Annotated in this window: 53 protein-coding genes (1 of these 53 only partly in view); 28 read left to right on the forward strand and 25 right to left on the reverse strand. The window is 69.9% G+C overall.

The window, feature by feature from the left end; genetic code table 11:
- The 3 genes from QMG73_RS02195 to QMG73_RS02205 all read left to right on the forward strand — a co-directional run.
- A protein-coding gene (locus tag QMG73_RS02195) for a bacterial proteasome activator family protein (protein ID WP_281892034.1) crosses the window boundary here: on the forward strand, positions 1-306 show its 3' portion. 282 nt of this gene lie to the left of the window's left edge; the window shows 306 of its 588 coding nt (coding positions 283-588); the start codon falls outside the window, past its left edge; it ends in the stop codon at positions 304-306.
- A gap of 28 nt (positions 307-334) precedes the next feature.
- Positions 335-1108 (forward strand): alpha/beta hydrolase family protein, encoded by a 774-nt coding sequence (locus QMG73_RS02200; RefSeq protein ID WP_281892035.1) that lies wholly within the window; start codon positions 335-337, stop codon positions 1106-1108.
- 91 nt (positions 1109-1199) lie between these two features.
- Positions 1200-2390 carry an ABC transporter substrate-binding protein gene (locus QMG73_RS02205; RefSeq protein WP_281892036.1) on the forward strand — a complete coding sequence of 397 codons (1191 nt, stop codon included), beginning with the start codon at positions 1200-1202 and terminating at the stop codon, positions 2388-2390.
- On the opposite strand, the gene ddaH is transcribed toward QMG73_RS02205, so the two are convergent.
- Complete coding sequence (gene ddaH, locus QMG73_RS02210; protein WP_281892037.1) at positions 2387-3193, reverse strand: dimethylargininase; 807 nt, start codon at positions 3191-3193, stop codon at positions 2387-2389. The genes QMG73_RS02205 and ddaH overlap by 4 nt on opposite strands.
- 82 nt (positions 3194-3275) lie before the next feature.
- Here ddaH and QMG73_RS02215 point away from each other — a divergent pair, with 82 nt between their 5' ends.
- The 3 genes from QMG73_RS02215 (at position 3276) to QMG73_RS02225 (ending at position 6035) form a co-directional block, all read left to right on the forward strand.
- Positions 3276-3758 carry an Lrp/AsnC family transcriptional regulator gene (locus QMG73_RS02215; protein ID WP_281892038.1) on the forward strand — a complete coding sequence of 161 codons (483 nt, stop codon included), beginning with the start codon at positions 3276-3278 and terminating at the stop codon, positions 3756-3758.
- A gap of 160 nt (positions 3759-3918) precedes the next feature.
- Positions 3919-5898 carry a beta-propeller domain-containing protein gene (locus QMG73_RS02220; protein ID WP_281892039.1) on the forward strand — a complete coding sequence of 660 codons (1980 nt, stop codon included), beginning with the start codon at positions 3919-3921 and terminating at the stop codon, positions 5896-5898.
- Complete coding sequence (locus QMG73_RS02225; protein ID WP_281892040.1) at positions 5898-6035, forward strand: hypothetical protein; 138 nt, start codon at positions 5898-5900, stop codon at positions 6033-6035. The genes QMG73_RS02220 and QMG73_RS02225 overlap by 1 nt, the downstream gene beginning before the upstream one ends.
- Here QMG73_RS02225 and QMG73_RS02230 read toward each other — a convergent pair.
- On the reverse strand, positions 6032-7105 hold the full coding sequence (locus QMG73_RS02230) for a T3SS (YopN, CesT) and YbjN peptide-binding chaperone 1 (RefSeq protein ID WP_281892041.1): 1074 nt from the start codon (positions 7103-7105) through the stop codon (positions 6032-6034). The two genes, QMG73_RS02225 and QMG73_RS02230, sit on opposite strands and share 4 nt — an antisense overlap.
- A 59-nt stretch (positions 7106-7164) precedes the next feature.
- On the opposite strand from QMG73_RS02230, the gene QMG73_RS02235 reads away from it, so the two are divergent.
- Both QMG73_RS02235 and QMG73_RS02240 read left to right on the forward strand, forming a co-directional pair.
- Positions 7165-9435 carry an FdhF/YdeP family oxidoreductase gene (locus tag QMG73_RS02235; RefSeq protein WP_281892042.1) on the forward strand — a complete coding sequence of 757 codons (2271 nt, stop codon included), beginning with the start codon at positions 7165-7167 and terminating at the stop codon, positions 9433-9435.
- 178 nt (positions 9436-9613) lie between these two features.
- Positions 9614-11185, forward strand: a complete 1572-nt coding sequence (locus QMG73_RS02240) for an MSCRAMM family protein (protein WP_281892043.1) — start codon at positions 9614-9616, stop codon at positions 11183-11185.
- Between the two features lies 1 nt (position 11186).
- Here the strand turns inward: QMG73_RS02240 and QMG73_RS02245 are convergent, their stop codons facing one another.
- The 3 genes from QMG73_RS02245 to QMG73_RS02255 form a co-directional block, all read right to left on the reverse strand.
- Complete coding sequence (locus QMG73_RS02245) at positions 11187-11438, reverse strand: DUF6457 domain-containing protein (protein WP_281892044.1); 252 nt, start codon at positions 11436-11438, stop codon at positions 11187-11189.
- Positions 11435-12028, reverse strand: coding sequence for a molybdenum cofactor guanylyltransferase (gene mobA, locus QMG73_RS02250; RefSeq protein ID WP_281892045.1), 594 nt, complete (start codon positions 12026-12028; stop codon positions 11435-11437). The genes QMG73_RS02245 and mobA overlap by 4 nt, the downstream gene beginning before the upstream one ends.
- Before the next feature lie 90 nt (positions 12029-12118).
- Positions 12119-13804 carry a DUF4394 domain-containing protein gene (locus QMG73_RS02255; RefSeq protein WP_281892046.1) on the reverse strand — a complete coding sequence of 562 codons (1686 nt, stop codon included), beginning with the start codon at positions 13802-13804 and terminating at the stop codon, positions 12119-12121.
- A 123-nt stretch (positions 13805-13927) separates the two neighbouring features.
- Between QMG73_RS02255 and fdhD the strand changes: the two genes are divergently transcribed.
- Positions 13928-14752, forward strand: a complete 825-nt coding sequence (gene fdhD, locus QMG73_RS02260; RefSeq protein ID WP_281892048.1) for a formate dehydrogenase accessory sulfurtransferase FdhD — start codon at positions 13928-13930, stop codon at positions 14750-14752.
- On the opposite strand, the gene QMG73_RS02265 is transcribed toward fdhD, so the two are convergent.
- Both QMG73_RS02265 and QMG73_RS02270 read right to left on the reverse strand, forming a co-directional pair.
- Positions 14742-15767, reverse strand: coding sequence for a DUF4192 domain-containing protein (locus tag QMG73_RS02265; RefSeq protein WP_281892049.1), 1026 nt, complete (start codon positions 15765-15767; stop codon positions 14742-14744). The two genes, fdhD and QMG73_RS02265, sit on opposite strands and share 11 nt — an antisense overlap.
- Positions 15768-15857: 90 nt before the next feature.
- Positions 15858-16358 (reverse strand): GNAT family N-acetyltransferase, encoded by a 501-nt coding sequence (locus QMG73_RS02270; protein ID WP_407676728.1) that lies wholly within the window; start codon positions 16356-16358, stop codon positions 15858-15860.
- Between the two features lie 64 nt (positions 16359-16422).
- On the opposite strand from QMG73_RS02270, the gene QMG73_RS02275 reads away from it, so the two are divergent.
- From QMG73_RS02275 to QMG73_RS02300, 6 genes are all read left to right on the forward strand, one after another.
- Positions 16423-17301 carry a fructosamine kinase family protein gene (locus QMG73_RS02275; RefSeq protein WP_281892051.1) on the forward strand — a complete coding sequence of 293 codons (879 nt, stop codon included), beginning with the start codon at positions 16423-16425 and terminating at the stop codon, positions 17299-17301.
- Between the two features lie 24 nt (positions 17302-17325).
- On the forward strand, positions 17326-18342 hold the full coding sequence (gene moaA / locus QMG73_RS02280) for a GTP 3',8-cyclase MoaA (protein WP_281892053.1): 1017 nt from the start codon (positions 17326-17328) through the stop codon (positions 18340-18342).
- A gap of 2 nt (positions 18343-18344) precedes the next feature.
- On the forward strand, positions 18345-18587 hold the full coding sequence (locus QMG73_RS02285; RefSeq protein WP_281892054.1) for a MoaD/ThiS family protein: 243 nt from the start codon (positions 18345-18347) through the stop codon (positions 18585-18587).
- A gap of 3 nt (positions 18588-18590) precedes the next feature.
- A complete protein-coding gene (locus tag QMG73_RS02290) occupies positions 18591-19826 on the forward strand; it encodes a metallophosphoesterase (RefSeq protein WP_281892055.1) in 1236 nt (411 codons plus the stop codon).
- Between the two features lie 65 nt (positions 19827-19891).
- Positions 19892-23071, forward strand: coding sequence for a UvrD-helicase domain-containing protein (locus QMG73_RS02295; RefSeq protein ID WP_281892217.1), 3180 nt, complete (start codon positions 19892-19894; stop codon positions 23069-23071).
- 57 nt (positions 23072-23128) lie between these two features.
- Positions 23129-23764, forward strand: coding sequence for a response regulator transcription factor (locus tag QMG73_RS02300; RefSeq protein ID WP_281892056.1), 636 nt, complete (start codon positions 23129-23131; stop codon positions 23762-23764).
- Here the strand turns inward: QMG73_RS02300 and QMG73_RS02305 are convergent.
- Genes QMG73_RS02305 through QMG73_RS02340 form a run of 8 tightly spaced genes read right to left on the reverse strand, consistent with a single transcriptional unit; the run spans position 23754 to position 30990 of the window.
- The gene (locus tag QMG73_RS02305; protein WP_281892057.1) at positions 23754-24698 is read right to left on the reverse strand and encodes a type II secretion system F family protein; all 945 of its coding nucleotides are present in this window, start codon (positions 24696-24698) and stop codon (positions 23754-23756) included. The genes QMG73_RS02300 and QMG73_RS02305 overlap by 11 nt on opposite strands.
- A 1-nt stretch (position 24699) precedes the next feature.
- Positions 24700-25671, reverse strand: coding sequence for a type II secretion system F family protein (locus QMG73_RS02310; protein ID WP_281892058.1), 972 nt, complete (start codon positions 25669-25671; stop codon positions 24700-24702).
- On the reverse strand, positions 25668-27158 hold the full coding sequence (locus QMG73_RS02315) for a CpaF family protein (protein ID WP_281892060.1): 1491 nt from the start codon (positions 27156-27158) through the stop codon (positions 25668-25670). Before QMG73_RS02315 ends, QMG73_RS02310 begins: the two co-directional genes overlap by 4 nt.
- Positions 27159-27164: 6 nt before the next feature.
- Positions 27165-28340: an AAA family ATPase gene (locus QMG73_RS02320; RefSeq protein ID WP_281892061.1), complete on the reverse strand. Its 1176-nt coding sequence runs from the start codon at positions 28338-28340 to the stop codon at positions 27165-27167.
- Positions 28341-28347: 7 nt separating this feature from the next.
- A complete protein-coding gene (gene cpaB, locus QMG73_RS02325; RefSeq protein WP_281892063.1) occupies positions 28348-29139 on the reverse strand; it encodes a Flp pilus assembly protein CpaB in 792 nt (263 codons plus the stop codon).
- Between the two features lie 24 nt (positions 29140-29163).
- Positions 29164-30357 (reverse strand): pilus assembly protein TadG-related protein, encoded by a 1194-nt coding sequence (locus tag QMG73_RS02330; protein ID WP_281892064.1) that lies wholly within the window; start codon positions 30355-30357, stop codon positions 29164-29166.
- Positions 30354-30761 carry a TadE/TadG family type IV pilus assembly protein gene (locus QMG73_RS02335; RefSeq protein WP_281892065.1) on the reverse strand — a complete coding sequence of 136 codons (408 nt, stop codon included), beginning with the start codon at positions 30759-30761 and terminating at the stop codon, positions 30354-30356. Before QMG73_RS02335 ends, QMG73_RS02330 begins: the two co-directional genes overlap by 4 nt.
- A gap of 43 nt (positions 30762-30804) precedes the next feature.
- Entirely contained in the window at positions 30805-30990 is a 186-nt protein-coding gene (locus QMG73_RS02340) for a Flp family type IVb pilin (protein WP_281892066.1), read from the reverse strand.
- A 493-nt stretch (positions 30991-31483) separates the two neighbouring features.
- On the opposite strand from QMG73_RS02340, the gene QMG73_RS02345 reads away from it, so the two are divergent.
- The 4 genes from QMG73_RS02345 to QMG73_RS02360 all read left to right on the forward strand — a co-directional run bounded on the left by QMG73_RS02345 (position 31484) and on the right by QMG73_RS02360 (position 35634).
- Entirely contained in the window at positions 31484-32218 is a 735-nt protein-coding gene (locus QMG73_RS02345) for an LppU/SCO3897 family protein (protein ID WP_281892067.1), read from the forward strand.
- A 75-nt stretch (positions 32219-32293) separates the two neighbouring features.
- Positions 32294-33496, forward strand: coding sequence for an ATP-binding protein (locus QMG73_RS02350; RefSeq protein ID WP_281892069.1), 1203 nt, complete (start codon positions 32294-32296; stop codon positions 33494-33496).
- A 49-nt stretch (positions 33497-33545) separates the two neighbouring features.
- Positions 33546-34052: a DoxX family protein gene (locus tag QMG73_RS02355; protein ID WP_281892070.1), complete on the forward strand. Its 507-nt coding sequence runs from the start codon at positions 33546-33548 to the stop codon at positions 34050-34052.
- Between the two features lie 169 nt (positions 34053-34221).
- Positions 34222-35634 carry a glycosyltransferase 87 family protein gene (locus tag QMG73_RS02360; protein WP_281892071.1) on the forward strand — a complete coding sequence of 471 codons (1413 nt, stop codon included), beginning with the start codon at positions 34222-34224 and terminating at the stop codon, positions 35632-35634.
- On the opposite strand, the gene QMG73_RS02365 is transcribed toward QMG73_RS02360, so the two are convergent.
- From QMG73_RS02365 to moaC, 4 genes are read right to left on the reverse strand one after another with little or no spacing between them, the layout of a single operon-like run.
- Positions 35621-36040: a molybdenum cofactor biosynthesis protein MoaE gene (locus tag QMG73_RS02365; RefSeq protein WP_281892072.1), complete on the reverse strand. Its 420-nt coding sequence runs from the start codon at positions 36038-36040 to the stop codon at positions 35621-35623. The two genes, QMG73_RS02360 and QMG73_RS02365, sit on opposite strands and share 14 nt — an antisense overlap.
- A complete protein-coding gene (locus QMG73_RS02370) occupies positions 36037-37251 on the reverse strand; it encodes a molybdopterin molybdotransferase MoeA (protein ID WP_281892073.1) in 1215 nt (404 codons plus the stop codon). Before QMG73_RS02370 ends, QMG73_RS02365 begins: the two co-directional genes overlap by 4 nt.
- Before the next feature lie 24 nt (positions 37252-37275).
- Positions 37276-37746: a MogA/MoaB family molybdenum cofactor biosynthesis protein gene (locus QMG73_RS02375; protein ID WP_281892075.1), complete on the reverse strand. Its 471-nt coding sequence runs from the start codon at positions 37744-37746 to the stop codon at positions 37276-37278.
- Positions 37743-38234 carry a cyclic pyranopterin monophosphate synthase MoaC gene (moaC, locus tag QMG73_RS02380; protein ID WP_281892076.1) on the reverse strand — a complete coding sequence of 164 codons (492 nt, stop codon included), beginning with the start codon at positions 38232-38234 and terminating at the stop codon, positions 37743-37745. Before moaC ends, QMG73_RS02375 begins: the two co-directional genes overlap by 4 nt.
- A gap of 639 nt (positions 38235-38873) precedes the next feature.
- On the opposite strand from moaC, the gene QMG73_RS02385 reads away from it, so the two are divergent.
- A complete protein-coding gene (locus QMG73_RS02385; protein ID WP_281892078.1) occupies positions 38874-39572 on the forward strand; it encodes a hypothetical protein in 699 nt (232 codons plus the stop codon).
- 317 nt (positions 39573-39889) lie between these two features.
- Here the strand turns inward: QMG73_RS02385 and QMG73_RS02390 are convergent, their stop codons facing one another.
- Positions 39890-42946, reverse strand: a complete 3057-nt coding sequence (locus QMG73_RS02390; RefSeq protein WP_281892080.1) for an AfsR/SARP family transcriptional regulator — start codon at positions 42944-42946, stop codon at positions 39890-39892.
- A 633-nt stretch (positions 42947-43579) separates the two neighbouring features.
- Between QMG73_RS02390 and QMG73_RS02395 the strand changes: the two genes are divergently transcribed.
- From QMG73_RS02395 to QMG73_RS02420, 6 genes are all read left to right on the forward strand, one after another.
- Positions 43580-46111, forward strand: coding sequence for a putative bifunctional diguanylate cyclase/phosphodiesterase (locus QMG73_RS02395; protein WP_281892081.1), 2532 nt, complete (start codon positions 43580-43582; stop codon positions 46109-46111).
- Positions 46108-47340 carry a glycosyltransferase 87 family protein gene (locus QMG73_RS02400; RefSeq protein WP_281892083.1) on the forward strand — a complete coding sequence of 411 codons (1233 nt, stop codon included), beginning with the start codon at positions 46108-46110 and terminating at the stop codon, positions 47338-47340. Before QMG73_RS02395 ends, QMG73_RS02400 begins: the two co-directional genes overlap by 4 nt.
- A complete protein-coding gene (gene crcB / locus QMG73_RS02405) occupies positions 47337-47699 on the forward strand; it encodes a fluoride efflux transporter CrcB (protein ID WP_281892084.1) in 363 nt (120 codons plus the stop codon). The genes QMG73_RS02400 and crcB overlap by 4 nt, the downstream gene beginning before the upstream one ends.
- 121 nt (positions 47700-47820) lie before the next feature.
- Positions 47821-48183: a fluoride efflux transporter FluC gene (locus QMG73_RS02410; protein WP_281892085.1), complete on the forward strand. Its 363-nt coding sequence runs from the start codon at positions 47821-47823 to the stop codon at positions 48181-48183.
- Between the two features lie 2 nt (positions 48184-48185).
- On the forward strand, positions 48186-48821 hold the full coding sequence (locus QMG73_RS02415) for a phosphoribosyltransferase (protein WP_281892086.1): 636 nt from the start codon (positions 48186-48188) through the stop codon (positions 48819-48821).
- A 23-nt stretch (positions 48822-48844) separates the two neighbouring features.
- On the forward strand, positions 48845-49213 hold the full coding sequence (locus tag QMG73_RS02420) for a TFIIB-type zinc ribbon-containing protein (RefSeq protein WP_281892088.1): 369 nt from the start codon (positions 48845-48847) through the stop codon (positions 49211-49213).
- Between the two features lie 175 nt (positions 49214-49388).
- On the opposite strand, the gene dnaB is transcribed toward QMG73_RS02420, so the two are convergent.
- Positions 49389-52331, reverse strand: coding sequence for a replicative DNA helicase (gene dnaB, locus QMG73_RS02425; protein WP_281892089.1), 2943 nt, complete (start codon positions 52329-52331; stop codon positions 49389-49391).
- 362 nt (positions 52332-52693) lie between these two features.
- On the opposite strand from dnaB, the gene QMG73_RS02430 reads away from it, so the two are divergent.
- Both QMG73_RS02430 and QMG73_RS02435 read left to right on the forward strand, forming a co-directional pair.
- The gene (locus tag QMG73_RS02430; RefSeq protein WP_281892091.1) at positions 52694-54217 is read left to right on the forward strand and encodes a hypothetical protein; all 1524 of its coding nucleotides are present in this window, start codon (positions 52694-52696) and stop codon (positions 54215-54217) included.
- A gap of 149 nt (positions 54218-54366) precedes the next feature.
- Complete coding sequence (locus QMG73_RS02435; RefSeq protein ID WP_281892092.1) at positions 54367-55839, forward strand: vWA domain-containing protein; 1473 nt, start codon at positions 54367-54369, stop codon at positions 55837-55839.
- Between the two features lie 46 nt (positions 55840-55885).
- Here the strand turns inward: QMG73_RS02435 and rplI are convergent, their stop codons facing one another.
- The 4 genes from rplI to rpsF all read right to left on the reverse strand — a co-directional run bounded on the left by rplI (position 55886) and on the right by rpsF (position 57525).
- The gene (gene rplI / locus QMG73_RS02440; RefSeq protein ID WP_281892094.1) at positions 55886-56335 is read right to left on the reverse strand and encodes a 50S ribosomal protein L9; all 450 of its coding nucleotides are present in this window, start codon (positions 56333-56335) and stop codon (positions 55886-55888) included.
- A 14-nt stretch (positions 56336-56349) separates the two neighbouring features.
- On the reverse strand, positions 56350-56589 hold the full coding sequence (rpsR, locus tag QMG73_RS02445) for a 30S ribosomal protein S18 (protein ID WP_089250287.1): 240 nt from the start codon (positions 56587-56589) through the stop codon (positions 56350-56352).
- 24 nt (positions 56590-56613) lie between these two features.
- Complete coding sequence (locus QMG73_RS02450; protein WP_281892100.1) at positions 56614-57156, reverse strand: single-stranded DNA-binding protein; 543 nt, start codon at positions 57154-57156, stop codon at positions 56614-56616.
- A 78-nt stretch (positions 57157-57234) separates the two neighbouring features.
- Positions 57235-57525, reverse strand: a complete 291-nt coding sequence (gene rpsF / locus QMG73_RS02455; protein ID WP_265253751.1) for a 30S ribosomal protein S6 — start codon at positions 57523-57525, stop codon at positions 57235-57237.
- Positions 57526-57671 lie beyond the last annotated feature (146 nt).

Raw genomic sequence — 57671 nt, forward strand, 5'->3', positions numbered from 1 at the left:
GCGCCCGAGCTCCGCGACGAGTTGGAGCGCCTGTCGCTGCCGTTCGAAGACGGTGCGACGCCCAGCGAGGGCGAGCTGCGGGTGGCGCAGGCGCAGCTCGTCGGCTGGCTGGAGGGCCTCTTCCACGGCATCCAGGCCGCGCTGGTGGCCCAGCAGATGGCCGCCCGCATGCAGCTGGAGCAGATGCGTGGCGGCCGGCCCGCGCTGCCCGTGGGCCCCGGCGGCGCGGTCATGCCTGGCATGCCCGGCACGCGGCAGGGTCAGGGGCAGGGCGCCGACGGCGGGCCTACGGGCCAGTATCTGTAGCGCGCACGGCGCGGGATAGCGTCGGTGCATGTCCGCCGACCCTCGCGCCGTGCTCACGCGTGCCGTGCCGCCCCCTGACAGGACGGTGAGATACGGCCAGCACCCCGATCAGATCGCTGACGTGCGCCTGCCACCCAATGGGTCCGGGCGCACGTTTCCGCTGGTCGTGGTCGTGCATGGCGGATTCTGGCGGGCGCAGTGGGACCGCGCGCACATCGGGCCGCTCGCTGCCGCGCTCGCTCGTCTCGGGTACCCCGTGGCGCAGCTGGAGTACCGGCGAACGGGCCAGCCGGGCGGCGGCTGGCCCGGCACGTTCGCTGACATCGTGGCGGCCGTTGGGGCCCTGCCGGGGCTGATGGCGCTGGACGGGCCGCCGATCCTGCTGGGGCACTCGGCCGGCGGGCACCTCGCCCTGTGGTACTCGGCCGTCGCACCCGCCCCGGTGCGCGGCGTGGTGGCGCTGGCCCCGGTCGCCGACCTCGCGGAGGCGTACCGGCTGGATCTGGACGGTGGCGCGGTGGCCGCGCTGCTCGGCGGCGGCCCGACCGACGTGCCCGATCGGTACACGGAGGCCGACCCCTCCGGACGGCTACCTGGCCATGCACCCACAGTGATCGTCCATGGCGCCCTCGACCGAAACGTACCGATCGAAATGAGCCGGCGGTACGCGGCGATGGCGCGGCAGGTTGGTGCCCCGGTGACGCTCCACGAGCTGCCGGAATCGGAGCATTTTGCTCTTATCGACCCCGAATCGGCCGCCTGGCCAGCGGTGACGGCCGGATTACATTCCCTGCACTCATGATCACCATTTATTGACGCAGGGTCGCCAACCGGGTAGACAGCCTCGGGGAGGGAGCCGCGATCCGGCCCCGGAAGATACAGAGAGGAACACCGTGTCGCAGATAGATCGCCGGCAGGCGCTCAAGCTACTCGCCGCCGTCGGAGCGGCCGGGCTGGCCGCCGCCTGCGCCACGGAGGAGACCCCTGACGAGCCGCAGACCAGTGACGAGCCCGTCAAGATCGGCCTTATCGCACCGCAGACCGGCTCACTGAAGGCCATCGGCGACGAGATCACCAACGGCTTCCAGCTGTACCTGGAGCTGAACCAGAACCTCCTGGGTGGCCACCCCGTCGAGCTGGTGATCGCCGACGAGGGCGCCGACGCGAAGTCTGCCAAGGCCGCCGTCGAGTCGCTGGCCAAGCAGGGCACGCTCGCCCTCACCGGCGTCGCCAACGTGGGCGCGCTGGCCGGCATCCGCGACACGGTGGAAAGCGCCAAGATCCCTCTGATCGCCACCAACGGCATCCCGCGCAGCCTCCAGAGCGTGCTCTACATCTGGTGCACGTCATACGTGACCAACGAGCCGAGCGACGCGCTCGCCGCATACCTCAAGCGCGAGACGGTCGCGTCGGAGCGCGTCACCGTGGTGGCGCCCGACGACGACAGCGGGCAGGACGCGTTCGACGCCTTCCGGCAGGAGTTCGGCAGCGGCGACGCGCGGCTCACCTCTGCCGTGCTCACCGACCCGGCCGCGAGCGCGAGCCGGTCGTTCTTCGATACCGCGCTCAACCAGGTCCGCGGCATCAACCCCGACGTGGTCTACGCGTTCTACTCGGGTCAGGCGGCCACCGAGTTCGTCAAGCAGTACCGGGCCAAGGGCATCCAGGCACGCATCTACGCGCCGGGCTTCTTCACCGACGGCACCATGCTGGCCGATACCGGTGACGAGGCGCGCGGCATCTTCACCGCGATGAACTACTCGGCCGACATCAACAACGCCGCCAACCGGCTCTTCGCCACCTCGTACCGCCGGGCGCACGACGCGACCCCGTCGTCGGCGGCGATGGCCTCGTACGACGCCGCGCAGGTGCTCGACAAGGCGATCCGGCTCAGCCGCGACCGGCTCACCCCGCCGCAGGTCAACCTGATGCTCGGCCGCGTCGGCCAGATCGACAGCCCGCGCGGTGGCTGGCAGTTCAACCAGCCACGCACCCCGCAGCAGAAGTGGTACCTGCGCGAGGTGCGCCGCGACGGTCAGGTCCTGTCAAACGTACTGATCAACGAGCTGGGCACGCTGGGTTAGCGGAGTTCGGCGACGCAGCATTTGATGCTGCCGCCGCCCTTTTTCAGCTCCGACAGCTCGACGAGCACCGGCGTGTACCCGGCCGCTTCGACCTTGTGCGCCATGCCGGTCGCCTCGCTGTTCAGCACGACGTGCCGGCCGTCGCTGACCAGGTTCAGCCCGAAGGCGTACGCGTCGGCGTCGTCGGCCCGGACCGCGTCGGGGAAGAGCTGCCGCAGTACCCGCTGCGACGCTTCCGAGAAGGCGGCCGGGTAGTAGGCGACGGTGCTGTCGTCGAGCGCGGCCAGCGCGGTGTCGAGGTGGTAGAAGCGCGGGTCGACCAGGTGCAGCGACACCACGGGTCGCCCCAGCACATCCTGCGCCTCCACATGCGCCACCGGCTCGGTGCGGAAGCCGTACCCGGCGAGGATCAGCCCGCCGTACGCCTCTGGCAGGTACGCGAAGTCGCCCTCGCCCTCGTTGGTCTCGGCGGCCGGCACGCAGGTCCAGCCGCGCGCTGCGAGGTACGCCCGGTGCGCGGCCGCCTCGGCTGTCCGCTGCGCGTACTTGAATCGCGCGCCGTACGCCACGCCGTCGACCGTGAAGGCGCCGTTGGCGGCGTACACCATGTCGGGCAGTCCCGGCTCGGCCGGCAGTACGTGCACGGTGTGCCCAAGGCCGGTGAGGGTTTCCCGCAGCCGCTCCCACTGCTTGAGCGCGAGCTCGGTGTCGACCGGGGTCGACGTGTCCATCCACGGGTTGATGGCGTAGTCGACCGCGTAGAACTCGGGCGGACACATGAGGTATGTCCGCTTTTGCGGCATGCGCTGAAGGGTCACGGTCAAAAGATTAGGTACCTTACAGTGGCCTTGACAGCCGCAAGTCTTGCGTCGGAGAGGCGAAACATTGCAGATCGACGACGTAGACCAGCGAATCATTGCATCGCTCGTCGCCGACGCTCGGGCGTCGTACGCCGACATCGGCCAGCGGGTGTCGCTGTCGGCGCCAGCGGTGAAGCGGCGCGTCGACCGGCTGCGTGCCGCCGGAGTCATCCGGGGATTCACGGCCGTCATCGACCCAGCCGCCGTCGGCTGGACCACCGAGGCGTTCGTGGAGCTGTTCTGCGCCGGTCGCACAACGCCGGCCCAGATCGCCGTCGCGGTCCGCCGGCTGCCCGAGGTGATCGGTGCGTACACGGTCTCCGGCCAGGCCGACGCGCTGGTGCACCTGCGTGCCGCCGACATCGGCCACCTCGAAGACGCGCTCGAGCGGCTGCGAGCCCAGCCGTTCGTCACCTCGACCCGCAGCACGATCGTGCTGTCCCGGCTGGTCGACTCCCCCACCGTGGTGGCCGCACCCGACCCGCTGAGCCCCGACCGGCTGAGCTGATGCCCTCGCTCCGCTCGGGTCGTTCGCGCGCCTGAAAGCCGCCCTGTAGACCGCAGTCGCTCTGGTCGCTTCGCTCCCGCCGCTTTGTGCGGTCTGCGGGCGGCGGCGCACTCACTGGAAATCAGGGAACTGGAGCCGCCCGCCCCGCGTCCAAGCCCGCATGACACCCCGACTCGCGCTCTCCGCGGCCGCACCGCTGGCACTGCTGGCCGCGCTCACCGGGTGTACCTCGTCGGACCCGGACCCCCAACCGCCGCGCCGCGACCAGGCGGTGCCCGCCGGCGCGTTCAAGCTCGTCGCGTTCGACTCGTGCGCCGCGGCGCTCAAGGACATGAAGTCCGCGGCGAAGGAGTACGTGGGTCCGTGGGGCTTCGGCGGCGTGGGTGACGAACGCGGCATTCCCCTCACCGGCGCCGGTGACGCGCAACGCTCGGGAGCCGAGAGCGCGGGCGGCGCGACATCGGCGAACAAGGCGGCGATCCCCGACCACTCGGGGACCAACACGCACGAGGCGGGCGTCGACGAGCCCGACATCGTCAAGTCCGACGGCCAGCGGATCGTCACGGTCAGCCGGGGCGTACTGCACGTGGTCGACGCGGCGAGCCGCAAGGTCACGGGCGAGCTAGACCTCGCGGCCAACGCCGACGACCCCAAGCGCTGGGCGACCATGAACCTGCTGCTGCACGGTGACCGCGCGCTCGTCCTGGTGCACGAGGGCTGGAGCTATGCCGCCTCCGACACCGTCCGGTCCGACGTCGCGAAGCCGGTCGGTCCCGGTGAGATGAGGGGGCCTGAGCTGCTCCTCGTCGAGCTGAGTGGCAAGCCGCGTGTGGTCAGCCGGTACACGATCGAGGGTGGCCTGGTCGACGCGCGCCAGACCGGGTCGACCGCCCGGGTGGTCGTCCGGTCGGCTCCGCTCCTGTCCTTCCCCTACAAGGAGGGCGCCAGCGAGGCACAGCGCACCGCCACGAACCGCGGCATCATCGACCGCGCCGACGAGGCGGCCTGGCTGCCGGACTACACGGTCACCACGGGCGGGAAGACCACCAAGGGACGCGTGGAGTGCGGGCGGATGTCGCGTCCGGAGACGTACTCCGGCACGTCCATGGTGACGGTGCTGAGCTTCGACCTTGGCTCCTCGGACGGGCTGGGCAACGGCGACCCGGTCGGCGTGGTCGCCGACGGCGACACCGTCTACAGCAACGGCAGCAACCTGTACGTCGCGAACGACCAGCGGTGGCGGGTCATGCGGTGGCTCGAGTCGCGCAACGAGGCACCGAAGCCCGAAGACGAGATCACCGAGATTTACCAGTTCGACGCCTCGAAGCCGGGCAAGCCGCGGTACGTCACCTCGGCGTCCGTGCGCGGTTGGCTGATCAACCAGTACGCGATGTCCGAATGGGACGGTCACCTGCGGGTGGCCACCACCAGCGGCCGCACGTGGGGCGAGAACCCGAAGTCCAGCTCGACGGTGTACGTGCTCAAGGCGACCGGCGGCGAGCTGAAGGAGACCGGCCGGGTGGGTGGCCTCGGCAAGGGCGAGCGCATCTACGCGGTCCGGTTCGCCGGCACCACGGGGTATGTGGTGACGTTCCGGCAGACCGATCCGCTGTACACAGTGGACCTGACCGACCCGGCCAAGCCACGCGTCGCCGGCGAGCTGAAGATCACCGGGTACTCGGCGTACCTGCACCCGACCGAGCCCGGACGGGTGATCGGGATCGGCCAGGAGGCGTCGACCGAGGGCCGCGTGCAGGGCACACAGATCTCCCTCTTCGACGTGTCCAACCCGGACAAGCCGGCCCGGCTGTCGCAGCACCACGTGGCCGACAGCAGCTCGGAGGCCGAGTACGACCCGCACGCCTTCCTCTACTGGGCGAAGGACCGCCTGCTGGTGGTGCCGTTGATGAGCTACGACAAGTCAAAGGGGACCAGCCAGATGAGCGCGCTCGTGCTGCGCGTCGGCGAGTCGGGCTTCACGGAGATGAGCCGGCTCACCCACCGGGCCGCGCCGGACACCGGGATGATCCGCCGCTCGCTGGTCGTCGGCGACACCCTCTGGACGCTCTCCGACGCCGGCCTCATGGCGACGGGGACGTCGACGATGGACACCCGCGCCTGGCTGAAGTGGGACGCCTGATGGGCGCGGCACCTTTCGCACCCGCCGACGACGGCGGTCTGCACCTCGGTTGGGCGATCGCGCACCTCCCGCCTTACGAGCCGGAGGAGCGCGCCCGCCCTGACGAGGAGCCCGACGAGGCGGAGGATGCTTCCTAGAGGTACATGCCGGTGCGGTGGTCGTCACCGTCGCGGTGCGTCGGCTTGTCGCCCTCTCCGAAGAACCGCTTGCCGCCGAACTCACCGTGCAACCGGTCGTCGAGCTCGTCCGCCAGTCCGGTCATCACCTGTACTGCCAGCATCAGATGGGTGGACTGGAAGTTGCGCCCGAAGACGGGGATGGACGCCCACACCGTGTCGTTGGTGCAGTAGAGCCGGCCGATCGGCATGCGGTTGGTCAGCTCCGACAGCTTCACGTAGAGCTGCTCGGTCGGCTCGACCTCGGTGAGCACCGGCGAGAGCACGTCGACCAGGGGCGGGTTGTCACGCACCCGCACGAACACCATCGCCGAGCCGGCCCGGATGCCGATGTCGCCGTCGGAGTCGACCTGGAGCTGCTCAGGAGTGCTCTTCATCATCGCGGCCACGACCATGCGCACCTGCTCGTCGAGCTCGAGCACGTCGCCGACGTCAGGGCCGCCAGCCGAGCCGGGCGCGAGGATCTCGATGCCGTTGGCGCCGAGGTCGGGATCGAGCCGCGCGGTGCCGAGCGGCGTCACCGGGATGGGCTCACCGTCCGGGTCGTGTACCGCGTAGACCAGGAACGCCGGATGCGGTGCCCCGTACACGTCGCGCAGCGTTCGGGTGATCGTGCCGGCGAGCCGTTTCGCGTCGCCGACCGTGGCTCGCAGGCCGAAGTGCTCACCCGAGCCCTCCATGACACCGGGCGGGGACCAGCCGAGCGCCACCATGTCGGCCACCGCCGCCCGGTCCATCCGGTAGCCCGCGGGCAACCCGGCGTTGCCCACCGCCAGCGCGTCGACCCGGCCGTCCTCGTCGATTTCGACGCTCACGGAGTACACGGCGTCGCCGGTGCCCGACGCGGTGGGGTCGAGCGTCAGCTCGAGCTGCGCACCGGCGGCGATCGACGCCACCACGCCGGCAAGCGCGCCGGCGAACTCGCGCCACGCGTCAGTGACCTTCGCCCGCAGGTCGGACGTGCTCGGTTCGTCGAGCAGTACCGCGTCCTGGGGCTGGTCGTGGCCCCCCGCTGGGTGGTCGCCGATCATGATCGCCTCCGTCCGTCAGCATCACCCTACCCAGCGGTCGCCGGAGTTATTGTGTCGGAATGGCGAAGCAAGCGCCGCGTGACGACATCGATGAGCGCGGCGTCCGGATCACCCGGCCCGAGCGCTCGGCGGCGGGCCTGCCCGGGGTCACTCACGCGCTCCGCGCGGGGATCGACGAGATGGGCGTACGCCGGACCGCGCTGACCCTCCTGCGGATCAATCAACCGGACGGTTTCGACTGCCCCGGGTGCGCATGGCCGGAGCCGCCACCGGGCAAGCGGTCACACACGGAGTTCTGTGAGAACGGTGCCAAGGCGGTCGCGGAAGAGGCGACGCTGAGGCGGGTGACCCGCGAGTTCTTCGCCGAGCACACGATCGACGAGCTCGCCGAGCGCACCGACCACTGGTTGGGACAGCAGGGCCGGCTGACCGAGCCGATGGTGCGCCGCCCCGGTGCCGACCACTACACGCCGATCTCGTGGGACGAGGCGTTCGCGCTCACCGCCGAGCACCTGCGGGCCGCCGCGCCCAACGAGGCCGCTTTCTACACCTCCGGCCGCACCTCGAACGAGGCAGCCTTCCTGTACCAGCTCTTCGCGCGGGCGTACGGCACGAACAACCTGCCCGACTGCTCCAACATGTGTCACGAGTCGTCCGGTGTGGCGCTCTCGGGCACGATCGGGGTCGGCAAGGGCTCGGTCACGCTCGACGACATCCACAAAGCCGCGCTGATCGTGGTCGTGGGGCAGAACCCCGGCACCAACCATCCGCGCATGCTCTCCGCGCTCGAAGAGGCCAAGCGTCGCGGCGCGAAGATCCTCGCCGTCAACCCGCTGCCCGAGGCGGGACTGATCCGCTTCCGCAACCCGCAGAAGCCGCGCGGGCTCGTGGGGCAGGGCACGCCGCTCGCCGACCGGTACCTCCAGATCAGGGTGGGCGGCGACCAGGCACTCTTCCGCGCGATCGCCGCGCTGCTCGTGGCCTGGGGCTCGGTCGACGAGTCGTTTGTGGACGGACACACCGGCGGCTACGAGGAGTACCGGGCGGCGCTCGACTCGCTGGACTGGCCCGCGGTGGCCGCGGCGACCGGCCTGCCGCGCGGGGAGATCGAGGCCGCAGCCCGCATGTTCGCCGCCTCCAGCGCGACCATCGTGTGCTGGGCGATGGGCCTGACACAGCAGCGCGACTCGGTGGCCACCATCCGCGAGATCGTCAACGTGCAGTTGCTGCGCGGCATGATCGGCCGCCCCGGCGCCGGCCTGTGCCCGGTCCGCGGACACTCCAATGTGCAGGGTGACCGCACGATGGGTATCTGGCACGAGCCGCCGGCCTGGCTGCCCGCGCTGTCGGAGCGGCTCGGTGTGCCGATGCCCGCCGAGCGGGGATACGACACCGTCGAGGCTCTGCGCGCGATGCGTGACGGGCGGGTGCGCGTCTTCGTGGGGCTGGGCGGCAACTTCGCGGCGGCTACACCCGACACCGCGGTCGCCCACGCGGCGCTGCGGGCCTGCGCGCTCACCGTCCACGTGTCCACCAAGCTCAACCGGTCGCACGTCGTACCGGGCGAAACCGCGCTGATCCTGCCGTGCCTGGGCCGCACCGAACGCGACCGGCAGCTCTCCGGCGACCAGTTCGTCACGGTCGAAGACTCGATGTCCGCCGTGCACTCCTCGCGGGGGCGCCTGGCGCCCGCCTCGTCCAGCCTGCTCTCCGAGGTGTCGATCGTCGCGCGGCTGGCGCAGGCGGTACTTCCCGAGTCGACGATCCCGTGGGCGGCGTACGAGGCCGACTACCGCGCGGTCCGCGAGCTGATCGGCGCCGTGGTGCCCGGTTTCGCCGACTTCGAGGTGCGGGTGAGCCGCCCCGGCGGGTTCACGCTGCCGCACCCGCCACGCGACAGGCGCGAGTTTCCCACGCCGTCCGGCAAGGCGCTCTTCACATCCGGCCCGCTGGCGCCGATCCAGGTGCCCGAGGGGCGGCTGCTCCTGCAGACCGTGCGCAGCCACGACCAGTACAACACCACGATCTATGGATTGGACGACCGGTACCGAGGGGTGCACGCCGGCCGCCGGGTGGTCTTCGTCAACCCGGACGACCTGGCCCAACTCGGCATCGCCGACGGCGCCCTCGTCGATCTTGTCTCGGAGTGGGACGACAAGGTGGAGCGCCGGGCGCCGGACTTCCGGGTGGTGTCGTACCCGTCCGCACGCGGTTGCGCCGCTACCTACTTCCCCGAGGCGAATGTCCTGGTCCCGCTCGACTCGACGGCCGAGGGGTCCAACACGCCGACCTCCAAACAGATCATCGTCCGCCTGGAGCCGAGCGGTTAGCCGACACCTTTGACCCGAACGGCCAGCTACGCGCCGGTTGTCAATCCGTAGCTGTTCGATGGGCATAGCGTGAGCCGGTTGGTTGCATCGGCTGCGTATGGGACGGCCGGCTCTGCGGAATGAACCGACCGGCGCGGCTCCTGCACCCACTCTCGACGGGGAGTTGGGGGGATCGGTCATGAACCGGTCGATACGGGCCGCGATGATCGCGGCGGTCAGTGTGGCAATGGTGCTCACACCGACGATGGCCTCGGCCACTCATCCCGAGGTGAGCCTGGCCGGCAGCAACTTTGAGATCGACACGGACGCCAACATCAAGGTCGACGACCCGGCGCCGTCGATCGACTGGGCGAGCGTCAACGAGACCCGCAAGGAAGACACCGCGAGCGGGCAGTCCGACGAGTCGTTCGGGCAGGGCTCCAAGGAAGACACCGCGGTGCCATCGGTCGTCGACGGCGGCATCCCGCCGAACAAGAGCGACCTGAAGTGGTTCGGCGTGTACCAGGAGGGCAACACCAGCACGGGGTTCCTGAACCTGTTCTGGTCGCGCGTCCAGGACCCGTCCGGCACGACGAACATGGACTTCGAGTTCAACCAGAGCAGCACGCTGTCGACGAACGGGATAACCCCCGTCCGGACAGCCGGTGACCTGCTCATCATCTACGACCTGTCACAGGGCGGCACCAAGCCGCAGCTGTCGATCCGCACCTGGACCGGCAGCGCGTGGGGAACGCCGACCAACCTGACGAGCTCGAACCTGGCCACCGGCTCGATCAACACCTTGAGCATCCCGGCTGGCGAGGCCGACGGGCTGGGCGCACACAGCGCACGCACGTTCGGTGAGGCGCAGGTCAAGCTGTCGGCGCTGTTCCCCAACCCGAACGTGTGCGCCGGATTCGGCGCGGCCTACCTCAAGAGCCGCTCGTCCGACTCGTTCACCGCCGCGCTGAAGGACTTCGTGCCACCGGTCGCGGTCAACATCAGCAACTGCGGCGGCGTCAAGATCATCAAGAAGGACGACACCGGAGCGGCGCTCGCGGGCGCGGAGTTCACGCTGTACAAGGACAACGCACCGGTCGGCGGCAGCCGCGGCGCCGAAGACACCATCACCACCCAGAAGTGCACCACCGCCGCCAACGGCGAGTGCACCATCGGCAACGTTCTCGCCGGGGAGTACTGGGTGGTCGAGACCGTGACACCGCCGAACCACGACACGGCGGCCGACCAGCACGCCACCGTCACGGCGGACGCCACGGTCACGCTCACCTTCATCGACCCGCGGCAGCGCGGCGCCATCCTGGTCACCAAGGTGCGCAAGCACGCCGCCGCCGGTCCGGGCGACCACCCGCACGCGGGCGTCGACTTCACCGTCAACGGCGTGACCAAGACGACCGGCGCCAACGGCAAGGCGTGCTTCGACAACCTGGCCATGGGCAGCTACACGGTGCACGAGGTCACCCCGGCGAACTACGTGGGTGAGGCGGACAAGAACGTCACGGTCGACAACAAGGCGAACTGCACCGACAACCCATACGCCGGCGAGACCGTGACCTTCACGAACACGCCACTGTCGAAGATCACCGTCACCTTCGAGTCTCAGGTGCCGGGCGGCACCGCGGCCACGATCGCCTGCACCGGGCTCACGGCCACGCCGCCCGACGGCACGCCATCGGACTTCGACGACACGTCGGAGACCTTCCAGGACCTGGTGCCGGGTACCTACACCTGCACCGTGGTCGTCGATCCGTAGGTCACGCCTGGCCGCCGGCGGTCCCGTCGCCGCCGGCGCGCTGGGCCAGGGCGGTGAGGCGCGCGGCGGCCCCGGCCGGGTCGGCGCCGCGCCCCACCGCCAGCCCCAGCAGGTACGCCGTGACCGGCGCGCCCGGGCGCAGCACGTTGTGCGCCACCTCGCGGGCCAGGTCCAGCACCGCCGCGGTGTGCGCCTCAGCCGGGTCCAGCCCGAGCTCGGCGCACGCCGCGGCGGTCCACTCGTCCAGCGTCATCGTCGCCTCGCCCACTCCTCGGCCCGCTCCAGATCCTCTTGAGTGTCGCAGTCGAACCACGGCGGCGGGCCCGGACGGCTCCACCCCTCCTCCGCTACCGACAAGCCAGCCAGCAGCCCGCGCATCGAGGCGCCCGCACTGTCACCGAGGCGGCTGAGCGCCGCGCGCAGCGACTCGACCCGCCAGGCGCCGCACAGAAGCTGCCGGCGGCCGCTCTCGTCCACGAACACCACGCCGTCGTACGCGCCGCTGCGGAGCGCCGTACGCAGGGTGGCCAACGCATCGGGGTCGAGAAAGGGCAGGTCGGCCGCCAGGACGGCGACCGTCGCGGTGTCGTCGTCGAGGCGCGCGAGCCCAGCGGCGAGCGCGGCGACCGGGCCGCCGCCGGGTGGCTCCTCGCGGGTGACCCGGACGTCCGGGGGCGTACCGCGGACCGCCCCGACCAACACGCGCGGCGCGGCTTCCCGGCAGGCGTCGAGCACGCGGTCGAGCATCGAGCGCTCGCCGACCGGGAGCAGTGGCTTGTCGACGCCGCCCATGCGGCGCGCCCGGCCACCGGCCAGCACGATCGCCCCAAATCCGCCCGTCACCCCCTCACGCTACCCACCCCCACAGTGATCAGGGCGTCCCTGAAGTCGCTAGAGCAACTTGAGGGACGCCCTGATCACGGGTGGGGGGGGTTAGATGCCGCGCGGTGCTACCGCCAGGCCGGTGAGGACGCTGCCGCGGCCGACCTTGCCGATCGCCTTCGCCTTACCGGTGTTCAGGTCGATCGAGTAGATCCGGGTGCCGCCCGACTGGGCGAGCGCGGCCAGCGCCCGGCCGTCGGCCGCGATGTCGAAACCGCCCGGCCCATCGACGTTGACCTTGAGCGGGCCGGTGACGGTCAGCGCGCCGTCGTTCGGCGGGTTCTGCACCGCGAGCGCGTCGATCCCGCTGTCGATGTCGTACAGCGTGGTGGCGGTGGTGCCGACCCGGTTCTCGGTGTACGCCGCGTGTGCGACCCTCGGCTGCCGGCCGTCCGCGTACGCCAGCGGCTTGTCGACCGAGGCCACGGCGCCGGTGTCCGGTACCAGTCGCAGGTTCTGGCCGGTACTGGTGACCACGCGCAGGCGGTCGACGACGGGGTTGACGTCGAAGCCCACGGCGGTGCCCTGGACGCTCGGCGTGAACGGCGTGCCGACGCGGGTGGCGACCGCGGTCACCGGGTTGACCACGTACACCTGGTTGGTGCTGCCGAGCGCGTAGAGCTGCCCGTTTGCCGGCCGGACGTCGATGCCGACCAGCTTCTCCCCCGCGGCCAGGCCGGTGATCGGTCGCTGCGAGCGGATCTTGAGAGTGGCCCGGTCGAAGCGCACGAGGTCGTTGCGCGCGGTCGTGGCGTACACGGTGGTGGGTGCGCCCGCCGAGGCGGTCAGCCCGACGACGCCCCGGGGCAGCTTGCCCTTGACGGTCGCCCGGCCGGTACGCAGGTCGATCCGCACCAGGGTGCTGTCTTTCTTGCCCTTGAGCCGCACGCCCGCCACCGCGATGTAGTCCGACTCCTGGAACGTCGCGCCCCTGGCCGCACCCACGATCTCGAAGCCGTCGAGCCCGTCGACCTCGACACCGAGCCGCCCAACCGGGAAAAGCTGACCGGTGTTCGGCGACACGGCGGGCATGACGCCGGGCTTGGTGCCCTGCAGAACCAACTGGTCGCGCCTGCTGTCGATGTCGTACAGGGCGGTGTTCGCCGCGCCGGCAACGCTGTTCGTGTACGCCGCGCCGGTCGCCGAGCCGGACAGGTTGGTGTCGACGCCCGCCACCGCGCCGGTCGTCGGGTCGATCCGCAGGTTCTGGCCGGCGTCGCTGACGATCCGCAGCCGGTCGACGGTCGGGTTGAAGTCGACGCCGAAGCGCTTGCCGGACAGCGCGGTCACGAATGCCTGGCCGACCGCCGTCGCGGCGCCGCTGGCCGGGTCGATCACGTAGAGCCGGCCGGTGCTGCCCACGCCGTAGAGCTGGCCGTTCGCCGGGCGGGTGTCGATGCCCACGAGCCGCTCGCCGGCCGCCAGCCCGGTGACCTTCACGTTGAGCAGTTGCCGACCAGTGCCGAACTTGTCGAACCGGTACAGGCGGCCGCCCTCGGTCAGCACGAACAGGTCGTCGCGGTCGCCGTACCCGTCGGTGCGCGCCGAGGACACGTTCGTCACCTCGGACGACTCCGACTCGGACGAAGACTCCGACGAAGACTCGGACGAACCGGAGAACCACATGCCGGCCGGCACCATCCCGGTGGCGAAGGCGACCAGTGCCAGCCCGGTCACGCCGCCGGTCAGCGCGGTCGCCAGAACCGACGCCCGCCGTGCCGTCTTCTTCGAACCCATGGGGCTCCTCCCTCAGTTTCTCCGGCCCGCTGGCCGGCTCTGACAGGGCTTCGAAGGCCGCCTGCCGAGCGATGGGTGGCCGGCTTAGCTGTGGCACGAATTGGGGAGAGAGAGGATGGAGGCATGGGACGGGCCTCGGATCGCCGCACGGTGGTGCGGATCGACGGCGGCGGGTCGACGTCGACCCGCCGCACTGACACGCTCGCAGCAGAGGAGCCGCTGGAGATCCGGGTGCGGCCGAAGCCGCTGGCGGTGACCATGCGGACTCCGGGCGACGACCTGGATCTCGCGATCGGCTTCCTGCTCACCGAGGGCATCATCGGCGGCGCCGACGACGTGGTGACCGCCCAGCTGTGCGCCGGCGCCGAGACGCCGAACACGTACAACGTGGTCGACGTCGTGCTGGCCGCTGACGTGCCGCCACCCGCGACCGACCCGACGCGGAACTTCTACACCACCAGCTCCTGCGGCGTGTGCGGCAAGGCGAGCATCGACGCGGTGCGCACCCGGTCGCGGTTCGACGTCGCCGACGACCCGGTCACGGTGGCCGCCGGTGTGCTGGCTGGGCTGCCCGACCGCCTGCGTGCCGCACAGCGGGTCTTCGACCGCACCGGCGGGCTGCACGCCGCCGGCCTCTTCACAGCCGGCGGCGACCTGGTGGCGATCCGCGAAGACGTGGGCCGCCACAACGCCGTCGACAAGGTCATCGGCTGGGCGGTGCGGGAGCGGCGCCTGCCGCTGGCCGGCCATCTGCTGCTGGTTTCCGGGCGAGCCAGTTTCGAGCTGACCCAGAAGGCATGGATGGCCGGCCTGCCGATACTGGCCGCCGTATCGGCTCCCAGCACGCTCGCCGCCGACCTGGCCGCCGAGGCCGGCATGACCCTCGTCGGCTTTCTGCGCGGCGCGACCATGAACGTGTACTCCCGCGCGGAACGGGTCAAGCCCTAGCTCGGCGAGGTGCCCTGGGTCGCCAGGCGCCCGCCCGGGTCTGCTCAGGCACCGGGTACTGATCGAGGGTGGACGGCGGGATGGCGCGCTGCAGCACGTCGCGCATGAGCAGCGCCATCGCGTACGCCGGGTCGGCGGCGAGCGCCCGATCGATGCCGGCGTGCGCGAGCGCGCCCTGGCCGGAGCGCCACGCGGCGTAGGCGAGCAGGCTCGCTGGCCCGGCCACGAGCTCTTCCTCGGCGCGCCGCACCACGTCGGCCCAGAGGTCGACGAACCAGTCTTCGTGCCCGGTGTGCTCCCACGCGTAGTCGCGCACCGGCAGGTGCACGAGCAGCACCGTCAGCCAGGCCACCTCGTCGTCGGTCAGCTGGCCACCCTCTCGGTGCCGGGCCACCGCCGCGCGGACCGCCGCCGCGCCCGCGTCTCGCACCGCCCGGCCGCCGAGCACGTCACCGGGAGCGACCGCGCCCAGCATCTCGGCGAGCCGGGCGTCGGCGCGCTCGGTGGCCTGCCGCATCGACTCGCGGGCGAGGTGCGACACCGGCTCGATCCGCCGCACCAGCGCCTGCCGGTCGGGGAGCGCCACCTGGCCGGACAGCGTGGCGGCGACCGCGATGTCGCTGCTGGCCACGTCGTACGGCACGCCGTCGGGCGGGCAGCACTCGGGATTGGCGCACAGGTACGACCAGTACCGGTCATCGGACACGCGCAGTGCCTCGATCAGGGTCAAGCCGTGCTCTTCGAGCGCGGCGCTGGTCTCCTTCACGGGCCCGTCGACCAGGTCGGCGGGCCCGTATCCGAGCACGGCCACCGCCTCGACGTCCTGCCGGAGGACCACAGCGGTGTAGTAGTCGACGGAACCGGGCGGCGCGTCGAGGTCACCGCGTGCGGCGAACTCGATCCGCTGGTCGCGCATGCCCACCACGACCATGCTCTCGGTCGGGTGGAAGCCCAGCAGGTAGGGAATGGCGGCGATCATGTCGGCGGGGGAACGAAGCGACATCGTGGGCGTCATGCGAGGCAGCCTGGCCGCCACCGACAGGTGATCGGTAGGGCCTGTGGACGACACGCGGGTTATCCACAGGCACGCTCCGTATTGCTCCTGCTAGGAGCGGAATCGGAGTTGGTGGATGTCCAATCCGTCCTGCCGTTCCGGTTCTCGCTTGCCGAGGTCGAGCGTCAGCTCCAGGGCGGAGAGCACGTCGAAACCGGCCGCGTGCAGGCTGCGGATCGCGTCGACGTTGCGCGACTCCGGCGAGATCGTCAGGGACGCCAGCCCCCGCTTGCGGCCCTCGGTGGCCACGTGGTCGAGCAGAGCCCGGCCGATGCCCTGGCCACGACGCGCCTCCGTCACGACGACGGGTTCGACCTCACCCGACCGGCCCTTCATGATCAGCCCGACGAGACCGACGACACCGTCTTCGGGATGGTCGGCGACCCACACACCGGAAAGGTCGAGCCGGGTCAGGTACTCCTCGAACTCGGCACCCGGGTCGGCGCCGCCGAAGCGCGGGTCGTCGTAGAGCTGCCGGTGTTGCGCGGCCAACTCCACCCAGAGCCGGCGCCCGGCGCTGTGGTCGTTCGGCCGGTATGACCTGATCGTCACCGCCATGACGTAATGCATACCCCTGTTCTGCCTGCGGCGACACCCACTTGGTTAGGTTGCCTCAATGGACCTGGCGTACATACGGGCTCATCCGCAGCACCTCCCCACCTTCCTGACCCACCAGCGGATAAGGGAGACGCCCGTCACCGGGGGCAGCATCTGCACCGCCTCCCGGCTCACCCTCGACGACGGCAACTCGCTGTTCACCAAGGCGTGGCGGGGCACGGAGCCGGTGCCCGCTGGGTTTTTCGAAGCCGAGGCCGCTGGCCTGCGCTGGCTGCGTGCGGCCGGCGGAGTCCCGGTCCCTGAGGTTGTGGTCGCGCTGCCCGACCTGCTCGCGCTGGAGTGGATCGACCCCGGCGAGCCGTCGCCCGCGGCGGCCGAGCACTTTGGACGCGAGCTGGCCGCGACGCACCGCGCGGGGGCGGAGGCGTTCGGCGCGCGGTGGCCGGGCTTCATCGGCTCGCTCCCCGCGGGCAACGACCCGGATCGTGGCCCGTGGCCGCGGTGGTTCGCCGCTCACCGGCTGACGCCTTACCTGCGCATGTCGGCGGACCGGGACGCGCTGGGCCCGGCAGAGGTCGCGGCGGTGGAGGGGGTGATCGCCCGCATCGACGGGTACGGCGGCGCCGAGCCACCCGCCCGGATCCACGGTGACCTGTGGCCCGGAAACGTGCTGTGGGGCGCGAGCGGGCGGGCCTGGCTGGTGGATCCCGCGGCCCACGGCGGCCATCGCGAGACCGACCTGGCACAGCTCGCGCTCTTCGGCGGCGCCCCGCACCTTGAGCGCATCCTCGCCGCGTACAACGAGGCGTGGCCGCTCGCGGAGGGCTGGCGGGATCGGATACCACTGCACCAATTACACCTTTTGCTGGTACATACCGCGTTGTTCGGCGCCGCGTACCGAAGCGCGGTACGCACAACGGCCCGTGCGCTGTTGTAGGCGCTGGCGGGGTACCGTCGAGAGGTGACGTCCGCAGGGCTCGTTGATCGATACGGGCGGGTGGCGACCGACCTGCGGGTCTCGCTGACCGACCGGTGCAACCTGCGCTGCTCGTACTGCATGCCACCCGAGGGCCTGCCCTGGCTGCCCAACTCCGAGGTGCTCACCGACGACGAGGTGATCCGGCTCGTGCGGGTGGCCGTCGAGCGGCTCGGGGTACGCGAGGTGCGCTTCACCGGTGGCGAGCCGCTGATCCGCCCCGGCCTTACCAAGATCGTCGCGGCGAGCGCCGAGCTGGCGCCCCGGCCACAGCTGTCGCTGACCACCAACGGCATCGGCCTGGAGCGCCTCGCCCGGCCGCTGCGCGAGGCCGGGCTGGACAGGGTCAACATCTCGCTGGACACGCTCGACAGTGAGCGGTTCGAGCGGCTGACGCACCGGCGCCGCCACCACGACGTACTGGCCGGACTGACCGCCGCCGTGGCCGCCGGCCTGACCCCCGTGAAGATCAATTCTGTGCTGCTGCGCAGCATCAACGACGACGAGGCGCCGGCGCTGCTCCGGTTCGCCCTGGCACACGGCTACGAGCTGCGGTTCATCGAGCAGATGCCGCTCGACGCCCAGCACGCCTGGGATCGCGCCACGATGATCACCGCCGCGGAGATCCTTGCCGCGCTCCAGGCCGAGTTCACGCTCCTGCCCGACCCGGCCAAGCGTGGCGGGGCGCCCGCCGAGACGTGGCTCGTCGACGGCGCGAGCGGCCTCGACGGGCGGCCGGCCAAGGTGGGCGTCATCGGCAGCGTCACCCGGCCCTTCTGCGGCGACTGCGACCGCACCCGCCTGACCGCCGACGGCCAGGTGCGCAACTGCCTCTTCGCGACCGACGAGTCCGACCTGCGGAGTGCCTTACGCGGTGGAGCCGACGACGACGAGATCGCCCGGCGGTGGCGGGCCGCGATGTGGGGCAAGCGCGCCGGCCACGGCATCGACGACGCGAAGTTTCTCCAGCCGGCCCGGCCCATGTCCGCGATCGGCGGCTGACCATGATCACCGTGCGGTACTTCGCTGGCGCGCGCGCCGCCGCGGGAACGGACCACGACGCGGCACCAGCCGGATTCTCGCTCGACCAGCTGGCCGTCGAGCTGACGAGCCGGCGCGGCGAACGGCTGGGCACCGTTCTCAAGGCGGCCAGTTTCCTCGTCGACGGAGTCGCCTGTCATGATCGCAGCGAAGCGCTGCCTGACGGGGTGACGGTGGATGTGCTGCCCCCATTCGCTGGGGGGTAAAAGTTGATCGTGGGCTTCCTGGTCTTCGCCGTCGTCGTCCTGGGCCTGATCCACCTGTACCTCTGGAAGCGCCTGGTTCGCGACACCACGCGCCCGGGCCCGTGGCGGCGCGCCGGTGGCATCGCCGCGATCGTGCTCCCCGTGCTGGTCGCCGCCACTCTCGTCGGCACCCGGGTGGGCGTGTGGTGGCTCGCGTGGCCGGGATACCTGTGGCTGGCGCTGATGTTCTACCTGCTGGTCACGCTCGTCCTCCTAGAGATCCCGATGCTGGCGGCCAAGATCTGGCTGCGGGTGCGGCGGCGCCGTGCCGCCGCGGCACCAGCACCGGAGCGCGTGGAGGTGGGCGCGGCCGTGGGCGGTCCGCCCGCCGAGCCGCCCGCGTCCGAAACCCCGGCACCCGCGCCAGAGGATCACGACAACAGCCGCCGGTTGCTGCTCGCGCGCGGGGCCGCGATCTTCGCCGGCCTCACCGCCGCGAGCGTCACCGGGTACGGCGTTCGCAGCGCGCTCGGTCCGCCGCAGATCGACCGGGTGCGCGTACCGCTCGCGAAGCTCCCCCGCTCCATGGACGGCACCCGGATCGCCCTCGTGTCCGACATCCACCTTGGACCGCTGCGCGGCCTCAGCCACACCCAGCGGATCGTCTCCATGATCAACGACATGGACGCCGACGTGGTGGCGGTGGTCGGCGACCTGGTCGACGGCACCGTCGAGGAGCTGGGCGCCGCCGCCGCGCCGCTGCGCGACCTGCGCTCCCGCCGAGGCAGCTTCTTCGTGACGGGCAACCACGAATACTTCTCGGGATACGAGCCGTGGCTCGACGAGCTGACCGCTCTTGGCGTCCGCCCGCTCCGCAACGAGCGGCTGGAGATCGATGGCCTCGACCTGGCCGGCGTCAACGACGTCACCGGTGAAGACTTCGACGACGGGCCGGACTTCGCCAAGACCTTCGGCGGCCGCGACTCCAGCCGGCCGGTCGTGCTGCTCGCCCACCAGCCGGTACAGGTGCACGAGGCGGCCAAGCACGGCGTCGACCTGCAACTGTCCGGGCACACCCACGGCGGCCAGATGGTGCCGTTCCACCTGCTCGTCGCGCTGGAGCAGCCGGTCGTCAACGGTCTCGCCACCATCGACGGCACCCAGGTGTACGTGACCAACGGCGCCGGATTCTGGGGGCCACCCGTCCGTGTGGGCGCACCACCCCAGGTCACCCTGGTAGAACTCACCGCTGTCGGCTGAGCGTCATTGGTCACGCTAGAGCGTGGCGCCGCGCGCGGACAGTGGAGCGCATGGCACTATGCGGCGTGCCTCCGTTCAGCGTTGCACCTCAGGACGGCTTCCCCGCGAACCCGTACGTCGCGGATCTGCACATCCACTCCAAGTACTCGCGCGCCTGCTCCCGCGATCTCAATCTGCCGAACCTGGCCTGGTGGGCCCGGCGCAAAGGAGTCAGCCTCCTCGGCACCGGCGACTTCACGCACCCCGCGTGGTACGACCACCTGCGGGAGGCGCTGCACCCCGCCGAGCCGGGCCTGTTCCGGCTGAGCCCCGAGGCCGAGCGCGACATCGCTCGCAAGCTGCCGCCCCGGCTCGCCAGCACCGCTGAGGCGCACCCGGTGCGGTTCATGCTTTCGGTGGAGATTTCCACGATCTACAAGCGCGGCGACCGCACCCGCAAGGTGCACCACCTGATCTACCTGCCGGATCTCGACGCGGTGGCACGCTTCAACACGGCGCTCGGCCGGATCGGCAACATCGGCGCCGACGGCCGGCCGATCCTCGGCCTCGACTCCCGTGACCTGCTGGAGATCACGCTGGAGGCCAGCCCCGACGGATACCTGGTGCCGGCGCACATCTGGACGCCGTGGTTCTCCGCGCTCGGCTCAAAGTCCGGCTTCGACGCGATCGCCGACTGCTACGCCGATCTGGCCGACCACATCTTCGCCGTGGAGACCGGGCTCTCCTCCGACCCGGAGATGAACTGGCGGGTGTCCAGCCTGGACCGGTACCAGCTGGTGTCCAATTCGGACGCGCACTCGCTGCCGGCGCTGGCCCGCGAAGCGACCGTGCTGACCGCTCCGCTCGACTACTACGGCGTACGCGAGGCATTGCGCACCGGTGACGGACTGCACGGCACCCTCGAGTTCTTCCCCGAAGAGGGCAAGTATCACGCCGACGGCCACCGCGCCTGCGGCGTGAACTGGCAGCCCAGCCAGACCCGGGAGGCGGGCGGGCAGTGCCCCGAGTGTGGAAAGCCGCTGACCGTCGGGGTGCTGAGCCGGGTGGAAGACCTCGCCGACCGCACTGACGCGCGGCCCGGCGCGAAGGCCGTCACCCACCTGCTGTCGCTGCCGCAGATCGTCGGCGAGATCCACGGCGTCGGACCCAAGTCCAAGACCGTCGACGGCCAGGTCAACACGCTTGTCGCCGCGCTCGGGCCCGAGCTTGAGATCCTCACCAAGGCGCCGCTGGCCGACATCGGCCAGGCGGGCGGCGAACTGCTGGCCGAGGCCGTCGCGCGCCTGCGCCGCGGTGAGGTGCGGCGCATTCCCGGGTACGACGGTGAGTACGGGATCATCAAGATCTTCGAGCCGGAGGAGTTGCCCCGCGGCGGGCATCACCACCAGGCGGACGCCCTGTTCGAGGTACCCGTGCCCGCGCAGCGACGCCCAGCGGAGCCGGCGCCGAAACGAAAGGCCGAGCCCGCACCCGAGCGGAAACGCCCCGTCGCCAAGGCGGCCCCGCCGATCCCGCCGCCACCCTCGCCTCACGAGCCCTTCGAGCCGATGCTCTCCGGCATGGAGGAGGTCGGCACCGGCCTACTCGACCGGCTCGACGCCCTCCAGCGCGTCGCCGCGTCCGCGCCCGGCGGGCCGCTGCTGATCGTGGCTGGTCCGGGTACCGGCAAGACCCGCACGCTGACGCACCGCATCGCGTACCTGTGTGCCGAGCTGAACGTCTACCCCGAGCACTGCCTGGCGATCACGTTCACCCGGCGGGCGGCCGAGGAGCTGCGGGTGCGGCTCGACGGGCTGCTCGGCCCGGTCGCCGAAGACGTGACGGTGGCGACGTTCCACTCGCTGGGCCTCGCGATCCTGCGCGAGCGGGCGGCCGCCGCCGGCCTGCAGGACGGGTTCGGCATCGCCGACGACACCCAGCGCGCCGAGGCGCGGGCGGAGGCCGGTGACGACGAGGCGGCGTACACCAAGCTGCTGCGCGCCAACAATCTTGTCGACCTGGACGAGCTGGTCACGCTGCCGGTCGCCCTGCTGCGCGACGAGCCTGAGCTGGTTGAGCAGTACCGGGCGCGCTGGCGGTGGATCTTCGTCGACGAGTACCAGGACGTCGACGCGACGCAGTACGAGCTGCTGCGCCTGCTCAGCCCGCCGGACGGCAACCTCTGCGCCATCGGCGACCCCGACCAGGCGATCTACTCCTTCCGCGGTGCCGACGTGGCGTACTTCCTGCGGTTCGCCCAGGACTTCACCGACGCGCGGCTGGTCCGGCTGACCCGCAACTACCGGTCGGCCGCGCCGATCGTGGCCGCCGCCGTGCAGGCCATCGCGCCGTCCACGCTGGTACAGGGGCGGCGCCTCGACCCGGCCCGCCTCGACCCGGAGGCACCGCTGGTCGGCCGGTACGCCGCCGACACCACCAGCGACGAGGCCGACTTCGTGCGCCGTACCGTCGACGAGCTGGTCGGCGGCGTCTCGCACCGCTCGCTCGACTCCGGCAAGATCGACGGCCGCTCGTCCACCATCTCGTTCTCCGACATCGCCGTGCTGTACCGCACCGACGCGCAGTCCGCGACGATCGTCGAGGCGCTGTCGCGGGCGGGCATCCCGGTGCAGAAGCGGTCGCACAACCGGCTGCGGGACCGCCCCGGCGTCGCCGCGATCGCCCGCGAGCTGCGCCACGCCAGTGGGTTGGGCGGCGCGCTGGCGGCCCGGGTACGCCTCGCCGGGCAGGTGCTCGCCGACCGGTTCGCGGCACCCACCCTCGACGCGCCCGTCGCCACCAGCCCGGAAGACGTCTGGTCGGCCGTCGAGCTGCTGATGCCGCTGGCCCAGCGGTGCGGCGACGACCTGCCGCTCTTCCTCGGCCAGATCGCCACCGGCGCCGAGGTCGACGCCCTGGACCCCCGCGCCGAGGCGGTCACCCTGCTGACCCTGCATGCCGCCAAGGGCCTCGAATTCCCGGTGGTGTTCCTGGTCGGCTGCGAAGACGGCCTGTTGCCGCTGCGCCTGCCCGGCCGCCCGCCGACCGACGATGACCTGGCCGAGGAGCGTCGGCTCTTCTTCGTCGGCCTGACCCGGGCGCAGGACCGCCTGTACGTGACCCACGCTGCCCGGCGTACCCGATTCGGCACCGAGCGTGAAACCCGGCCAACGCCATTCCTCGACGCGATCGACGCTGGCCTGTTCGAACGGCTAGGTGACGCCGCCACTCGGCGCCCCAAGGATCGTCAGCTCAGGCTGCTCTGACCCCGCACTGTCGGGTTTGCGACCGCGCCCGCGACGACCGGGGTCCACACTCCGGCCATGGCATTTTCCCTGGTCGCCGTGGCGGAAGGCACGCTCGTGCGCGCCGGCATAGCGGCCCTCGTCGGTGACCACGACGACCTGCTGCTCGTTGGCGTGGCCGGCACGGTCGCCGAGGCTCGTCCGCTCATCGACCAGGTGCGTCCGGCCGCCGTCCTGCTCGACAGGCACCTCGGCGGCGACGCGCTCGCGTACGGTGCCGCGCTGCGCCACCGCGATCCGCATCCGGGGGTGGTGCTGATCGGCGGGCACGACGACGACCTGCTCTTCCGGGCGCTGGACGCAGGGCTGTCCGCGTACGTGCCGTGGGACGCGAAGCCGGCCACGATCCTGGCGGCGGTCCGGCACGCCGCGGCGGCGCCGTCGTCTTTCACCGCTCCCGACCTGGCGGCCGCCATGGCGCGGCGCCGGCAGGGCCGGGTCGCCACGCTCAGCCCACGGGAGCGGGAGGTGCTGCTGCTCCTGCGCGACGGCCTGACCGCGCCCGGCATCGCGACGGCGCTGCGAGTCAGCGACTCGACCGTCAAGACGTACCTGGCCAGGCTGTACGACAAGCTCGGGGTGCACGGCCGGGGGCAGGCGGTCGTGGCGGCCGCCGAGCAGGGCCTCTTCGGGCCCCGACCGGCTACCGGATGATGGTGTCGAGGATGCGCAGGACGCCTGGCCCCAACACGATGATGAACAGCGCTGGGAAGAGGCAGAACACCAGCGGGAAGAGCACCTTGACCGGTACCTTGCGGGCCTTCTCCTCGGCACGCTGACGGCGCCGCACCCGCATCTCGGCCGAGTGCTCGCGCAGCACCCTCGCGATCGGAATACCCAACTCGGTGGCCTGCACGACCGCTACCGCGATCGTGCGGAGCTCGGGCACCGTGGTCCGCTCGGCGAGCGCCCGGAATGCCTCGGCGCGCCGCTTGCCCATCTGCATCTCGTGCAGCGCGCGGGCGATCTCGCGGCCGAGCGGTCCGGGCGTACCGCTGGCGACCTGCCCGAGCGCCGAATCGAAGTTCAGGCCGGCCTCCACGCACAGGGTGAGCATGTCGAGCGCGTCCGGCAGGTCGTCGCGGATCTTCTGCTGCCGGCGCTGCCCGAGGTCGAACACGACGCCGAAAGGCAGCCACAACCCGAGGAGCGCGCCCGCAACCAGTCCAACCAGGACCGAGGCGACCAGCGGGTACCCCAGCGCGACGGCGAGCAGCGAACCCACCACGGCACCGGCGCCGCCGACGACCACGAGGCCCACGCCCTGCGCCTCCATGATCCGCACAGGCGGCCAGGCGGGCGGGTTTCCGGCGTAGTCCAACCACCGCTGCAGCCGGATCGCGGCACCCTGCGGCGTCAACGACCTCGCCAGCTGTGTCAGTACGACGGCCAGCGGGCGGAGCGTCCGCTCGGTCAGCGACTCGGTGGCGGTCACCGACGCCGGCGCGTACACCTGGTCGATGTCGGCGAGCGCCCGTGCCACCCCGGTGCGCCCGCCCCCGCCGAGCGCCACCGTGAGCAGCACCGTGACCAGACCCAGGAAGACCAGGCCCAGACCGGCGGCGAGTACCAGCAGGTCGGTTTCCATCTCAGATCTCCACCCGCACCAGGCGGCTCAGCCAGAACGCGCCGAGCGCGACCAGCCCGACACCGATGACCAGCAGCATCACCCCGCGCGGATCTGTCCACAGGGGAGAGATGTAGTCCCGGTTGACGGCGACCATCAGCCCTCCGACCAGGATCGGCAGCGACAGCAGCACCAGCGCGGAGAGGCGCCCCTCGGCCGTCAGCGAGCGCACGTGTCCGCGCAGATTCTCCCGTTCGCGGATGGTGTTGACCGTTGTCGCCAGCACCTCGGCCAAGTTACCGCCGACCTCGCGCTGCACCCGGATCGCCATTACCGTCCAGCCCAGGTCGCGGTTGGCGACCCGGCGGGCCAGCCGTTCGAGCGCGGTTTCGAGGTCCAGGCCCAGGCGCACCTGCGCGAGCATCCGGTTGAACTCGGCGGAGATCGGGGCGGGCACCTCCTTGGCCATCGCCTCCAGCGCCTGGGGCAGCGAAAACCCGGACCGCAGCGAGCCGATGACCAGCTGGAGTGCCTCGGGCAGCAGCGCGGCGAACTTCTCCACCCGCTGCCGGGCGCGACGCCGGTGGTACAGCGCTGTTGCCAGCCAGCCCATCACGAATCCCAGTACCAGGCCGACCACGCGCATCGGCAGGGCGAGCAGCACGCCGAGCCCGACTGCGACGGACAGCCGCAGCAGCACCCACTCCGCCGGGCGCCACGCCATGCCGGCGCGGTCGAGCTGGGTCGCGAAGCGGCGCTCCAGACCGCCCGCGCTCAGGATGGCGGCGCTCACCGCCAGGCCGGCACGGGTCAGCGGGTTGGTCTTCCGCGGTTGCGGCTTGTCGGCGCCCAAGTTGAGGCCGTAGTCGTCGATCTGAGCGAGCCGGCGCCGCCGCTGCACCCCGCCGAGCAGCGGCGCGAAGACCACCAGCAGGAGGACGAGCAGGGCGAGGAAGACCAGCGCCGCGACGCCCAACAGCTCCAGCTGGCTCATGAGCCGAACACCGCCTCCGACTTGAACAGGTGCGGCGAGACGTCCAGCCCCTGGTCGGTGAGGTGATCGAGGAACTTAGGCCGGTTGCCGGTCGGGCGCAATGAACCCTTCGCCCGCCCGTACGCGTCGGTGCCGGAGCGGAAGTCGAAGACGTACAGGTCCTCTGTGGTCACGACGTCGTCGACCATGCCGGTCACCTCGGTGATCTGGGTGATGCGCCGGGTGCCGTCGCGCAGCCGGCTCAGGTGCACGACCAGGTCGACCGCGGACGCCACCTGCTCGCGGATGGCCCGCACCGGCAGGTCCATGCCGGCCATCAGCACCATCGTCTCCAGGCGGGAGAGCGAGTCGCGCGGCGAGTTGGCGTGCACGGTGGTCAGCGAGCCGTCGTGCCCGGTGTTCATGGCCTGGAGCATGTCGAGCGCGGCACCGTCCCGGACCTCGCCGATGACGATCCGGTCCGGACGCATGCGGAGCGCGTTGCGTACCAGGTCGCGGATCGTGACCTCGCCCTTGCCCTCGATGTTCGGCGGGCGGTACTCCATGCGGACCACGTGATCCTGCGCGAGCCGCAGCTCGGCCGCGTCTTCGATGGTGATGATGCGCTCGTTGGCCGGCAGCATGCCGGACAGCACGTTGAGCAGCGTGGTCTTGCCGGTGCCGGTGCCGCCCGTGATCAGGACGTCGAGCCGCCCCTGGATGCAGGTCGCGAGGAACGCGGCGACCTCGTCGGTCAGCGTGCCGAACGCGACCAGGTCTTCCACGCCGTACGGGTGAGCCGCGAACTTCCGGACCGTCAGCGCGGCACCGTCGAGGCTCACCGGCGGGATCACCGCGTTGATGCGGCTGCCGTCCGGTAGGCGGGCGTCGACCATCGGGCACGCCTCGTCGATCCGGCGGCCGACCCGCGACACGATCTTGTCGATCACGCGCCGCAGGTGCGACTCGTCGAGGAAGGCCGTCTCCACCGACTGGATGCGCCCGAACCGCTCGACGTAGATGCGGTCCCAGGAGTTGACCATGATCTCGGTGACGTCGGCGTCGCGCAGCAACGGCTCGATCGGCCCGTGCCCGATGATCTCGTCGAGGATCTGCCGGAACGCCACTCCCCGGTCGCCGGCGGTGAGCTGCTCCTCCTTGGCGAGCAGGCCGGGCAGCGCCTCGCGTACCCGGCGCTCCAGCTCGTCGACCTCGTCGCCACCGTCGTACATCTGCGGGCCGAGCTGCTCCAGCAGCGCCGCGTGGGCTCGCCGCCGCACGTCGGCGAGCGGGTCGTACGTGCGCCGCCCGTTGCGCCGGCTGAACGCGCCCCCGCCGGACGACGGCACGATGCTGGTGGTGGGAAACGCCGTTACCGGTACGGCGGTCACCGGGATCGCGGTGACGGGTGCCGACGAGTCCTCGTTGAACTTGAGGATCTCGGCCGCGGTGAAACCGCTACCAGTACGCGGGATCTCGTCGACCCGGTGGTTACCCCGCTCAGCCATCAGACATCACCTTTTCGTCCGCCGCGACATCAGCGACTTCAAACCCTTGGGCGTGGTCGGTTCGGCACCGATCCGCTTACTGGCGAGCTGCCGGATCGCCTCGCTCACCGGGTGGGTCGGCGAGTCGAGCACGATGGGTACGCCCCGATTGATCGACACGGAGACGTCGCGGCTCACCGGGATGTGGCTGGTGATCGGGATGCGCAGTACCCGCTCGATGTCCGCCGGCGTGACGCCCAGCCGGGGATCGGCCCGGTTCAGCACGACCAGGCGGTTCTCCTTGCGGTAGTCGAGCACGTCGAACGTGTCGAGCAGGATGCGCAGGTTCTTCATCGCGGTCACCGCGGGCGTCGCCACCAGCAGGTACAGGTGGGACGAGTCCAGCGCGGCCAGCACGTGGTCGTTGAAGATCGGCGGCGTGTCGACGATGACGTAGTCGTACATGCTCCGGGTGAGGTACAGGATCTCCGTGATCAGCTCGCGGTTGATCTGCTCGGCCACCGTCGGTACCACCGGGGCGAGCAGCGCGTCGACACCGGGGCAGTACGGCGACACCATGGTCCGCAGGCCGGTCTCGTCGATCCGGTCGGCGACCGGCACCGCGTCGGCGATCGTGCGTTCCGGCTGTAGCTGGAGCATCAGCGCCACGTCGCCGAGCGTGAGGTCGAGGTCGATCAGGCAGACCTTCTTCGCGCCGCCGGCCGCCAGCGTGATCGCCAGGTTCGTCGCGATCATCGTCTTGCCGCAGCCGCCCTTGGCGCTGTACACGGTGACGACCTTGCCGTCGGCGGTGGGTTCGCCGCCCTGCGCGCGCCCGCCGCCCAGGCTCAGGCGGCGTGAGAGGTCTTGCGACCGTGCGCACGCGGCCAGGATGCTCGTCGGGTCGTTGACGTCGGCGACCTCGCGCACGCCCGAGCGGATCGCGTCGGCGAGCACGCCGACCTCGAGCTGATGCCGGAGCAGCACGACGCCCAACGACGGCCGGGACAGCCGGAACTTGGCCGCGAAGCCGACCGCCTCCAGCACCGGTGTGTTCGGTCCAAAGAGGACGAGCTGCTCGTCGGGGTCCTCTTCCAGCAGCGCGTGTGCCTCGGCGAGGCTGCCGGCGGTGCGCACGTCGCCGCCGACGAGCATGGCGAAGTGCTGCGCGACCTGGCGCGACGGCTCATACAAAATGGTCATGCGTGCCTCACCGCAGGAAGTTGAAGCTGTCGACGCCCGTGCCGGGCTTGACCTGGGAGCTGTCGGAGAGCAACGCGAGGTAAAGCGCGTCGCCCTGTGCGGCGTGGATGACCTTCGCGGCCTCCACATCGGACACCGCCACCGTCACGAGCACCACCGTGCGCCGCTCGCTGTCGGTCTCCTCGCGGACCTCCTCGTCGCGCGGCGTCGTGGTGGTCTCGCCGTCGCCGCCGTACGAGCCGACGGCGATCACCTCGGTCTTCGGCAGCAACACCGAGGTGCCTTCCGGATCGTCGTTCGATTCCGTGCCGATCGACTTGATGTTCGAGTCCGGCACGATCTTGTACGACACGAAGACCGCCACCTGCGAGCCCGGCCGGACGTACCCGGCCACCTGCTCGGCCATCGTGGCCTCGAAGCTGACCGCCACCTTGCCCTCGGGGATCGCCAGCCCGCCGGAGGTGCGGGTGGACTCGCTGAACATCCGCCGCAGCACCAGCTGCCCCGGCTGGAGGTCGGAGGTGAGTACGAGCTTGTCGATTTCGCCGGGGATCTCGGTCAGCACCTCACCCTCGGGCAGGGTGCCGGCCGGCATCCGCATCAGCTCCGCGAGGTCGCGTTTGCGGACGTTCTCCCCCGTGGTACCGGCGGGGATGCGCTGCTTGGCGACCAGTACCTCGACCGGGCTGGCGTCGGCCACCGCCCGGTCGTCGGCCCTGCTGACGTAGAAGAGCACCGCCGCGGTGCCCAGGACGGCGAGCACGATCGCGAGAAAGACGGCGAGGATGCGACGGGTCATGGCCGAAAGTCCGTTCTGGGTGGGTCAGCCGATGGTGCGGATGTGGACGGCGCCGTAGTGGTTCTTGCCGAGCGTTTCTCTGGGACCGACCTGGAAGACGCGGGTGGTGAAGTAGCCGTAGACGCAGAAGACGCGAGTGCCCGTGCAGGCCGAGGTGCCGGAGTACTCCGGACCGTGGTCGTGGTCGAGGTCGCCGCGGCCCGGCCAGTCCGATGGCGAGTGCCAGCCGGTGATCATGAACATCGCGATGCCGACGATGTGGAACCGGTCCGACGACGCGCTGTCGAAGATCGCGACCGGTGTCACTTCCTTCGCGTGGTGCAGGTTGTGCATGCGCCTGGCGCAGCCATCCGGCACCCACGTCCTCTCCTCGCCGTCGCGCGAGCTACCGGCCCGGATGTCCAAGGTGCAGCTGCCACCGGTGAGGAAGCCGAACCCGCCCAAGGCGCCGCTCGAAGGGCAGCCCGCATCTGGATCACGGTCCCGCGGGTCGCGGGGGTCGCGGGGGTCGCGGGGGTCGTCAGGGTCGTCGGCGTCGCGGCAGTTGGGGGTCCGGAACCGCAGCACGATCTCGGAGCGCGGGTCGACCCGGCCGGCCCCGCGCGGCGCCGGCTGGAATCCACCGCCGCTCCTGATCGCCTCGTTGAACTCCGCCTCGGCGATCGCCAGACCGAGCGCGTCGTCCACCTCTTCGATCGGCCCCCACGTGACCCGGGCGCAGGCATGCACCTGGGTACCGCTGGTGCCGGTGACGGTCTGGGCGAACACCGGCGGCAGGACCCCGCCGCCGCCGCTCCGCGTCGCGGTGTGCACCTCCACGTGCGGCTGCGAGGAGGGCACGTCGCCGAGACAGTCGGTGAAACCGCCACCGGAGCCGCACGGCGAGAGCAGGTTGCCGGTGCCCGGCAGGTTCGGGGCGTACCCGCAGACGGCCGCGCTCGACGCCCCGTCGTGCGCGTTGTCGTCCGCGTACCCGCTGGCCAGCGATCCGGCCGTGGACGAGCAGAGGTTGGTGCCGGCGACGCAGCGCTTCGCGACCGCCACCGCTGCGGCGTCCGCCCCGGTCTGCAGCTCCTCGCGCTCGACATAGAGCAGGCCGACGTCGATGGTGAGCGCGCCCATGCCAAGCAGCGCGCCGCCACCGAGCATTACGGCCACCAAGGCGGCGACCGCGCCCCGGTCACCGGGCACGCCACCGAGCCGCCTGAGCAGGGTCATCCGCGGCACGGCATGACTCCGTGTCCGTCCAGCGTGACCGTGTCAGCCGCGAGCTTGGCGAGCGCGACCACCGGCGTGACGAAGTGGAATTCGAAGGTCACGACCACGTGGGCGTGGTCTTCGGGGTCGGGCTCGTCACCGCAGCTCTCCAGAACGTTGGTGTCTACCGGACCCATGTTCTGAGCAGCGTCGTTGGCACGAACGCCCGCGTCGGCACCAACAGCCTCCGCGCGGGCTCCCTCGCGAGCCGCCTGGCTCACCACAATCTGCGCGTTTACCAACCGACCAAAGTCGATAATCCCGAAAAGGACCATGAGGATGACCGGCAGCACGAGCGCGGCCTCGGCGGCCGTCGCGCCCCGGTCGCGGCGGAGCCACCTCTTGATCCCGCGTGACCGCGCCACCCCCGCTCCTTTCCCCATGGCACTACCGCCCGCGTCAGGCGGGTCAGAGCTTTCCGGTGACCTCGGTGAAGTTGGCGCCGATCGCGTTGGCGAACGCCAGGACGAGACCCGAGATCGCTGCGATCACGACCGCGACGATCAGGGCGTACTCGGCCGCCGTCACGCCCCGGTCCTTCGACGCCAGTAGCGCCTTCATCCGGTTCCTGGTTGACACGACGAGCTTGAGCATCGATTGCCCCCTTCAAGGTTTCCCTGGTGCGGTGACCGTGCGTATCGACAGCCGAGGACCGCGATGGAAGCCTGCCTATGGCCGTTACCTCGCACTAGTCGGGAGAGCGGTGTTCGCCCGACCCCGTTCGGCGCGGCGTGTCCTCCGGCGGTGACATCCCACGGCGACAGAAAGTCCTCCGTATCGCCGATTTCAAAGCGGGGTAAACAGGGACGAGATGGGCCGGGCGATGCCCTGGAAGCCGGCCAGCGGCACCCGGATGGCTTGTCTTGCGGGCGTGTCAGATACCTGATGGACCCAAAAGGTGATCAAGGCGTCAAGCGGCCACGACTACCCGAAGCGACCAATCCGTTACACCAACCGGGCCGATCGGCGGCCCGCCAGTTCCGCTTCCTCTGACACATCGGAGAATTGGCGCGGTTCCGGGAGGTGAGCCCATCAGGGTGCCCGGTTACGGTGACGTCAGCAGCACCGCTTTCGGGAGGACGGACAGATGTCGAACTACGGTTCGTACCCGGGGTCTCAGGAGCCCTGGCCCGGCCGGCAGCCGCAGGAGCCGTACGGCCAGCCGTCCGACCCGTGGGGCGATCAGGATCCGTGGGGCGGCACACCGGCGTCGTCGCCGCCCGACGGCCCCGGTTCGCCAACCGGTGATCCTGGCTACTACCCCGGCTACGACCAGGGCTACTCGTCCACCCGGCACTACGAGCAGGGGTACGCCCAGACCCCCACTCCCGAGCCGTCGTTCTCGACCGATCCGAGCTGGAGCCAGCCCGCACAGCAACCGCCCCGCAAGCGGGGAAACGCGCCGCTGATCGCGCTGATCGTGGTGCTGGCGATCCTGGTACTGGGCGGCGGCACCGCGGCGCTGATCAAGCTGGGCAGCGACGACGGCGGCGACACGAAGGCATCCGAGACCACCGAGCCCACGACCGGGCCGACCGGCGGGCCGCAGCCCTCCGAGTCAGCGTCGCCGGCGACCTCCGAGTCGTCGCAGGAGGCCCGGTTCGTGAAGGTGGGGCAGTGCGTCGTCAACAAGGGCAGTGACGCCGACCCGCAGCTCGAGATCGCCGAGTGTGGCGACAAGACCTTCGAGGTACTGGCCCGCTTCGACGGCACGGTCGACTACAAGGGCAAGTGCCAGACCGTGACCGGGTACCAGTTCCACTACTTCTTCGACAGCGAGCTCGACACGCTCGACTTCGTGCTCTGCCTCAAACGTAACTAGACACGCCACTGGACACGCCTAGGTCAGTCTAAGTAAATCTAGCGTCAGCGGTAGAAGGCCCGATACTCTGCAATCGTGGATCCGGTCCGGAACCCGTACGCGCCCGGCGCCGGCCAGCGCCCACCCGAGCTGGCCGGCCGCGACCGCGAGCTGGACGTCTTCGACGTCGTACTGGAACGGGTGGCCCGCGGACGGCCCGAACGCAGCCTGATGCTCACCGGCCTGCGCGGTGTCGGCAAGACCGTGCTGCTCAACACCCTGAGATCGCAGGCGATCGGGCGGCTCTGGGGCACCGGCAAGATCGAGGCACGCCCGGACCAGTCGCTGCGCCGCCCGATCAGCGCCGCCCTCCACATGGCCATCCGTGAGCTGGCGCCGCATCACCGGGCGCCCGACCGCATCGACGAGGTGCTCGGCGTGCTCAAGGCGTTCGCGCTGCGGGCCAACGCCGCGAACGCCAAGCTCCGCGACCGCTGGCAACCGGGCATCGACGTGCCCGCCCGAGCCGGCCGGGCGGACTCCGGCGATATCGAGATCGACCTGGTCGAGCTGTTTACCGATGCCGCCGGCATCGCCACCGACGTGGGTACGGGTATCGCGCTCTTCATCGACGAGATGCAGGATCTCGGCGCGGCCGATGTTTCGGCGCTGTGCGCGGCCTGCCACGAACTGTCGCAGCTCGGCGCGCCGCTCATCGTGGTCGGCGCCGGCCTGCCACACGTCCCGGCCGTGCTGTCGGCCGCGAAGTCGTACTCGGAGCGGCTCTTCCGGTACCAGCGGATCGACCGGCTGGACCGGATCTCCGCTGACCAGGCCCTGTGTGCACCGGCGTCCCGGGAAGACGTCGAGTACGAGGAGAAAGCGCTCGACCTGCTCTACGAGAAGTCGGGTGGCTATCCCTACTTCGTGCAGGCCTACGGGAAGGCGACCTGGGATCACGCGCCACGCAACCCGATCACCGCGGCGGACGTGCGGATGGCCGCACCGGAGGCCGAGGCCGAGTTGGCGGTCGGTTTCTTCGGCTCGCGGTACGAGCGGGCGACACCCGCCGAGCGGGAGTACATGCGCGCGATGGCCGCCCTTTCTCCGTCGTCCGACGACGATCACGAGCTTGCCGTTCCCACCGCGGAGATCGCCAAGTCGTTGGAACGCAAGCCGGCCAGCCTGTCGCCGGCCCGCGACGCGCTCATCAAGAAGGGCCTGATCTACTCCGGCGAACGCGGCACGGTCGCCTTCACCGTGCCACACTTCGGCCGTTATCTCCGGACTGTGGGATAGCCCTGCCAGCTGTGGGATAACCGCCCGCACCTGGGGGTATCAACTGCCCATGAGACCTGTGCGCAGCGCCGCCCGCGCCATGCTGGGCGCCATCTTCGTGGCCAGCGGGGCGCGTGCCGTCGCCAACCCGGAGCCACTCGTACCGCGTGCCAAGCTCGTCACCGACCGAGCCCAGCCCCTGCTCGACGCCGCCAAGCTGCCTCACGACGCGCGGGCACTGGTACGCCTCAACGGCGCGGCCCAGTTCGTCGGTGGGCTGCTGCTCGCCACCAGCCACTTCACCCGCCCGGCTGCCGCACTCCTGGCCGGCACCATGATCCCGACCACGGTGGCCGGGCACCCGTTCTGGGCGGTCGAAGACCCGATGGAGCGTGGTCACCAACGCATTCACTTCATGAAGAACCTCGGTTTGCTCGGTGGACTCCTGCTCGCCGCCGCTGACACCGAGGGCCGGCCGAACCTCCGGTACACGGTGCGTCACGGCGTACGTGCGGTCCGAAGGGACGCCCGAATCGCCCGGAAATCGGCATCTGTAGCGCGTCACCTCCCCGGATAACTCAGACGAATTACCTCAACTACGCCCGGTGCGTTTAACCAGCCGGAAATGTCGCGAACCAGTGTGGGATCGGACACGGTCGGGTAACGCAGGAGGTACTGGGGTGACAGACCGTTCTAGGCTCCTAGTTGGACCTGGGCGGGAAGTACTACATGGGGGTGGCCACGCCATGCCGGCGACCGTCGAAGGACGGATGGACCGCCTCGCTACAGTCCGCCGCGTAACACGTGGTATCGACCGTTGGACGGTCGTGCGGATCGGCATTGTTGCCGGTGTCTTTTACGCTGCTTGGCTTGCCATAGAAGCGTTTGGACGCCCGTACGAGTTCTTCGACATGAAGATCTACCACGGCGCGGTTGTCTGGTGGGCGAGCGGCAACGAGCTCTACGAGTTCATCCAGCCTGACACGACGCTGGGCTTCACGTATCCACCATTCGCGGGTCTCGCGATGCTGCCGATGGCCACGCTGCCCGTCGCCGCGGCCGGTTGGATCAACGTGTTCGCCAGCATCGCGGCGCTCGCCATAGTGCTCACCGCTCTCGTCGGCCCGATCGCCAAGCGCTGCGGCTGGCCCCGGTGGTTCGCGGTCGGCCTCGCCGTGCCGCTCGCCGCCGCCACCGAGCCGGTGCGCGAGACCTTCGGGTACGGGCAGGTCAACCTGCTGCTCTTCGCGCTGATCATGGCCGACATGGTCGCGTTGCGCTGGTTGGCCCGCGGCCGGGCCAACCACAACCTCGTCGGGCGCGGTCCGCTCGCGCGCTTCTTCTTCAGCGGCGCATGGGCCGGCGCCGGCATCGGCCTGGCCACGTCCATCAAGCTGACGCCGGCGCTGTTCATCGTGTACCTGTTGCTGACCCGCCAGTGGCGAGTGGCGCTCACCGCTGTGGGCACCGCGTTCGGCGTGACCGTCGCCACGTTCGTGGTCGCGGGGCACGAGTCGATGAGGTACTTCACGAGCGTCCTGTGGCAGACCGACCGCGTGGGCGCCGCCGACATGACGCCAAACCAGTCGCTCGCCGGCGTGCTCGCCAGGCTGTACGACTCGGTGGAGACGCCCGGCCTGCTGTGGCTGTCGTTCTCGCTCCTGATGCTGGCCGTCGGGCTCACCCGGGCCGCCCACGCGCACGCCGACGGTGACGAGCTCACCGCGTTCACGCTGGTAGGCCTCACCGCCAACGTGATCAGCCCGATCTCGTGGTCGCACCACCTGGTCTTCGTGATCCCCGCTGTGCTGGTACTCGCCGACGCCGCACTCCGCCGCCGTGGCGCGAGCCAGGCGCTGAGCGGGGTCAGCGGATTGCGTACCCCGATCTGGTTCCCGGCCCTCACCGGCCTACGCCACGGGGTCGCCGCCATCGGGCTGTACATACTCTTCGTCGTCTCGCCGATCTGGCCGTACGAGCACCGGCTCCCCGAGGTGTCGCACTACGCCGATGGGCTGTACGGCGCGCTGATGGAGAACTCGCTGGCGCTCGCGATCATCCTGCTGGTGGCGGCGCTGCCGTGGCGTCCGGGCGCCGAGCCGGCGTTCTACGCCGACTCCCCCGCCCTCCACCTGACCCGCCGCGTCAGGGGCAGTTGACCCATTCGTCGGTGCCGTCGGCGAAGATCTGGTGCTTCCAGATCGGCAGGCGGGCCTTGACCTCGTCGACCAGCCGCGCACACGCGGCGAACGCGGCCGCCCGGTGTGCGGTGCTCACCGCCGCCACCAGCGCCACGTCACCGATCTCCAGTGGGCCGACGCGGTGCGACACCGCGACCGCGTACACCTCTGGATCGGCTGCGATCTCGGCGACCACCTCGCGCAGCACCGCCTCGGCGGTCGGGTGACCCTCGTACTCCAGCTTGGTCACCGACCGCCCGTGGTCGTGGTCGCGCACGACGCCCTGGAACGACACCACCGCACCGGCGCGCGGGCCGGCGACGGCCGCCTCGTGTGCCGCCAGGTCGAGGGGTGACGTGGTAACCGCGACGATCGGCTGGGTCATGGCCGTTCTCCGTTCAAGAGCGGCAGGGGTACCAGTGGGACCTGGGCACCGGGCTCGCCGCTGGTGCCCGGGCGGATCACCGCGAACCCGTCGGACTGGGCGAGCCCCCGCAGCATCGCCGAGCCCACGTGCCGCACCGGGTGGGCGGTGCCGTCGACGGGGTCGACGCGTACCAGCGCCAGGTGGGTGAAGTCACCCCGACCGGGCACCGCCTCGGCCAGCGTGACGCAGGGAAGCACCGGCGAGGGCCGCCCCTGCAGCCCCGCGAGCAGCGGTGCGACCAGGGACACCAGGGCGACGATCGCGGACTGCGGGTTGCCCGGCAGCCCGGCGAGGAAGCGCGGCCGCCCATCGGGGCCGGGTATGCGGGCGACAAGCATGGGAAAGCCGGGCCGTACGGCCACCGTGTTGACCACGTACTCCGCGCCGAGCTCGGCCAGCGCCGGATGCAGATGGTCGACCGGGCCGTGCATGGTGCCGCCGGTGGTACAGATGAGGTCGGCTCCCTCGATCGCCTTGCGGATCGCGTCCACGTGTGCCGGGAGCGTGTCTTCGACGGGGCCGTGCAGGTGCCCCGGCTCGGCTCCGTACCGCCGCAGCCAGGCCGGTACGGGTGTGCCGAGGGCGTCGCGGACCCGACCGGCACCGGGGAGCCCCGCGGTGAGCAGCTCGTCGCCGAAGACCAGCAGCGCGGCCCGTGGTGGACGGCGTACCGGCAGCGTGTCGTATCCGCAGGAGGCGGCCAGCCCGATGACACCGGGGTTGACCGGGGAGCCGGCCGGCATCAGAGCCTCGCCACGGCGCGCCTCTTCACCGGGCGCCCGCCATTCGGCCTGCGCGCGCGGCGTACCGCTCACGAGCCCGTCACCGGTGCGGCTGGACTCTTCGACCCGCAGTACCGCCGTGGCGCCCTCGGGAAGCATCGCGCCCGTAGCGATCTCCACCGTGGTGCCGTCGTCTGCCAGCGGTGGCGGGGTACCCCCGGCGAGCACCCGGCCCACGACGCGCCACGGCCCCTGCCCGCGTACCGCCCAACCGTCCACACTGGACGTCGGGAAGGCGGGGAGATCGGTGAGCGTGGTGAGCGGGGCGGCGAGAGTGTGGCCGTCGGTCTCGCCCAGCGGCACCTCGACCGCTGGCGGTGCGGCCGCCAGCCCGGCCGCGTACACCAGGGAGCGCGCCTCTTCCCAGTCAACCGGAGCAGTACCCACGAGGCGAGCCTAACCCGACGAGGGTCAGTGATCGCCGCCGCGCAGTTGGTCGACCGTGTGCGCGAGCAACGGCCCGAGTACGGCCAGCCCGTCTCGCGCACCGCCGGTCGATCCCGGCAGGTTGACGACCAGGGTCCGCCCGGCGACGCCTGACAGCCCGCGGGACAGCGCCGCCGCCGGCACCTTCTCCCGCCCGTACGCCCGGATCGCCTCGGCGATGCCCGGGATCTCGTAGTCGAGCACGGCCCGCGTCACGTCCGGCGTGCGGTCGGTGGGTGTGACTCCGGTGCCGCCGCTGGTCAGGACCACGTCGACGCGATCGGCCACCGCCGCACGCAGCGCCTCACCGACGGGCTCGCCGTCTGGCACGACGACCGGGTCAGCCACTTCACAGCCGAGGTCGCGCAGACCGGCGACGAGCAGCGGCCCACTGGTATCGGCGTACACCCCGCTGGCGGCCCGGTTGGAAGCGACGATCACGCGAGCACGGATCACGGGCGGTCCTCTGGCCGGGTCCAGTCTCCGGTCTTGCCGCCTTCCTTGCGCAGTACCCGGATCCCCTCGATGGAGGCCGCGGGGTCGACGGCCTTGACCATGTCGACGAGCGCCAGCCCCGCCGCGGCCACGGCGGTGAGCGCCTCCATCTCCACGCCGGTCCGGTCGGCGGTCTTGGTGCTGACCGTGATCTCGACAGTTTCGTCGCCGAGCGCGAAATCGACGGTCACGCCGTGCAGCGCGATGGGATGGCAGAGCGGCACCAGGTCGGGCGTGCGCTTGGCGCCCATGATGCCGGCGATCCGCGCGACAGCGAGCGCGTCACCTTTGGGCAACCCGTCGCGGCGCAGCAGGTCGACCACCTCGGGCGTCGTGTGCAGCCGGCCGGCGGCCACCGCGCGGCGGGCGGATACCGACTTGGCCGAAACATCGACCATCCGCGCGGCGCCCGCATCATCCACGTGTGTAAGGTGCGCAGACTCGTTCACCCGCCCAGCTTAGTTATGGCCGGCGTCCGCGATCACACGGCCGTCCTGGTAAACGCGCGTCTGGCCGCTGGCAAGTTCACCGATCGGTTCACTATCGGTTTCTTATCGATTCGCTCCATAGAGTCTCGTCTCAACAGGCTGGCTCTATGCGGGTGCTGGGAAGTGCAGCGACGAGCCGGTATCCCGCCAGCCTCGCACCCATGTGGGTGCAGCAAACCGAGCCGGCCGCCTCGTGTGGGCGGTTGGAACGGGACCCTCGGCGGATCGCCTGCTAAGGCCGAACAGTTCGGTGTTCCGTCGGGTAATGGCACGGAGATGAGGGTGCGGCTGTGGTGCGACACCACCACAGCCGCTGATCCTCGACTCCGATCCTCACCTAGAAAGGATCAGCACTTGAGGACGAGAAAGAGCCTACTGCCTGTGATGGTCGTAGGGGCCCTGAGCACGGCCCTGATACTTGGCACCGCAACGGTGCCCGCACAGGCAAGTCCGGCATCGGAGGCGGGCGCGATTGCTTCGGCGATCGCCAGGGCCACAGCGGGCCGTACGCCCGAGACAGCGGCACGCCTCGGGACCGCTGCGGCGGCGCTGGTGTCGAGCAGCGGGTCCACTACGGCGACGCTGCCACGTGAGGGACGCATGGGCGTCACGGTGGCCGACAGTAAGTTCATGATGAAGATCGGCCTCCCCACTGCCGCGACAGCGACCCAGACCTCAGCCGGCACATTGGTCTACGCCGACACCGACCGGGACTACGACGTTGCAGTTCAGTCGCTGGCCAACGACTCGGTCCGCATTCTGGTGACGTTGGCCGACCGTTCCGCACCGAGTGAGTACCGCTTCCCGCTGACGCTGCCGATCGGATCTCGCCTTTCGGCCACGGTCGATGGTGGCTTCTACGTCATGACCGCGAACGACGCAGAAGTACTCGGCAAGATCGAGGCTCCGTGGGCGACGGACGCTGCCGGCACAGCGGTCCCGACGTCCTACCGCCTGCAAGGCGATACGATCGTGCAGACGGTGCGGACTGACGACAAGACCATTTTCCCTGTGGTGGCCGACCCCACCTTCGGTTGGGACTGGACCCCGCCAGGCCCAGCCGCATACTTCAACAAGAACGAAACTCGGACGACCGCGGACAGCGACTACTGGGAACTCGTCAGCATCCTCGCCGGGTACCTGGCAGCCAGCCCGGCCATGGCCGCCGCTGCGGCTGTACAAATCTGGCACATCAAAGGATGGGCCAAGCGCGCCAAAGACGAAGGCAAATGCCTAAAGCTGGTCCTGTATCTGGGGATCATCGAGGGCGAAACCTACACCGGTGGGAACTGCAAGTAAGCCCGCACCAGGGGCAGCCCTGCTAACCGGAGGTCAGGCCGATCCTTCTCGGACTGGCCTCCGGCTCCCGTCTCTCCAGGTCCGACGTCGCGCTGCTGACATGCGTGTCTGCAGCAGTTAGGGTGTTGTCGTGTCTCCAGTCGTTGGGCGAGGCCTTCGCGACCTCGCGATATTCGTGGGGGTCATCGGGGCCTGCTACCTGGTGCTCTTCCTGTTCGGCGCTCGACCAGGCATGTCGTTGTTCACTGTGTCGCTCGCGGTGGCGCTCGGAATGGGATTGCGAATCGCGCGCCGCGAGCTTCGGTATCGCAAGGATATTAAGAAGAGCCGGGGGATCGAGGAGGCATAGCCACCATATTCGAGTATGGCCGGTCGCCATCCTCCAGCCGCCGCGCGACCTCATGACGTTCTGGTACCCCGATCCTGCAAAAGATGCTGAACGCGCGCTGCCATAGCCGCCGTGCCTCCGCCGGGTCGTCCTCTGATTTGCAGAAGGCGATACCGGCGAGCGCCCGCCCTTGCTCGTACGGATAATTGATCCTCGTCGCCAACGACAAGGCGCGGTCGTACATGTCGAGAGAGATCGCGCTGTTGCTCATCATTGAGAGAGTCGTGCCGTAGTCATTCAGAGCAGTAGCGACCGCGTACCGCTCATTTGCGGCCTCCGATGCCTGGAGCGCCAGGTAATGCTCCTTTTCCGCCCCATTCAGGTCTCCAGTGCCCCGTAGTGCGACGCCGAGTTCGTTGTGAGCCTCGGCTTCGCCGAACCAGTTGCCGGTACGCCTCTTGACCGCAAGGGACGCACGCAGCAGTCGAATTGCAGGCGCATGGTCACCGATACGGGACCGTACTGCTCCAATATGGAAGAGGGAGTTGCCGATTTGAAAGCTGTCGCCCCATTCGGACGCGATCAACAGATGCATTCTGTTTACTCGCAACGCTTCGGCGTACCGGCCCTGATACATGAGCGGCAGCGATAGGTTAGGAATTAGCCTACAAATTCGGATGAAATCCATATCCCGGTGCTGTCGGCGCAACTCCTCGCGGGCAATCTCGGCAGCTTCTTCGAGTTTACCCAGCCTGAGGTAGATGGCGCTCTTGTTGGTACTAGCGTTGCTAACACCGTCAATATCGCCGGCGGCTCGGTAGATGGCGATCGCCTGGTCGAGACAGCGAAGCGCTTCCTCGTGCCGGCCGGTGTAGAGGAGCGCCGATGCCAGGTAGTTCTGCATCGTCGCGGCGCCGACGTCATCGCCCGACTTCTGCGCCGCAACCAGACCAAGTTGATGGGTCTCGATGATATCGTCGTAAAATCCGCGTGTGTAGTAAAACCGCCACCCGGTCCTGGCGAGACGCCAGGCGTATTCGTGTCGCCCGGTCTCCGTACTCGATCGGACGAGCGCGCGGTGGTTTGATCTCTCGTCCGCCAGCCAGTCGAAGTCACCTGTCTTCTCGTCAGGGCGCAGGTCCGGCCGCATTGGTTGCGAGAGAGGGATGCGCGAACGGAACGACACCGATTCCAGCGGCTTGGTTGCTGCGGCGACCGTATGTAGGTAGTGATCGAGCAGTTGCTCCAGCGCGGCCTCGCGTTCCGCCCGTGACTCCGTGATCACGACGAGGTCGCGGGCGTACTCGTGGATCAGGTCATGAAAGCGAAACTGGCCGATATCGGGCTCATCGAGAAGATGACAGTCGATGAGTTCAGTGATCGCCGCCTCAGCATCGGCGATGCTCATCCCGGAGAGCGCCGCGGCAAACGAAGCATCAAACCGTTCACCTGGCCAGAGTCCAAGTAGCCGAAACATTCGCTTGACTGGCTCGCGGAGCGGTCCGTACGAGAACGCGAAGACAGTCTTGACCGATCGCTTCTCGATGACCAACTCCGGCAGCACGTGCGACTGACCACGGAGACGGCGAGCAAGGTCATCGACCTGCCAACCGGGGCGACTGGCGAGCCGGGCGCCAGCGAGCCGGATCGCGAGCGGCAGGTAACCACAGCACCGGACCACCTCTTGTGCCGCGGGCATCTGGTTCTGGAGTCGAGCGACACCCACGATCTTGCTGAGCAGGTCGAGTGCTTCATCCGGATCCAACATGGGCAAGGAGGTCATGGACGCGTCATCAAGTGCCGTCAGTCGCCGCCGGCTCGTAACAAGAACCACTGAACCGGATGAGGTGGGAAGCAAGGGGAGTACCTGATCAGAGCTGGCAGCATTGTCCAGGACGACAACCGCGCGCAGCTCGGCGAGCTTCGTCTGCCAAAGTGCCGCTCGCTCTTCGAGATCGATTGGAACCCGGCCGTCGGGAATACCGAGTTGGCGTAGCAGGGTGGCGAGAGCTCTGTCGGTCTGAAGCGGAGCATGGTCGCTGTGGCCCTGAAGATCGACGAAGAACTGAGCGTCAGGGTAGGCCTCTGACAACCGGTGAGCGATGTGTACAGCGAATGTCGTCTTGCCGGCACCAGGCATGCCGTCGATGGCGTGGATGACCGGTCCGTCGGTTGTTCCGGTTTCTTTGAGCAGCCGCGCGACCAGTTCGGCCCGGCCCGTGAAGTGAGCTGGCTGTCGCGGCAGCCAGCGCCGTGCCGGTGCCGGGGCATTTACTGTCCCCGGATACGAGGCCGCCGAGGTATCGCGCCTCAGAACCTCGCGATGCAACTCGCGTAGCGTTGGCCCCGGCTCGACGCCCAACTGGTCGATAAGTGCGGTACGCGCCAACGCGTACGCGTTCAAGGCACCCGCGATGTCGTCTGTGCCCGCGAGCGCTCGCATGAGCAATCCCTGGGCACGTTCCCTCAGCGGATGCAGCCGCACGTGGTCACGCAATAGCGCGGCGGCGCCCCGCTCCTGGCCCTGCTCGAGCAGAAGCTCAGCTAGCTCCTCGACGAGGTCAAGCCGCTCCTCCTCAAGCGCCGCACAGCGTGCTGTCAACACCGGTCCCTTGGAAACCCCGGTGAGCACAGGACCTCGCCACCGATTCGCGGCCGCGGACAGTAGCACAGCCGCCTTCTGTCGGTCTCCCGCGCCTCGCGCCTGACGGGCAAGATGCCGCTCCGCCTGGAACGCAAACAGGTCAACCTGCTCTGGCGCGATCGTGAAGATGTACCCGGACGCTTCGCGTGCGATCAGGCCACGGGTCGGCTGTGCCGAGTCGAAGAGACGGCGCAGATTCGCGGCGTACGTCCGGGTGTTCGCCACAGCCGACGCCGGTGGCGCTTCCGGCCACAGTTCGTCGATCAGTTCATCCATGCCGACCACGCGGCTTGGGTGAAGCGCCAGCATCGCCAGTACCGTCTGTTGCTTGCGGCTGCCAAGCGGCACTGCCTCGCCGTTGGCCCGCACCTCCAAAGCGCCAAGGACACGTACGTCCAACACGCCAGTACCCCCGTAGACAGAATTGACCGCCGATTACCTGTCGGCGATCCACCCACAACGCTTACCGAGACTTCTCGATCCTAGAAGTTGCACCAAGATGACGTTGCAGGTGCTCCTGTTCACATTCCCGTCAAGATATCGGCAGGCGATGATGTCTTGCAACGAACTTCCCGTACAGGAATGTGAACAACCAAGGGGTGACGGCAACCAGCCGTCGACTGTGCAAGACTCGACGCCACCGTCGGTGATCAGGCGATCGACAAGATCACATCTACCCACCGCGGTCCAGAACGCGTAAGTGTAGTAGCGAAAGAATCGTAGCGGAGACGTCGCACACGTTCCGCAATAGCGGACCGTCTTCACGTGAGGACGGAACGTGACAATTCCGACGATACTTGCTGATACTGCGCAATAAGACACTTACCAGTTCAAACCCGCATAGGAATTGCCGTACGGTACTCCCTGCCTAGGAAGCGCGGAAATGCGCATAGCGCGCGAAAGTTTGTTCGCGACGAGGGAGCGGAGGATCGGGAATGCGTAGCAACGAGTGGGGCTGACATGGATCACTCGCCCTGGCGCTCGCAGGAGTAAAGTACTGCCAGCCGGAGATAGGCCCGACGCCCAGGGACGCGAGTGGCTAAGACGAGGCAACGTGACAATGAGACCGATCAGCGGCTGGTGCTGCTTGTCGGTCTCGTCGCGCTTTTCGCGGCAGCGGTCGCGCTCGGCTCCGTCCCAGCGCTCCTCGCTCACCCACCCGCGACCACGCGCGACCTAGCAATCGTCTTCACGCTCATCGCGTTGACAGCGACCGGTCTGGTGGTGCGGTCACCGGTTCGGGTTCGTTCCGCGACGCACTACACAGCGTGGACCGACGCGGCCATCGTGATCAGCGTCGCGGTCGCCCCTCTCGGATGGGCCGTGCCATGTGTCGGCATCGGCGCCCTCGGGGGCGCCCTTCTCATGAGGCTTCAACCGATCAAGATCGTCTTCGCGGTCAGCAAGAGCGTCGTAGTGGCTGGCGGCGCTGGCCTGACGCTCACCGCCACAGGCTGGAAATGGCCAGCCGGTGGCGAGCTCCTCGAGATGATCGGCCCGCTCGGCGCCACCTACATCGCGACGGCCCTTATCGACGAGGCGCTCGCCATCCCGGTCATCGCCCTCGCCGCCCATACCAAGGTCATCCAGAGGTTCGCCGCCAACTGGGACCTCCGGCTGGCGAGTGTGGCGATCCACTACGGAGTCGTCGTCGCCACCCTGGCAATCCTCCAGGTCGACAACATCCTTTTGCTAGCGGTGCCCCCGCTTGTGCTTAGCCTGCACCTGGCGTACTCCGCTCGAGTACGCAGCCGCGAGGAGCGGCAGGCCTGGCAGCGACTCGCTCAGACCACCGATGCGCTCAACGACGTCAACCTTGACGCCGTCGTCGCTACGGCCGTTACCCGGGCCGCCGAGCTCTTCTCCGTCGACGATGTCGAGGTCGAGCTGCATACAACCCCTCGCCTCATCCGCGGCAACACGGATGGGATCACATACGACGGGCCGGCCGCCGACGCACCCGCCATGACCGGGTCGGTGATCCTGACATCCCTCGAAGGGCACGACGGCACAGCCGACGTCGGCGTGCTCCGGCTGCGCTTCCGAGGGCCGGTCACGCTCTCCGAGCGCGAGCAGTACACGCTGCGCACGTTCACGTCCGCGCTCTGCACAGCGGTGCGCAACGCCTCGGCGTACGAGGAGCTGACCCGGGTCGCCGAGGAGCACGCGCACGCCGCCGCGCACGACACGCTCACCGGTCTCGCCAACCGCCGCCAGCTCATGGACCGCGGTGCCGAGCTGCTCGGCAACCGCCGCGTCGACGGCGTCACCGCCCTTTTGCTGATCGACCTCAACCACTTCAAAGAGGTCAACGACACGCTCGGGCACGCCGCCGGCGACCAGGTGCTGATCGAGGTCGCCGAGCGGCTGCGCCGGGAGGCCCGCCCCGACGACCTGGTCGCTCGGCTGGGCGGCGACGAGTTCGCGGTGCTCATCACCGGGCTGCCGGCGCCGGCCATCGCCGCGCACCGGGCCGAAGGGCTGCTCGCCGCGCTGCACGTGCCGCTGTCCGTCGACGGCATGCGGATCAGCGTCGAGGCGAGCGGCGGCATCGCGGTCGCGCCCGGCAGCGGAGGCATGGCCGAGCTGCTGCGCCGCGCCGACGTCGCCATGTACCAGGCAAAGCGCAACGGTCAGAAGATCGCCACGTACGCGCGGGCACGCGATACCGCCGACGTCGGCCGGCTCGCGCTCGGCGGCGACCTGCCGCGCGCGCTCACCCAGCACGAGTTCACCGTCAACTTCCAGCCCATCGTCGACCTCGGCACCGGCGAAGTGATCGCCGCCGAGGCGCTCGCCCGCTGGCGCCACCCCGACCGGGGCAACCTGGACCCGCTGCGCTTCCTGGAGACCGTCGAGCGCTCGGGCCTGCTGCCCGCCTTCGCCGACGCGGTGCTCGACCAGTCGCTCGTCGCCGCGGGCACCTGGCGCGACGCCGGCTTCGACCTGCCCGTCGCGGTCAACGTGTCGCCGCGCAGCCTGCTCGACCCGCGCTTCCCCAGCGCCGTGGTGGCTCGCCTGCGCGCACACGACCTGCCATCCGACCGGCTCTACCTGGAGCTCACCGAGACCCTGACGATCAGCCAGCTCGAGGTCGTCGACCAGGTGCTCAGCCAGCTCCGCGACGCTGGCATCAAGCTCGCGCTCGACGACTTCGGCACCGGGTACTCCTCGCTGTCCGTGCTCTCCCGGATCCCCGTCCACGAGCTGAAGATCGACCGTGGCTTCGTCACCGCGATGGACACCTCCGCCGAGGCGGCCGCCGTCATCCGCTCCACTGTGGACCTTGGGCGCAGCCTCGACCTCGTCGTGGTCGCCGAGGGCGTCGAGAGCGAGCCGCAGCGCAAAGCGCTCTGGGAGCTTGGCTGCACCGCCGGCCAGGGCCACCTCTTCGCCCGGCCGATGCCGTCGGCCCGCCTGCTCGCCGCCCTCCACCGCGGCTCCGGCGGCCGCCCCGGAGCGCTCGCACCCGCCATCCACGACGAAGGCTCGGTCATCCGCCTCTCGCCGAACCGCCGCACCAATGGCCGGGGCCGCACAGACCGTCTGCCACACTTGCCCGCGTGATCACCAAAGGCCGCCGCGCGATCGCCGGTGACCTCGCCCTCTACACGCTCTCCGCGGCCTTCGCGGGGGTCACCGCCGCGACCTCCACGCTGGTCCCGCACCGCGCGTGGGGCGCGGTCGCCGTCGCCGGCTACAGCATCGCCGCCGGCGCCGTCGCGGTCCTGCTATTTAGCCGATACGCGGACAGCCTTCCCGCCCGCACGGTGGTGAGCGCCTTCGCGTGGGCCTCGACCGCGCTGCTGCCCATGGTCATCCAGGCCGCCCAACGGGCCGGTGGACGCACCGACCGGGCGCAGGAAGAGGTCGTCGTCATCGAGCACGGCGGCCAGCGCCTCCTCGACCACGGCACCCCGTACCTGCGCACCGACGAGATCGCCGCCCTGCCGTCCGGCGAGCAACTGCTCGGCTACCTGCCGTACCAGCCGGGCATGGCCCTCTTCGGGCTGCCACGGGCGCTCGCCGGCGTCGCCTGGTGGACCGACGCACGCATCTGGTTCGCCCTGGTCACCGCCGTTGCTCTCGGCTTCGCCGCGACACTCCTGGTCCGGGGCAACGCGCTGCTGCGGGCCATGCAGTTCGCCACCGTACTGCCCGTCTGCGCGCTCACCCTCGCCACCGGTGGCGACGACATCCCAGTACTCGCGCTGTGCCTTTTGGCTCTGGCCCTGTGCGCGGCGCAGCGTTACGGGGCGGCGGGCATAGCCGTCGGGGTGGCCGCCGCTCTCAAGCTCTTCGCCTGGCCGGTCGCGCTCGTGCTGCTCGTGTACGCGTGGCTGCGCCGCCCCGAGGGCTGGCGGCTGGCGGTCGGCGCGATCACCCTGCCGATCCTCGCGCTGATCCCCGCGGCCGTGCTCGACTCGACCGCACTGCTCGACAACGTGGTGCGCTTCCCGCTCGGTGAAGGCGTGGTCGAGAGCCCGGCCCAGTCGCCGTTCCCCGGTTACCTGATCGCCGACAACCTGCCCGGCGGCCGGGTGATCGCCGGGGCGCTGCTGGTGGCGGCCGGGTTCGCCATAGCCGCCTGGATGATCCGCCGCCCGCCGCGCACCGCCGCCGACGCGGCCAAGGTGTGCGGCATCGGCCTGCTCGCGGCGATCCTGCTGATGCCGTCGACGCGGTTCGGATACCTGCTGTACCCGGTCGCGCTCCTGATGTGGGTGCCCGCGTTGCGCCTGCCCGCACTCACCGGGCTCGCCGCGCGGGATGCCGGCGCTCGGGGTGCCTCATGAGGCTGGCGGCCGTCGCGGCGGGCGGGGCGCTCGGGTCGGCGGCCCGGTACGGCGTCGGGCTGCTCTGGCCACACCCGACCGCCACCCTGATCGTCAACCTCGTCGGATGCGCGGTACTCGGCTTCGTGGTCGAGGCCGTACCCGCGCGCCGGCGACTGCTGCGGCTGTTCCTCGGCCCCGGCGTGCTCGGCGGGTTCACCACGTTCTCCACGTACGCGGTCGAGACCCGGGTACTCGTGGCGGACGGCCGGCCCGGCACCGCCGTCGCGTACGTGCTCGGCACCCTGGTGGGCGCGCTCACCGCCCTCTACCTGGGCACGCTCGCCGCCCGCCTCCTTGATCGACGGCCGGCCGCATGACTCTGTTAGTTGCCGCTCGCTCCGCGAGCGCGGGTCATGCGCCCCTTGTGCCTCCCTGTAGCCGACCCTGCGCTCGGTCGCTGCGCTCCCTCGACTCCGGGCCGGCTGCGGGAGGCGGCGCATGACCCTGTTACTGGTACTGGTTGGCGGTGCTGTCGGTGCGTCCGCGCGGTACCTGACCGACCTCGCGGTCCGAAGCCGGTTCGACCCGGTGCTGCCCCTGGGCACGTTATCGGTCAACGTGGCCGGCTCCGCCCTGCTCGGGCTGATCGCCGGGCTCGGCGGCAGCCTTCCCGGCTGGATCGGCTCCCTCGTGGGTGTCGGATTCTGCGGGGCGCTGACGACGTACTCCACCTTCTCCAACGAGACCGTCCAGTTCGCCCGGGGCGGCGCCCGGCTGTACGCGCTGCTCAACATCGCGCTGACGCTCGGCGCCGGATTGACGGTCGCCGCGCTCGGCTGGCACATCGGGCGGACACTGTAGGTGTGCGGCACGTGTACCGCGACCGGCTCGTCGCCGGCGTGGCGCTCGCCGACCGGCTGACCCGGTACGCCGGCCGGTCCGACACGATCGTGCTCGGGTTGGTGCGCGGCGGCGTACCCATGGCCGCCGTCGTCGCCGCCCGTCTCCGCGTACCGCTCGACGTGCTCGTCGTGCGCAAGCTCGGCATACCGTGGGCACGCGAGGTGGCGTTCGGCGCGCTGGGGCCAGGCGGCGTACAGGTGCTCAACGACGACATCGCCAGCCGGCTCGAACCCGACGAGATCGCCGAGGTGACCGAGCGCGAGGCGGTGGAGCAGCGCCGCCGCGAGCAGCGGTACCGTGCCGACCGCACGCCACTCGACCTCGCCGGCCGCACCACGATCCTGGTCGACGACGGCCTGGCCACCGGAGCCACCGCCCGCGCCGCCGTTACGGTCGCCTACCAACTCGGCGCGGCCCGCGTGGTACTCGCGGCACCGGTCGGCTCGACCGATGCGTGCGCCGGACTCAGCCGCATCGTCGACGAGCTGGTGTGCCCGCTCCGCCCGCGGGATTTCGGTGCTGTCAGCCGCTACTACAGCGATTTCCACCAAGTAACCGATCTTGAGGTTGCGAGCGCGCTGGCGGCAAACGGGTGATGCGACCCGGTACCTTCGAAGGCATGATGACCTGTCCGAAGTGTCACGGCGAAATGCGCCAGTACGAGCGCAGCGGCGTCACCATTGACCAGTGCGGCGAGTGCCGCGGCATCTTCCTCGACCGTGGTGAGCTGGAGAAGCTCTTCGACGCCGAGCAGAACTGGAACCAGCAGCACACTCCCCCAGCCGCCCAGCGTCCCCCGGCGCAGCAGGGCTACGCGCCGCCGCCGGCACCCGGTTACGCCCCGCCCCCGCCTCCCCCGCCCGCCCCCAGCCACGGCTACCCGCCGCCCGCTCCGGCGTACGGCGGCGGGCACGGTAGCCAGTACGGCTACCACGGCCACTACCGCCACAAGCGCCGCAAGGGCTTCCTAGGCGAACTCTTCGACTAGCCCCTACACGCCGCCGACGCCCGGCGCCGCGCCCGCCGCGCGGCGCCGCGCGCTCTAGCTCCCGGCTGCGGCCTCGGCCGCGATACCCGGTCGTGCGGACGCGGTGGGTGAGGCCGCGGGAGCAACGGCATCGCCCACGACGCGCGTCGCGGTAGCTCGAAATCCCTGAAGCTCGCTAGACCACGGCCATGTCGACGAAGCGGGACAGGTGCAGCTGCGCGGCCACCGTGACGGTATCGGTGGGGCCATTTCGATGCTTAGCGACGATGAAGTCGGCCTCTCCCGCTCTCGGCGACTCTTTGTCGTAGTAGTCGTCGCGGTGCAGCAGGATGACAACGTCAGCGTCCTGCTCGATCGAGCCACTCTCACGCAGGTCGGACAACTGCGGGCGTTTGTCGGTGCGCTGCTCGGGACCACGGTTCAGCTGACTCACCGCGATGACCGGGCACTCGACCTCCTTGGCCAGCAGCTTGAGGCCACGAGACAGGTCGGCGACCTCCTGCTGGCGGCTCTCGGTGCGCTTCGGCGAGGTCATCAGCTGGAGATAGTCGACGACGATCAGCTTGAGGTCGTGGCGCTGCTTGAGCCGCCGGGCCTTCGCCCGGATCTCCATGAGGTTCATGCTCGGCGTGTCGTCGACGAACAGCGGCGCCTCGCTGATCTCGCCCATCCGCCGGGCCAGCTTGGTCCAATCGTCGTCGGAGAGCTGGCCGGACCGCAACACGTGCAGCGGCACACGAGCCTCGGCCGAGAGCAGTCGCATGACGATCTCGACCTTGCTCATTTCCAGCGAGAAGATCGCGCTCGCACAGTTGTGCCGAATAGCGGCATTTCGGGCAAAGTCCATCGATGCGGTCGAATTGTGCGTCGGGATCATCGACCGGCCCGCAAGATACAGGTGGTCGGCGTTGTCGACCGTCACACACCGCACTGGCACGCTCGCGACCGCCCGGACCGCGACGATGTATCGCGAGCCGGTGCGCGCCTGATTCGTGCCGCGATATCGCTCCCGATGTGCCTGCTGCTTCCGGCTGAGGCGGAACACCTCGTCTACCGTCGAGAAGTTCAGGATGTACGCCGTTGAGCTGTTTGGCCGGCGACCGGCGACCACCCTCGTCGTCATCGAGCAGCGGTAACCGAGACTCACGATCAGCTCATGAACGTCATCGGCCAGCCGTTTCGACGTCACGCAGAACTGGATGTTGCCGGTCGTCGTGACGGTGCCGTCCGTGTCCAGGAGGCCAGCCAGCAACGCCCTTCGCTGCGTCTCTGAGCCGCGGAGATAGCTGATCGGGATGTGCTTGTTGTCCAAGACATTGGCGGCTCGCAGGTAGCCGACAAATGATCCGTATCGGCTGTGGCACTCCGCGCACCTCCGGCTGCCGTTCCAGGCTCCATCAAGCACGGCACCACAGGAGGCGCATCCTTCGCGGCTGGCTGGCTTTGCCATCCCGCGTGACTTGCCGCCACACGATCTTCCACACGTCTGGACAGCTGGTCCACGAGGCATGAACCGGGTGCCACAGACGATGCACGAACGCGGGGTGAGTGGGTCAGGCGCTGGTGGAGAGATGCTGTAGAGCATGCGACCCGCTGTGGCGCGCACTACGAACCCATCCGCTTCGACATAGGACACGATTTCGGGGTCGGCGGTGGTGAAGCGGCTCCCGGCGCTGTGGCCATCGCCAAGCCAGACACCCAGGGTGTAGGGCGGGACGGGCAGGTCGTCGCGGTGCGGCAGTGCCAGCGGTCGACTGTTTGTCACAGCGTGGTTGAGCCGACCGTCGGTCGGACACCGCAGCGACATAGCTATCTCCGCGGTGGTCACGATCTCGGGGTGCTCGGCGGTGGTCCCCGCGTTCATCTGCCGGGCAACGCGCTGTGACAGGCCTTCGAGCACCGCGTGACGTGAGTAGGCGGGAACATTCCGCTGCCATGGTTGGCCGGCGCGGACATACTCGCGGATTGCCTGGCCCGCCGGTCCGACCTGCTTCGCAACCGTATGTAGGACATGGCGGAACTCAGGCCCGGTCAGACCGAGCGCGTCGTCGAAGGTGATCAGCTCGTCGGGAGACTTCGAGGCCAGCTGGTACGCCGCGTCGGCAGCTGCTCGCTGCTCGGCGGGCCATTGGGCTCTGGGTTTACGCTCTGCCGCCTGCCGTCGGCTCGCCCGCGTCGTAGTTTTCCACAGGTGCTCAGCGTCAGCGACGATGACGGAGCCATCGGAGAACTCGACCTCGTAGCAGGGCCGCCCATGCCTGACCTCGAAGGCGTGCACCACGGTCGTCGGCTGGCCGTCAGCACCGATCAACTGGTCGCCCACCACGACCTCACCCATGGTGGTCCAGCCGGTCGGCGTGGGCAGCGGCGTATCGAGCGCCAGCGCCTTTCCGAGACCGGGGCGGCCCGCGACGATCACGAGCTGGCCGGCGTGTAGGCCGTTGAGGAGGCGGTCGAGGTCGGTGAACCCGGTCGGTACACCGGTCATCATGCCGCCCTGGGCGCCGACCGCTTCGATCTCGTCGAGCGTGGGCTGGAGCATGTCGGCGAGCACCGCGAAGTCTTCGCTCACCCGCCGCTCGGTGACGTCGTAGACGGCCTGCTGCGCGAGGTCGACCAGGTCGTCGACGTCGCGGCCGCCCGACCCGGAGCCGTAGCCGAGCTGCACGATGCGCGTGCCGGCCTCCACGAGCCGGCGCAGCACGGCTCGCTCGCCGACGATCCGCGCGTAGTAGGAGGCGTTGGCCGCGGTGGGCACGGTGGAGATGAGCGTGTGCAGGTAGGGCGCGCCACCGATGCGGCCCAGGTCGCCGGAGTCGGCGAGCGCGGCCGCGACCGTGATGGCGTCGGCGGGCTCGCCGCGACCGTACAGGTCGAGGATCGCGTCGAAGATCGTCGCGTGCAGGGGCCGGTAGAAGTCGTTGGGCTTCAGGATCTCGACGACGTCGGCGATCGCGTCCTTCGACAGCAGCATGCCGCCGAGGACGCACTGCTCAGCGGCGATGTCCTGCGGGGGCGTCTTGTCGTACTGCCCGCCGCCGCCAAATCCACCGGAGTCGCCGGGCGGCGGGCCGGAAGGGGGACGCTCCTCCGACCGCACGTCGTCGGTGATCGACACCAAGGCCCCCCTCGCTCGATCGCCTACGCACACCAGCGAACCGCAGGGGTGTGACAAGTTGCCGCAGGCCGCGCCGCAACGATACGAAATCGCAGCTCAGCACCCAAACCTGCCGGTGGATGAGCCTTGGGACAACCTGTGGACAGTCACCCAACAGGTGTGTGCAGCCCTGTGCACAGCCTGTGAATAAGTATTGGGGACGGCTGCCCGAGTATCGTGTGACGTGCCCGGACACGATCCCCACCATGTGGAGGAAGAAATTCGGGCCTGCCACGAGTTCCCGAGTGGGCTTATCATTGCCGCTGGCGAATATGCCCAGAAGGCCGGTTGCGGTCCAGTATCAGGAAGGTCACGCTTTCGCAGTGGACTACCGGGACTGGGGGTACGACACGCGTGGCCCGCGCGACCGGCGGGCCAGCGATGACACACCCTCAAGTGAACGGGGCTCCACCGGTGAGATCGAGCGGCTTCGAGGCCGCCGCACCGGGGCGCACCGCGCTGACGGCGACCCTGAGGCCGAGCCGCCACGTATCGGCTATGCCACGCTGAGTGAGTTCCGCAGCGCCTACCGAGGACGCCGCCGGCAGGAAGACACGCCGCCGGCCACCGACCGGCCCTATGGTCGTCGCAGCGCCCGCGAGCGCTGGGAGGAGCGCGCCGACGAGAGCCGCGATCTCCGTCCCGAGGTCAACACCACCGAGTGGACGCGCGAGGCTTACACCGGCGAGTGGAGCCGGTCAGACTACGCCGACCCACCCGCATACACGGATCGTTCCGACTTCACCGGCCAGTGGACCACCGGCGAGGCGAGCACCGCGCAGTGGGTGAAGCCCGAGTCGTTCGACGACGAGCGCCCCAGGCGCAGCAGCCGGCGCAGCGAGTCGCGTGGTGAGACCCGCGGCGAAAGCCGCCGTGAGTGGCGCGGCGAGGAGCGTGGGGAGACCACGTCCGCCGGCCGATGGGACACGGGTCGCCGGTCGTACGACCCGCCGGCTTCGAGCATTCCCGCCTCGGCGATGCCGTCGTCGTCCATGCCCTTGTCATCGATACCGTCCTCGTCCGTCCCGGCGTCCGGGCTGCCTGGCCGATACGACGAGCTGCCCAGCCGCTTCTCCGATCGTGAGCGCGACGAAGACGACTTCGATCGCCCCTCCTGGGCGGCCGGCCGTGACACGTCGCCCACCGGCCGGCGCCGCCGCTCCTGGCAGGACCAGATCGAGCCTCGGTGGGACAACGACGAGGGTGAGCCGGAGCCCGACGACATCGAGCCACGGTCGGGCGTTGGCGGCGGCAGCGGCCGCGAGAAGTTCGAGACGCGCTGGACCGCGGGAGAGCTCGACGACGAAACCAGCGTCCGGCTGTCCCGCGACGATCCACGGTGGGTCGGCATCCCGTCTTCGGCACCGCGGTCACCCGCGGTCGCGTACCCGGATGAGATGCGCGGTCGCGTGCCCGCCCCGCGTTCCGCGCCCCCGCTCGACCGCGGCTTCACGTCCCGGCAGCGCGCCGCGGCCCCGGCCTTCAGCCGCCGCGCGAGCGTCGTCGAGGTGGCCGATGACGACGATGAGCTGCTCGAAGACGCGCCGCGCGGCACCACCGCCGGCGCCATCCTCGCGACTCTCGCCTTCTACGCCGTGCCACTGGTGATCTTCGTGGTCTACACCTTCACGATCGGCAGCGCCGACCGCACCCAGGCGTTCAACTCGCTGGTGGGAGCCACCGGGCGGTTCGGGGCGGCGCTCGCGTTGAGCGTGGTGGTCGCCGTGTTCATCCGGTGGCTCAGCGCGACGTGGCGCTCGGTGAGCGTTGGCCTCGCCGCGGCCGTCGTTGGCGGCGGCCTGTCCACAGTGGTCCTTTCGGTGATCAGCGGTCAGCCACTCGGCTGACGATCTCAGTCGCAACCAACGCGCGGTCACGTCTTCCGCACGACCTGATCACGACATTCACGCTTGGGTATCGGCTCAGCTACGGCGGGAGCCGTACCGGCCGTTGATCTGTCCCAATGCCATCAAGTCATCTGCACGGGGAGGACTCGATGGCCACCAGTCAACGGCTCACATTCTTGATCCTGGGTATCGCCGCCACGCTCGCGCTGGGCGCGTGCGGCGCCGCCAACCGCGACTCCGACGCGGTGGTGCCCGCGCCGGATCGCCACGACCCGACCACGCCCTGGCCCGACAACGACGGGGAGACCACGGTCGAAGACGATCCACAGTCGACGTTCGCGATCGACGTCGACACCGCGTCGTACGGGTACGCCCGGCGGCTCATCACCGAAGGGCGGCGGCCGGACGCCGACCAGGTCCGGCCCGAGGAGTTCGTCAACTCCTTCACCCAGGAGTACCCGGAGCCCAAGGGTGACGGGTTCGCCGTGCATCTCGACGGCGCCCGCCTGCCGGAGTTCCACGAGGCCGGGCCCGACGTCCGGCTCATGCGGGTGGGCCTGCGCACCCGCGGCGAAGACGCGCGGACGCGCGAAGACGCGGCCTTGACCTTCGTGGTCGATGTCAGCGGCTCGATGTCCGAGCCGGGCCGGCTGGATCTGGTACAGGACGCGCTGCACACCCTCATCAACGAGTTGCGGCCCACCGACTCGGTCGCGATCGTCGCGTTCAGCGGTGAGGCCGAGGTGGTCCGCGAGATGACCCGGGTCGCCGACGCGCGGGCGCTCCATGACGCGGTGGACGCGTTGCGCACCCGCAGCAGCACGAACCTCGAGGCCGGGCTGGTACTCGGGTACCAGGTGGCACGCGACGGGTTCCGCCCCGGCCGGACGAACCGGGTGATCGTGCTCTCCGACGGGCTCGCCAACGCCGGCAACACGGACGCCGAGCCGATCCTGCGCCGGGTCAGCGAGGAGGCCGGCAAGGATATCGCGCTGCTCGGTGTCGGCGTGGGCAGCGAGTACGGGGACACGCTCATGGAGCAGCTGGCCGATCGCGGCGACGGCTTCGTCGTGTACGTCAGCGAGCCCGCCCACGCCCGCGCGGTCTTCGTCGACCAGCTTCCCGCCTCGCTGGCGGTACGGGCGCTGGACGCCAAGGTCCAGGTCACCTTCGATCGAGCGGCGGTGCGGTCCTACCGGCTGATCGGGTACGAGAACCGGGCGGTCGCCGACGAGGACTTCCGCGACGACCGGGTCGACGGGGGAGAGGTGGGGCCGGGGCACAGCGTCACCGCCCTGTACGCGGTGCGGCTCGAACCGGAGACCGCCGTCAGCGAGCGGGTCGCCCGGGTACAGGCGCGTTGGCTGGATCCGGCGTCGCGCCAGCCGGCGGAGTCGTACGACTCGCTGACCGTCGCCGACCTCTCCACGCCGTTCGATCGGGCGGCGCCTCGGCTGCGGGTCTGCTACGCCGCCGCCTTCTTCGCGGAGTCGCTGCGCGGCGGCAAGGAGGCGTCGCTCGACGATCTGGTGCCGGTGGCTCGGCGTGCCAGCGAGGAGACCGGCGACCCGGCGGTGCGTGACCTGACGTCTCTGATCGGCAAGGCCGGAGACGTGGACTGAACGAAAAACGGGGGCGCGAATCGCGCCCCCGTTTTCGTAACCGCTGCTACTTGGACCGCACCACGTTGACGTCGAACTTGGCGGTGACGTCGGGGTGCAGCCTGACCCGCACCTGGTGAGCGCCCAGGGCCTTGATGTGACCCGACAGCTCGAGCCGGCGCCGGTCGAGTGCCGGACCGCCCGCGGCCTTCACCGCGTCGACGACCTCGGCCGGCGTGATCGAGCCGAAGAGGCGGCCGCCGTCGCCGGCACGTGCCGACAGGCTGACCTTGAGGCCCTCAAGCTGGGCCTTCACCTCGTTGGCGTGGCCCAGGTCGCGGATCTCGCGGGCGTCGCGCGCCCGCTTGATGACCGTGACCTGCTTCTCCGCGCCCTTCGACCAGGCGATGGCGAAGCCCTGGGGGAGGAGGTAGTTACGGCCGTAGCCGTCCTTCACCTCGATGATGTCCCCGGGGGTGCCGAGACCGGACACCTCCTGAGTCAGGATGACCTTCATGTCGGTGCCTCCCCTCAGCGAGCCGTGGCCGTGTAGGGCAGGAGCGCCATCTCACGGGCGTTCTTGACCGCACGGGCGATCTGGCGCTGCTGCTGGGAGGTAACCCCGGTCACCCGCCGAGCGCGGATCTTGCCGCGGTCGGAGATGAACTTGCGCAGCAGCGCGGTGTCCTTGTAGTCGATGTAGGTGATCCCCTCTTTGTCGAGCGGGTTCACCTTCTTCTTCGGCTTGCGCAGTGCCGCAGCCTTAGCCATTGCTCTTGCTCCTGATGATCCTGGTTAGAACGGGGGCTCGTCGTCGAAGTTGCCACCGCCGGAACCGGAGGAACTCGAGGCAGGGGCCGGACTCGCGGTAGCCCACGGGTCGTCGAAGTTGCCTCCGCCGCCCTGGCCACCACCGCCACCGCCTCCAGAGGAGCCGAAGCCACCGCCGCCGGAACGCGACATCTTCTGCACCTTCGCCGTGGCATACCGCAGCGACGGGCCGATTTCGTCGACCTCCAGCTCGATGACCGTGCGCTTCTCGCCCTCACGAGTCTCGTACGACCGCTGGCGCAGCCGACCCGAGACGATCACGCGGGCACCCCGCTGCAGCGACTCGGCGACGTGCTCCGCCGCCTGACGCCACACCGTGCAAGCCAGGAACAGCGGCTCGCCGTCCTTCCACTCGCCGGACGTGCGGTCCATGAACCGCGGCGTCGAGGCGATCCGGAACTTGGCGACCGCGGCACCCGACGGGGTGAAGCGCAACTCGGGGTCATCGGTCAGGTTGCCGATGACCGTGATGGTGGTGTCTCCTGCCATGACCAACTCCTCGCGCACTCATCGTTTCGCCGCTCAGGCTGCCAGAGCCCTCCGACAACAAACGATGAGCCGGATCCGGGTGGGCCGGGCGCCGCGCTAGCGGACGTCCGGACGGATGACCTTGGTACGCAGAACGGACTCGTTCAGCCGAAGCTGGCGGTCCAGCTCAGCCACCGCCTCAGGCGAAGCCTGGAGGTCGATGACCGCGTAGATGCCCTCGGCCTTCTTGTTGATCTCGAACGACAGGCGCCGGCGGCCCCATACGTCGAGCTTCTCCACCGAGCCACCCGCGGTGCGGATCACGTTGAGGTACGTGTCGAGCGACGGGGCGACGGTGCGCTCCTCGAGGCTTGGGTCGAGGATCACCATGATCTCGTAATGACGCAAGACGTGCTCACCTCCTCTGGGCTAGCGGCCACGGTCCATCCGTGACAGGAGGTCGTGCGTCTGTTCGCACAGCGACGCCGCGGGATAGGCCCGCGGCGACAGCGAACTGAACCAGAGTACCGGGAGGCCCCGATACGAAGAGCCGC

It is taken from the genome of Phytohabitans aurantiacus (assembly GCF_027923225.1).
GTDB lineage: Bacteria > Actinomycetota > Actinomycetes > Mycobacteriales > Micromonosporaceae > Phytohabitans > Phytohabitans aurantiacus.

Excerpts from the sequence above, each read along its gene's own strand:
- fdhD (WP_281892048.1), top strand. The coding sequence starts at position 13,928 with ATGGGACGGGCCTCGGATCGCCGCACGGTGGTGCGGATCGACGGCGGC.
- QMG73_RS02410 (WP_281892085.1), top strand. The coding sequence starts at position 47,821 with ATGACCCTGTTACTGGTACTGGTTGGCGGTGCTGTCGGTGCGTCCGCG.
- QMG73_RS02235 (WP_281892042.1), top strand. The coding sequence starts at position 7,165 with ATGGCGAAGCAAGCGCCGCGTGACGACATCGATGAGCGCGGCGTCCGG.
- QMG73_RS02320 (WP_281892061.1), bottom strand. The coding sequence starts at position 28,340 with ATGACCATTTTGTATGAGCCGTCGCGCCAGGTCGCGCAGCACTTCGCC.
- QMG73_RS02340 (WP_281892066.1), bottom strand. The coding sequence starts at position 30,990 with ATGCTCAAGCTCGTCGTGTCAACCAGGAACCGGATGAAGGCGCTACTG.
- QMG73_RS02300 (WP_281892056.1), top strand. The coding sequence starts at position 23,129 with ATGGCATTTTCCCTGGTCGCCGTGGCGGAAGGCACGCTCGTGCGCGCC.
- QMG73_RS02255 (WP_281892046.1), bottom strand. The coding sequence starts at position 13,804 with ATGGGTTCGAAGAAGACGGCACGGCGGGCGTCGGTTCTGGCGACCGCG.
- QMG73_RS02245 (WP_281892044.1), bottom strand. The coding sequence starts at position 11,438 with ATGACGCTGGACGAGTGGACCGCCGCGGCGTGCGCCGAGCTCGGGCTG.
- QMG73_RS02230 (WP_281892041.1), bottom strand. The coding sequence starts at position 7,105 with ATGATCGGCGACCACCCAGCGGGGGGCCACGACCAGCCCCAGGACGCG.
- QMG73_RS02240 (WP_281892043.1), top strand. The coding sequence starts at position 9,614 with ATGAACCGGTCGATACGGGCCGCGATGATCGCGGCGGTCAGTGTGGCA.
- QMG73_RS02360 (WP_281892071.1), top strand. The coding sequence starts at position 34,222 with ATGCCGGCGACCGTCGAAGGACGGATGGACCGCCTCGCTACAGTCCGC.
- QMG73_RS02310 (WP_281892058.1), bottom strand. The coding sequence starts at position 25,671 with ATGAGCCAGCTGGAGCTGTTGGGCGTCGCGGCGCTGGTCTTCCTCGCC.
- QMG73_RS02345 (WP_281892067.1), top strand. The coding sequence starts at position 31,484 with ATGTCGAACTACGGTTCGTACCCGGGGTCTCAGGAGCCCTGGCCCGGC.
- QMG73_RS02385 (WP_281892078.1), top strand. The coding sequence starts at position 38,874 with ATGGGCGTCACGGTGGCCGACAGTAAGTTCATGATGAAGATCGGCCTC.
- QMG73_RS02420 (WP_281892088.1), top strand. The coding sequence starts at position 48,845 with ATGATGACCTGTCCGAAGTGTCACGGCGAAATGCGCCAGTACGAGCGC.
- QMG73_RS02330 (WP_281892064.1), bottom strand. The coding sequence starts at position 30,357 with ATGACCCTGCTCAGGCGGCTCGGTGGCGTGCCCGGTGACCGGGGCGCG.
- QMG73_RS02435 (WP_281892092.1), top strand. The coding sequence starts at position 54,367 with ATGGCCACCAGTCAACGGCTCACATTCTTGATCCTGGGTATCGCCGCC.
- ddaH (WP_281892037.1), bottom strand. The coding sequence starts at position 3,193 with ATGCCGCAAAAGCGGACATACCTCATGTGTCCGCCCGAGTTCTACGCG.
- crcB (WP_281892084.1), top strand. The coding sequence starts at position 47,337 with ATGAGGCTGGCGGCCGTCGCGGCGGGCGGGGCGCTCGGGTCGGCGGCC.
- QMG73_RS02355 (WP_281892070.1), top strand. The coding sequence starts at position 33,546 with ATGAGACCTGTGCGCAGCGCCGCCCGCGCCATGCTGGGCGCCATCTTC.
- QMG73_RS02305 (WP_281892057.1), bottom strand. The coding sequence starts at position 24,698 with ATGGAAACCGACCTGCTGGTACTCGCCGCCGGTCTGGGCCTGGTCTTC.
- QMG73_RS02285 (WP_281892054.1), top strand. The coding sequence starts at position 18,345 with ATGATCACCGTGCGGTACTTCGCTGGCGCGCGCGCCGCCGCGGGAACG.
- QMG73_RS02315 (WP_281892060.1), bottom strand. The coding sequence starts at position 27,158 with ATGGCTGAGCGGGGTAACCACCGGGTCGACGAGATCCCGCGTACTGGT.
- QMG73_RS02365 (WP_281892072.1), bottom strand. The coding sequence starts at position 36,040 with ATGACCCAGCCGATCGTCGCGGTTACCACGTCACCCCTCGACCTGGCG.
- QMG73_RS02225 (WP_281892040.1), top strand. The coding sequence starts at position 5,898 with ATGGGCGCGGCACCTTTCGCACCCGCCGACGACGGCGGTCTGCACCTC.
- cpaB (WP_281892063.1), bottom strand. The coding sequence starts at position 29,139 with ATGACCCGTCGCATCCTCGCCGTCTTTCTCGCGATCGTGCTCGCCGTC.
- QMG73_RS02265 (WP_281892049.1), bottom strand. The coding sequence starts at position 15,767 with ATGACGCCCACGATGTCGCTTCGTTCCCCCGCCGACATGATCGCCGCC.
- QMG73_RS02275 (WP_281892051.1), top strand. The coding sequence starts at position 16,423 with ATGGACCTGGCGTACATACGGGCTCATCCGCAGCACCTCCCCACCTTC.
- QMG73_RS02200 (WP_281892035.1), top strand. The coding sequence starts at position 335 with ATGTCCGCCGACCCTCGCGCCGTGCTCACGCGTGCCGTGCCGCCCCCT.
- rplI (WP_281892094.1), bottom strand. The coding sequence starts at position 56,335 with ATGAAGGTCATCCTGACTCAGGAGGTGTCCGGTCTCGGCACCCCCGGG.
- QMG73_RS02220 (WP_281892039.1), top strand. The coding sequence starts at position 3,919 with ATGACACCCCGACTCGCGCTCTCCGCGGCCGCACCGCTGGCACTGCTG.
- rpsR (WP_089250287.1), bottom strand. The coding sequence starts at position 56,589 with ATGGCTAAGGCTGCGGCACTGCGCAAGCCGAAGAAGAAGGTGAACCCG.